General features: G+C 68.3%; 54 protein-coding genes and 1 pseudogene (2 of these 55 cut by a window edge). 32 read left to right on the forward strand and 23 right to left on the reverse strand.

What is annotated here, in order from left to right; translation table 11 throughout:
- The 6 genes from selB to fdnG all read right to left on the reverse strand — a co-directional run.
- A protein-coding gene (gene selB / locus A6745_RS03865; RefSeq protein ID WP_066123954.1) for a selenocysteine-specific translation elongation factor crosses the window boundary here: on the reverse strand, positions 1–264 show its 5' end (the start). It extends 1,674 nt beyond the left edge of the window; only the first 264 of its 1,938 coding nucleotides appear in the window; its start codon is at positions 262–264; its stop codon lies beyond the left edge, outside the window.
- A gap of 34 nt (positions 265–298) precedes the next feature.
- A complete protein-coding gene (gene selA / locus A6745_RS03870; protein WP_066123956.1) occupies positions 299–1,729 on the reverse strand; it encodes an L-seryl-tRNA(Sec) selenium transferase in 1,431 nt (476 codons plus the stop codon).
- A gap of 4 nt (positions 1,730–1,733) precedes the next feature.
- A complete protein-coding gene (gene fdhE, locus A6745_RS03875; RefSeq protein ID WP_066123958.1) occupies positions 1,734–2,693 on the reverse strand; it encodes a formate dehydrogenase accessory protein FdhE in 960 nt (319 codons plus the stop codon).
- A gap of 295 nt (positions 2,694–2,988) precedes the next feature.
- Positions 2,989–3,654 (reverse strand): formate dehydrogenase subunit gamma, encoded by a 666-nt coding sequence (locus A6745_RS03880; protein WP_066123960.1) that lies wholly within the window; start codon positions 3,652–3,654, stop codon positions 2,989–2,991.
- Positions 3,647–4,546 carry a formate dehydrogenase subunit beta gene (fdxH, locus tag A6745_RS03885; protein ID WP_066123965.1) on the reverse strand — a complete coding sequence of 300 codons (900 nt, stop codon included), beginning with the start codon at positions 4,544–4,546 and terminating at the stop codon, positions 3,647–3,649. Before fdxH ends, A6745_RS03880 begins: the two co-directional genes overlap by 8 nt.
- Before the next feature lie 88 nt (positions 4,547–4,634).
- Positions 4,635–7,703 carry a formate dehydrogenase-N subunit alpha gene (fdnG, locus tag A6745_RS03890; RefSeq protein ID WP_156513277.1) on the reverse strand — a complete coding sequence of 1,023 codons (3,069 nt, stop codon included), beginning with the start codon at positions 7,701–7,703 and terminating at the stop codon, positions 4,635–4,637.
- Positions 7,704–7,908: 205 nt separating this feature from the next.
- On the opposite strand from fdnG, the gene A6745_RS03900 reads away from it, so the two are divergent.
- The 5 genes from A6745_RS03900 (at position 7,909) to A6745_RS03920 (ending at position 12,230) form a co-directional block, all read left to right on the forward strand.
- On the forward strand, positions 7,909–8,415 hold the full coding sequence (locus A6745_RS03900; RefSeq protein ID WP_066123979.1) for an acyl-CoA thioesterase: 507 nt from the start codon (positions 7,909–7,911) through the stop codon (positions 8,413–8,415).
- A gap of 123 nt (positions 8,416–8,538) precedes the next feature.
- On the forward strand, positions 8,539–9,585 hold the full coding sequence (locus A6745_RS03905) for a hemin-degrading factor (RefSeq protein ID WP_066123980.1): 1,047 nt from the start codon (positions 8,539–8,541) through the stop codon (positions 9,583–9,585).
- A gap of 17 nt (positions 9,586–9,602) precedes the next feature.
- Positions 9,603–10,448, forward strand: coding sequence for a heme/hemin ABC transporter substrate-binding protein (locus tag A6745_RS03910; protein ID WP_066125723.1), 846 nt, complete (start codon positions 9,603–9,605; stop codon positions 10,446–10,448).
- A gap of 40 nt (positions 10,449–10,488) precedes the next feature.
- Positions 10,489–11,436, forward strand: a complete 948-nt coding sequence (locus A6745_RS03915; protein WP_066125725.1) for a FecCD family ABC transporter permease — start codon at positions 10,489–10,491, stop codon at positions 11,434–11,436.
- Positions 11,436–12,230 (forward strand): heme ABC transporter ATP-binding protein, encoded by a 795-nt coding sequence (locus tag A6745_RS03920; protein WP_066123983.1) that lies wholly within the window; start codon positions 11,436–11,438, stop codon positions 12,228–12,230. Before A6745_RS03915 ends, A6745_RS03920 begins: the two co-directional genes overlap by 1 nt.
- 10 nt (positions 12,231–12,240) lie before the next feature.
- Here the strand turns inward: A6745_RS03920 and vapC are convergent, their stop codons facing one another.
- Both vapC and vapB read right to left on the reverse strand, forming a co-directional pair.
- A complete protein-coding gene (gene vapC, locus A6745_RS03925; RefSeq protein ID WP_066123986.1) occupies positions 12,241–12,642 on the reverse strand; it encodes a type II toxin-antitoxin system tRNA(fMet)-specific endonuclease VapC in 402 nt (133 codons plus the stop codon).
- A 95-nt stretch (positions 12,643–12,737) separates the two neighbouring features.
- Positions 12,738–12,971: a type II toxin-antitoxin system VapB family antitoxin gene (vapB, locus tag A6745_RS03930; RefSeq protein ID WP_066123989.1), complete on the reverse strand. Its 234-nt coding sequence runs from the start codon at positions 12,969–12,971 to the stop codon at positions 12,738–12,740.
- Positions 12,972–13,086: 115 nt separating this feature from the next.
- Between vapB and A6745_RS03935 the strand changes: the two genes are divergently transcribed.
- The 5 genes from A6745_RS03935 (at position 13,087) to A6745_RS03955 (ending at position 16,764) form a co-directional block, all read left to right on the forward strand.
- On the forward strand, positions 13,087–13,779 hold the full coding sequence (locus A6745_RS03935) for a 2OG-Fe(II) oxygenase (RefSeq protein ID WP_066123992.1): 693 nt from the start codon (positions 13,087–13,089) through the stop codon (positions 13,777–13,779).
- Positions 13,780–13,781: 2 nt separating this feature from the next.
- Positions 13,782–14,432: a DNA oxidative demethylase AlkB gene (alkB, locus tag A6745_RS03940; protein WP_066123995.1), complete on the forward strand. Its 651-nt coding sequence runs from the start codon at positions 13,782–13,784 to the stop codon at positions 14,430–14,432.
- A 64-nt stretch (positions 14,433–14,496) separates the two neighbouring features.
- Entirely contained in the window at positions 14,497–15,570 is a 1,074-nt protein-coding gene (gene ada, locus A6745_RS03945) for a bifunctional DNA-binding transcriptional regulator/O6-methylguanine-DNA methyltransferase Ada (RefSeq protein ID WP_066123998.1), read from the forward strand.
- On the forward strand, positions 15,567–16,046 hold the full coding sequence (locus tag A6745_RS29660; protein WP_066124001.1) for a 2OG-Fe(II) oxygenase: 480 nt from the start codon (positions 15,567–15,569) through the stop codon (positions 16,044–16,046). The genes ada and A6745_RS29660 overlap by 4 nt, the downstream gene beginning before the upstream one ends.
- 301 nt (positions 16,047–16,347) lie before the next feature.
- Positions 16,348–16,764 carry a DUF4168 domain-containing protein gene (locus A6745_RS03955; protein WP_066124003.1) on the forward strand — a complete coding sequence of 139 codons (417 nt, stop codon included), beginning with the start codon at positions 16,348–16,350 and terminating at the stop codon, positions 16,762–16,764.
- 46 nt (positions 16,765–16,810) lie between these two features.
- On the opposite strand, the gene A6745_RS03960 is transcribed toward A6745_RS03955, so the two are convergent.
- The 3 genes from A6745_RS03960 to A6745_RS03970 all read right to left on the reverse strand — a co-directional run bounded on the left by A6745_RS03960 (position 16,811) and on the right by A6745_RS03970 (position 19,240).
- The gene (locus tag A6745_RS03960) at positions 16,811–17,287 is read right to left on the reverse strand and encodes a thioesterase family protein (RefSeq protein WP_066124006.1); all 477 of its coding nucleotides are present in this window, start codon (positions 17,285–17,287) and stop codon (positions 16,811–16,813) included.
- A gap of 69 nt (positions 17,288–17,356) precedes the next feature.
- Positions 17,357–18,196 carry a class II glutamine amidotransferase gene (locus tag A6745_RS03965; protein WP_066124008.1) on the reverse strand — a complete coding sequence of 280 codons (840 nt, stop codon included), beginning with the start codon at positions 18,194–18,196 and terminating at the stop codon, positions 17,357–17,359.
- A gap of 120 nt (positions 18,197–18,316) precedes the next feature.
- On the reverse strand, positions 18,317–19,240 hold the full coding sequence (locus A6745_RS03970) for a LysR family transcriptional regulator (protein WP_066124011.1): 924 nt from the start codon (positions 19,238–19,240) through the stop codon (positions 18,317–18,319).
- A gap of 108 nt (positions 19,241–19,348) precedes the next feature.
- Here A6745_RS03970 and A6745_RS03975 point away from each other — a divergent pair, with 108 nt between their 5' ends.
- Complete coding sequence (locus tag A6745_RS03975; RefSeq protein ID WP_066124014.1) at positions 19,349–20,356, forward strand: zinc-binding alcohol dehydrogenase family protein; 1,008 nt, start codon at positions 19,349–19,351, stop codon at positions 20,354–20,356.
- 4 nt (positions 20,357–20,360) lie between these two features.
- Here the strand turns inward: A6745_RS03975 and A6745_RS03980 are convergent, their stop codons facing one another.
- Positions 20,361–20,819 carry a carboxymuconolactone decarboxylase family protein gene (locus A6745_RS03980; protein ID WP_066124017.1) on the reverse strand — a complete coding sequence of 153 codons (459 nt, stop codon included), beginning with the start codon at positions 20,817–20,819 and terminating at the stop codon, positions 20,361–20,363.
- Positions 20,820–21,008: 189 nt separating this feature from the next.
- Positions 21,009–22,448: a MocR-like pyridoxine biosynthesis transcription factor PdxR gene (gene pdxR / locus A6745_RS03985; protein WP_066124021.1), complete on the reverse strand. Its 1,440-nt coding sequence runs from the start codon at positions 22,446–22,448 to the stop codon at positions 21,009–21,011.
- A gap of 120 nt (positions 22,449–22,568) precedes the next feature.
- Between pdxR and A6745_RS03990 the strand changes: the two genes are divergently transcribed.
- Together A6745_RS03990 and A6745_RS03995 are read left to right on the forward strand one after the other, a co-directional pair.
- Positions 22,569–23,015, forward strand: coding sequence for a GNAT family N-acetyltransferase (locus A6745_RS03990; protein WP_066124024.1), 447 nt, complete (start codon positions 22,569–22,571; stop codon positions 23,013–23,015).
- Positions 23,012–23,638, forward strand: a complete 627-nt coding sequence (locus A6745_RS03995) for an FMN-dependent NADH-azoreductase (protein WP_066124027.1) — start codon at positions 23,012–23,014, stop codon at positions 23,636–23,638. The genes A6745_RS03990 and A6745_RS03995 overlap by 4 nt, the downstream gene beginning before the upstream one ends.
- On the opposite strand, the gene A6745_RS04000 is transcribed toward A6745_RS03995, so the two are convergent.
- Positions 23,635–24,483: an IclR family transcriptional regulator gene (locus A6745_RS04000; protein WP_066124030.1), complete on the reverse strand. Its 849-nt coding sequence runs from the start codon at positions 24,481–24,483 to the stop codon at positions 23,635–23,637. The genes A6745_RS03995 and A6745_RS04000 overlap by 4 nt on opposite strands.
- Before the next feature lie 222 nt (positions 24,484–24,705).
- Here A6745_RS04000 and A6745_RS04005 point away from each other — a divergent pair, with 222 nt between their 5' ends.
- The 7 genes from A6745_RS04005 to A6745_RS04035 all read left to right on the forward strand — a co-directional run bounded on the left by A6745_RS04005 (position 24,706) and on the right by A6745_RS04035 (position 31,754).
- A complete protein-coding gene (locus A6745_RS04005; protein ID WP_066124033.1) occupies positions 24,706–25,761 on the forward strand; it encodes an ABC transporter ATP-binding protein in 1,056 nt (351 codons plus the stop codon).
- 4 nt (positions 25,762–25,765) lie between these two features.
- Positions 25,766–26,656, forward strand: a complete 891-nt coding sequence (locus A6745_RS04010; RefSeq protein ID WP_082852881.1) for an ABC transporter permease — start codon at positions 25,766–25,768, stop codon at positions 26,654–26,656.
- Between the two features lie 16 nt (positions 26,657–26,672).
- Positions 26,673–27,467 carry an ABC transporter permease gene (locus tag A6745_RS04015; RefSeq protein ID WP_066124039.1) on the forward strand — a complete coding sequence of 265 codons (795 nt, stop codon included), beginning with the start codon at positions 26,673–26,675 and terminating at the stop codon, positions 27,465–27,467.
- 104 nt (positions 27,468–27,571) lie between these two features.
- Positions 27,572–28,627 (forward strand): ABC transporter substrate-binding protein, encoded by a 1,056-nt coding sequence (locus tag A6745_RS04020; RefSeq protein ID WP_066124042.1) that lies wholly within the window; start codon positions 27,572–27,574, stop codon positions 28,625–28,627.
- Between the two features lie 64 nt (positions 28,628–28,691).
- Positions 28,692–29,465, forward strand: coding sequence for an SDR family NAD(P)-dependent oxidoreductase (locus A6745_RS04025; protein ID WP_066124045.1), 774 nt, complete (start codon positions 28,692–28,694; stop codon positions 29,463–29,465).
- 2 nt (positions 29,466–29,467) lie between these two features.
- A complete protein-coding gene (locus A6745_RS04030; protein WP_066124047.1) occupies positions 29,468–30,406 on the forward strand; it encodes a 2-hydroxyacid dehydrogenase in 939 nt (312 codons plus the stop codon).
- 49 nt (positions 30,407–30,455) lie between these two features.
- Complete coding sequence (locus A6745_RS04035) at positions 30,456–31,754, forward strand: NAD(P)/FAD-dependent oxidoreductase (protein ID WP_066124050.1); 1,299 nt, start codon at positions 30,456–30,458, stop codon at positions 31,752–31,754.
- A gap of 15 nt (positions 31,755–31,769) precedes the next feature.
- Here A6745_RS04035 and A6745_RS04040 read toward each other — a convergent pair whose 3' ends face one another.
- Positions 31,770–32,648, reverse strand: a complete 879-nt coding sequence (locus A6745_RS04040; RefSeq protein WP_066124054.1) for a MurR/RpiR family transcriptional regulator — start codon at positions 32,646–32,648, stop codon at positions 31,770–31,772.
- Between the two features lie 36 nt (positions 32,649–32,684).
- Positions 32,685–34,025: an aspartate aminotransferase family protein gene (locus A6745_RS04045; protein ID WP_066124057.1), complete on the reverse strand. Its 1,341-nt coding sequence runs from the start codon at positions 34,023–34,025 to the stop codon at positions 32,685–32,687.
- A 126-nt stretch (positions 34,026–34,151) separates the two neighbouring features.
- On the opposite strand from A6745_RS04045, the gene A6745_RS04050 reads away from it, so the two are divergent.
- Both A6745_RS04050 and A6745_RS27620 read left to right on the forward strand, forming a co-directional pair.
- Positions 34,152–34,508 (forward strand): tripartite tricarboxylate transporter substrate-binding protein, encoded by a 357-nt coding sequence (locus A6745_RS04050; protein WP_066124061.1) that lies wholly within the window; start codon positions 34,152–34,154, stop codon positions 34,506–34,508.
- Positions 34,478–34,840, forward strand: a complete 363-nt coding sequence (locus tag A6745_RS27620) for an MlrC C-terminal domain-containing protein (protein ID WP_231885901.1) — start codon at positions 34,478–34,480, stop codon at positions 34,838–34,840. The genes A6745_RS04050 and A6745_RS27620 overlap by 31 nt, the downstream gene beginning before the upstream one ends.
- A gap of 7 nt (positions 34,841–34,847) precedes the next feature.
- Here the strand turns inward: A6745_RS27620 and A6745_RS04060 are convergent, their stop codons facing one another.
- From A6745_RS04060 to A6745_RS04070, 3 genes are all read right to left on the reverse strand, one after another.
- Positions 34,848–36,257 carry a PepSY-associated TM helix domain-containing protein gene (locus A6745_RS04060; RefSeq protein WP_066124067.1) on the reverse strand — a complete coding sequence of 470 codons (1,410 nt, stop codon included), beginning with the start codon at positions 36,255–36,257 and terminating at the stop codon, positions 34,848–34,850.
- Positions 36,258–36,335: 78 nt separating this feature from the next.
- A complete protein-coding gene (locus A6745_RS29195; protein WP_231885902.1) occupies positions 36,336–36,869 on the reverse strand; it encodes a hypothetical protein in 534 nt (177 codons plus the stop codon).
- Positions 36,870–36,972: 103 nt separating this feature from the next.
- Complete coding sequence (locus tag A6745_RS04070) at positions 36,973–37,587, reverse strand: TetR/AcrR family transcriptional regulator (protein WP_066124072.1); 615 nt, start codon at positions 37,585–37,587, stop codon at positions 36,973–36,975.
- A 134-nt stretch (positions 37,588–37,721) separates the two neighbouring features.
- Here A6745_RS04070 and A6745_RS04075 point away from each other — a divergent pair, with 134 nt between their 5' ends.
- The 3 genes from A6745_RS04075 to A6745_RS04085 are packed head-to-tail and all read left to right on the forward strand — an operon-like array spanning position 37,722 to position 43,546.
- Positions 37,722–38,858: an efflux RND transporter periplasmic adaptor subunit gene (locus tag A6745_RS04075; protein ID WP_066124075.1), complete on the forward strand. Its 1,137-nt coding sequence runs from the start codon at positions 37,722–37,724 to the stop codon at positions 38,856–38,858.
- A 38-nt stretch (positions 38,859–38,896) separates the two neighbouring features.
- Complete coding sequence (locus A6745_RS04080; protein ID WP_066125727.1) at positions 38,897–42,070, forward strand: efflux RND transporter permease subunit; 3,174 nt, start codon at positions 38,897–38,899, stop codon at positions 42,068–42,070.
- A 3-nt stretch (positions 42,071–42,073) separates the two neighbouring features.
- On the forward strand, positions 42,074–43,546 hold the full coding sequence (locus A6745_RS04085; protein ID WP_066124079.1) for an efflux transporter outer membrane subunit: 1,473 nt from the start codon (positions 42,074–42,076) through the stop codon (positions 43,544–43,546).
- A gap of 58 nt (positions 43,547–43,604) precedes the next feature.
- On the opposite strand, the gene A6745_RS04090 is transcribed toward A6745_RS04085, so the two are convergent.
- Both A6745_RS04090 and A6745_RS04095 read right to left on the reverse strand, forming a co-directional pair.
- Positions 43,605–44,000, reverse strand: a complete 396-nt coding sequence (locus tag A6745_RS04090; RefSeq protein WP_066124083.1) for a DoxX family protein — start codon at positions 43,998–44,000, stop codon at positions 43,605–43,607.
- Between the two features lie 209 nt (positions 44,001–44,209).
- Positions 44,210–44,950, reverse strand: a complete 741-nt coding sequence (locus A6745_RS04095; RefSeq protein WP_082852883.1) for an NUDIX hydrolase — start codon at positions 44,948–44,950, stop codon at positions 44,210–44,212.
- A gap of 138 nt (positions 44,951–45,088) precedes the next feature.
- On the opposite strand from A6745_RS04095, the gene A6745_RS04100 reads away from it, so the two are divergent.
- The 4 genes from A6745_RS04100 to A6745_RS04115 are packed head-to-tail and all read left to right on the forward strand — an operon-like array spanning position 45,089 to position 49,965.
- Positions 45,089–45,952 (forward strand): cysteine hydrolase family protein, encoded by an 864-nt coding sequence (locus A6745_RS04100; RefSeq protein WP_066124085.1) that lies wholly within the window; start codon positions 45,089–45,091, stop codon positions 45,950–45,952.
- Between the two features lie 46 nt (positions 45,953–45,998).
- Positions 45,999–47,192 (forward strand): nicotinate phosphoribosyltransferase, encoded by a 1,194-nt coding sequence (pncB, locus tag A6745_RS04105; RefSeq protein WP_066124087.1) that lies wholly within the window; start codon positions 45,999–46,001, stop codon positions 47,190–47,192.
- A complete protein-coding gene (locus A6745_RS04110; RefSeq protein WP_066124089.1) occupies positions 47,189–48,889 on the forward strand; it encodes an NAD+ synthase in 1,701 nt (566 codons plus the stop codon). The genes pncB and A6745_RS04110 overlap by 4 nt, the downstream gene beginning before the upstream one ends.
- A 14-nt stretch (positions 48,890–48,903) precedes the next feature.
- On the forward strand, positions 48,904–49,965 hold the full coding sequence (locus tag A6745_RS04115; protein WP_066124092.1) for a bifunctional nicotinamide-nucleotide adenylyltransferase/Nudix hydroxylase: 1,062 nt from the start codon (positions 48,904–48,906) through the stop codon (positions 49,963–49,965).
- Positions 49,966–50,318: 353 nt separating this feature from the next.
- Here A6745_RS04115 and A6745_RS04120 read toward each other — a convergent pair whose 3' ends face one another.
- Together A6745_RS04120 and A6745_RS04125 are read right to left on the reverse strand one after the other, a co-directional pair.
- Positions 50,319–51,824, reverse strand: coding sequence for a tripartite tricarboxylate transporter permease (locus A6745_RS04120; protein WP_066124095.1), 1,506 nt, complete (start codon positions 51,822–51,824; stop codon positions 50,319–50,321).
- A gap of 10 nt (positions 51,825–51,834) precedes the next feature.
- On the reverse strand, positions 51,835–52,257 hold the full coding sequence (locus A6745_RS04125) for a tripartite tricarboxylate transporter TctB family protein (RefSeq protein ID WP_066124097.1): 423 nt from the start codon (positions 52,255–52,257) through the stop codon (positions 51,835–51,837).
- A gap of 399 nt (positions 52,258–52,656) precedes the next feature.
- Here A6745_RS04125 and A6745_RS04130 point away from each other — a divergent pair, with 399 nt between their 5' ends.
- The 3 genes and pseudogenes from A6745_RS04130 to A6745_RS04145 form a co-directional block, all read left to right on the forward strand.
- On the forward strand, positions 52,657–53,529 hold the full coding sequence (locus tag A6745_RS04130) for a glycosyltransferase family protein (protein ID WP_066124099.1): 873 nt from the start codon (positions 52,657–52,659) through the stop codon (positions 53,527–53,529).
- A gap of 25 nt (positions 53,530–53,554) precedes the next feature.
- A pseudogene (locus A6745_RS27625) lies at positions 53,555–54,018 on the forward strand (LysR family transcriptional regulator); the annotation flags it as partial.
- Positions 54,019–54,326: 308 nt separating this feature from the next.
- Positions 54,327–55,593, forward strand: partial view of a methyl-accepting chemotaxis protein gene (locus tag A6745_RS04145; protein WP_156513280.1) — the 5' portion only. It continues 380 nt past the right edge of the window; 1,267 of the gene's 1,647 nt are visible here — the first part of the coding sequence; its start codon is at positions 54,327–54,329; the stop codon falls past the right edge of the window.

The following is a 55,593-nucleotide window of genomic DNA, read 5'->3' on the forward strand; positions in this document are numbered from 1 at the left end:
CACGCCATCGTCGGCCGCCACGACCAACAGGCCGAAATCGATGCCCGTGGCGCCGGCCGCCATCGTGTGCACCAGTTTTTCATGGCCCGGCACGTCGATGAAGCCCAGCACGTCGCCATTGGGCAGGGGCGTGTAGGCGTAGCCCAGCTCGATGGAAATGCCGCGCGCCTTCTCCTCTTTCAGGCGGTCGGTATCCACACCCGTCAGGGCCCGCACCAGCGTGGTCTTGCCGTGGTCGATGTGACCGGCGGTGCCGACGATCATGCCGCAGTCTCTCTGGTCGAAACGAAAACCCGCATCATGCCAGCGGTTGCGCCAACTGCGCGATGAAACCGGGCTCGTCGCGCTCTTCCAGGCAGCGCAGGTCCAGCCACAGCGCGTCGTCGGCCAGGCGGCCGATGACGGGCCTGGGCAAGCCGCGCAGCAGGGTTTCCAGGCGCGCCAGGTGGCGCCCTGGCCGGCCGCTGCCCGCGTGGCGGATGGCCAGCGCGTGGCTGGGCAGATGATCGGCGGGCAACGCGCCGCTGCCGATCTGGCTGAACACCGGCGCCGCCTGCACGGCGTAACCCGCGCCCACGGCATGCTGCACGGTGTCGCGCAGGCGGTCGGCGGCGGCCTGGATCAGGCGCTGCGGCCGCGTCAGCAGGCGCAGCGTGGTCAGGCGTTCGGGCAGGAACTCGGGCGTGCGGTACAGGGCCAGCACCGGTTCGAGCGCGGCCAGCGTCAGCTTGCTGACGCGCAGCGCGCGCTTCAGCGGATTCTTCTTGATCTTGCGGATCAGGTCGGCGCGGCCCACCAGCAGGCCAGCCTGCGGGCCGCCCAGCAGCTTGTCGCCGCTGAAGGTGACCAGATCGGCGCCCGCCTGCACCGTGTCGCGCACGGTATCTTCGCGCGGCAGGCCCCATTGCGTCAGGTCAAGCAGCGTGCCGCTGCCCAGATCCACCGTCATCGGCACGCCCCTGGCATGCGCGATGCGCGCCACCTCGGCCACGTCCACGCTCTTGGTGAAACCGGTGATGGCGTAGTTGCTGCAGTGCACCTTCATCAGCATCGCGGTGCGCGGGCCGATGGCCTCCTCGTAATCCCTGGCGTGGGTACGGTTGGTGGTGCCTACCTCGACCAGCTTCGCGCCCGCGCGCTTCATGATGTCGGGAATGCGGAAGGCTCCGCCGATCTCGACCAGTTCGCCACGCGACACGACCACTTCGCGGCGGTCGGCCAGCGCGTTCAGCATCAGCAGCACCGCGGCGGCGTTGTTGTTGACCACCGTGGCGGCCTCGGCACCCGTCAGCTCGCACAACAGGTCTTCGATCAGGTCGTCGCGGTCGCCCCGGCCGCCGCTGTCCAGGTCGAATTCGAGGTTGGCGGGCGCGGTCAGGGCGCGCACCACCGAAGCCACCGCCTCGTCGGGCAGCAGGGCGCGTCCCAGGTTGGTGTGCAGCACCGTGCCCGTCAGGTTGTAGACGACGCGCAGGCGCGGCTCCGTGGCCTTTTTCAGCGCGGCGGCCAGCTCGTGAACGATTGCGCCGGTCTCGACGCGGCCGGACACCAGCCTGCCGGCCAGGGCATCGGCCCGCAGCGCGGCCAGATGATCGCGCAGGCCGGCCACCACCTGCGTGCGCCCATAGGCATCCAGCAGCGCCTGCATGGGCGCGGCGCCCAGCACTCGGTCCAATGACGGGATATCGGCCGGACCGGCCAGCGCCACTGGAGACGGGTTCTGCCGCATCGTGTCAGTCCTCCGAGCCGTCGGATTCGCCTGCGCCTTCCGAGCCGTGCCACAGCAGCGGATTGCCGCTGGCGCGCGAATAGCCGGCCTCGCCCATCAGGACGTCCAGCGCCAGGCTGGCCAGGTCGTCGGCCACGGGCTCGACGTACAGGTCTTTCTCTTGATAGAAGATCTTGCGATACGTGTGGCAGTGGTCGCAGGACTCGGCGCGGATCGCCTCCGAACGGCCCTCGATGGCGTGATAGGCCACCGTCTCGGTGTCCTGGCAATGGGTGCACGTCACACGCACCATGTGCCATTCGCTGGCGCACAGCGAACAGCACAGATAACGGTAGCCTTCGAGCTGGCCGCCCACGCGCACCACGCTGGCCACGGGCAGGCTGCCGCACACCGGGCACACGCCGAAGGGGCTGGCCACCGGCAACTGGCCAGGATCGAAACGGCTGGCCAGGTCCGTCCAGTACACCTGCAGGGCCGCCATCACGATGGGCGCGGCGGCGCTGTCGACGCCCTCTTCGCGTTCTTCGAGCAAGGCATCCGCCAGGGCTTCGATGGCTGCGGGCGCTTCTTCGAGCTTGCGGCGCAGGCTCCGGCAGACCTCGACGGCCTCGGTGGGCGCGTCCGGCAGCGCCTGCAGGCGTTGCGTCAGGCGGCGCAGCACGCCCGTCCATTGGGGATCGCGCCGCCAACCCACCGCCTGCAGGGGCGGCATGCCATGCGTCTGGGCCAGGTCGATGCGGGCCGCATCGGCGCCGGGAAAGCTGCTGTCGGCCAGCATGGCCTGCTGCGCCTCGACCAGATCCGCCATCAGGCTCAGGTAGTCGGCCACGGGATTGTCGGTGGCCAACTGGCGCAGGCGCGAGGCGCGGGCGGCGAACACGGTCGCGCGCTCGGGCAGGCGGACACGCACGATGGCATTGTGATCGAGTTCCTCGATCTCGCCACGGGGAAGAATACGCTGCACAACACTCTCCAGAACAGCCGCCGCGCCCGTACGCTCGCGTGGAGGACAGGGCTCGGCGGCAAAAATGTGGCCGATATCGAGCCTGGATGGACATCGACTGACGGCCCGCAAACGGAGGAAACGAAGCGTCGGTTCCCCTTGCGGGCGGAAGGCTGGCCCGCCTGCCCATCATAGCCCGGTGACTGCGGCCTTCGGTGGTTGGGAAGCACCGCACAAGAACAACGGCCGCCCCCGACAAGGGAAGCGGCCGCGTGCAGGGCGCAATGGCCCAGTTGTCCGCCTTAAGTTGTCCGCCTTACTTGGGCGGCGCCGTCGTGTCGCCGTAGCCCCGGATGTCCTTGCGCACTTCGCGGAACCACAGGCGATGGTGCTTCCACGCCCAGCCGGGCGTGACCGTGCCGCGCACCATCGCGCCGATCGAGCCCTTGACCCAGATGGCGGCATAGATGTGCACGATGATCGAGCAGATCATCACCAGGCCGCACACGGCGTGCAGCACCGAAGCCGCGCGGATCACCGGGATGGGGAAGTAGAACGAGAAGTACGCCCGCCACATCACGATGCCGCTCAGCAGCAACCCGACCATGCTGAGGATCAGCACGTAGAACAGCACCTTCTGTCCGGCGTTGTACTTGCCCACTTCGGGCAGCCGGTCTTCGCGGTTGTTCAGCACGTCGGGCATCTGCTTGAGCCATTGCACGTCGTGGCGCCGGATCGCGTTGGCGCGCCACAGCCGCATCGCGAACAGCATGAACGAGACGAACATCACCACGCCCACGAAGGGGTGCAGGATGCGCGTCCACGGACCGCCGCCGAACAGGTTGGTCAGCCAGAAGAACGCCGGATGGAACAGCGCCAGACCGGACAGCGCCAGCAACACGAAAGTGATGGCGGTGATCCAGTGGTTGGTCCGCTCGTTGGCGTTGTACCGCTGGATCAGCTTGCGATGATGGTCAGTCATGGCGCATCTCCTCTTCGGCCTTGCGCTCGTCTTCCTCTTCGGTCTCGTTCGGGCCCACGCGGATGTAGTGGAAGAACCCGGCCAGCGCCGTCAGGGCCATGGCGGCCACGCCCAGCGGCTTGGCGATGCCCTTCCACAGCGACACCATCGGGCTGATCTTCGGCTCGTCGGGCAAGCCGTGATACAGGCTGGGCTTGTCCGCGTGATGCAGCACATACATCACGTGGGTGCCGCCCACGCCCTTCGGGTCGTACAGTCCGGCATGCTCGAAGCCGCGCGACTTCAGGTCCTCGATGCGTTCCTCCGCATGGTGCTTCATGTCCTCCTTGGTGCCGAACACGATGGCGCCGGTGGGACAGGTCTTCACGCACGCGGGCTCCTGGCCCACGGCCACGCGGTCGGAACACAGGGTGCACTTGTACGCCTTGTGGTCTTTCTTGGAGATGCGCGGCACGTCGAACGGGCAGCCGGTAACGCAATAGCCGCACCCGATGCACTTCTCTTCGTGGAAATCCACGATGCCGTTGTTGTACTGCACGATGGCGCCCGGCGAGGGACAGGCCTTCAGGCAGCCCGGGTCCTCGCAGTGCATGCAGCCGTCCTTGCGGATCAGCCACTCCAGGTCACCCGCCGGGTTCTCGTATTCCGAGAACCGCATCACCGTCCACGAATGTTCGGTGAGGTCGGCGGGGTTGTCGTAGACGCCGACGTTGGTGCCGACTTCGTCGCGCAGGTCGTTCCACTCCATGCAGGCCGTCTGGCAGGCCTTGCAGCCGATGCACTTGGAGACGTCGATCAGCTTGGCGACGCCGCCGGTGGACGGCTCGCGTATGCCGGGCGGCGGCGTGGTGGTGGCGGAGACCCGCTTGATGTCCAGGGATTGCATTGACATGTCATGCCTCCTGCCGGGCCGCCCCAAGGGAGGCATCGCCCCCTTGGGGGGCAGCGAATGAAATGCGCGTGGGGGCCATATTCAGCTCCTATACCTTCTCGACCTTCACGAGGAAGGACTTGAACTCCGGCGTCTGGCTGTTGCCATCGCCCACGAACGGGGTGAGGGTGTTGGCCAGGAAGCCCGGCTTGGTCAGGCCCACGAAGCCCCAGTGGATGGGAATCCCCACGTGGTGCACGGGCTTGCCCTCGACCGTCAGCACCTTGATCCGCTTGGTGACCAGCGCCACCGCCTTGATGTAGCCGCGGTTGGACGAGACCTTCACCCATGCGCCGTTGGCGATGCCCAGTTCCTTGGCGAGCCCTTCGCCGATCTCGACGAACTGCTGCGGCTGCACGATGGCGTTGAGCAGCACGTTCTTGGTCCAGTAGTGGAAGTGCTCGGTCAGCCGGTACGTGGTGGCCACGTACGGGAACTGGTCCGCCTTGCCCATCTGTTCCAGATCGCCCTTGAACACGCGCGCCGCCGGATTGCTGGTGACGCCCTTGGCCTTCGGATGCAGCGGGTTGTAGCCCACCGGGGTCTCGAAGGGTTCGTAGTGCTCGGGGAACGGGCCTTCGTTCATGCCGGCGCGCGCGAAGAAGCGCGCCACCCCTTCGGGGTTCATGATGAAGGGGTTCATGCCGCCCGCCGGGTTCTCGTCCGCCTTGAAGTCGGGGACGTCGGCGCCGCCCCAGCTCTTGCCGTTCCAGGCCACCAGCTTGCGGCGCGGATCGAAGGGCTTGCCTTCGAGGTCGCAGGACGCGCGGTTGTACAGCACGCGCCGGTTGGCCGGCCATGCCCACGCCCAGTTCAGCGTCTGCCCGATGCCCGTGGGATCGGTATTGTCGCGGCGCGCCATCTGGTTGCCCGCCTGGGTCCACGCGCCGCAGAAGATCCAGCAGCCGCTGAGCGTGGAACCGTCGTCGCGCAGTTCCGCGAAGCCCGACAACTGCTCGCCCGCCTTGCGCGTGATCCTGGTCGGATCTTTCGGATCGACCAGGTCGGTCAACGCGCGGCCGCTGTACTCCATCGCCAGTTCCGTGGGGGTGGGGCTTTCGGGGTTGGCGTAGGGCCACGACAGATTCACGATGGGATCCGGGAACTTGCCGCCTTCCTTGCGGTACATCTCGCGCACGCGCGTAAAGAGATCGGACATGATCTCGATGTCGCTGCGGGCCTCCCCCGGAGGCTCGGCGCCCTTCCAGTGCCATTGCAGCCAACGGCCCGAGTTGACCAGCGCGCCCTCTTCCTCGGCGAAGCAGGTCGTGGGCAGGCGGAACACCTCGGTCTGGATCTTGGACGGATCCACGTCGTTGTGTTCGCCGGCGTTGCGCCAGAACTCGGCGGTCTCGGTGTTCAGCGGGTCCATGACGACCAGGAACTTCAGCGACGAGAAGCCCTTGAGCAGCTTGGCCTTGTTGGGCGCCGCCGCCAGAGGGTTGAAGCCCTGGCAGATGTAGCCCGTCATCTTCTGCTGGTGCATCAGCTCGTAGACCTGCAGCATGTCGTACGGCTTGTCCAGCTTGGGCAGGTAGTCGTAGGCCCAGTTGTTCTCGGCCGTGGCCGCGCCGCCCCACCAGGCCTTCATCAGGCTGACGAAGAACTTGTTGTAGTTCTGCCAGTAGCTCAACTGGTTGGGGCGCAGCGGCTTCAACGCGCGCGCGCCGATGTAGGTGCCGTACTCCTGCTCGGCCTCGCCGGGCAGCGTCATGTAGCCCGGCAACAGGTTCGACATCAGCCCCAGGTCGGTCAGGCCCTGGATGTTCGAGTGCCCGCGCAGCGCGTTCATGCCACCGCCGGCGATGCCGATGTTGCCCAGCAGCAGCTGGACCATGGCGCCGGTACGGATGATCTGCGAGCCGACCGAGTGCTGTGTCCAGCCCAGTGCGTACAGGACGGTGCCCGCGCGATCGGTGCCGGCCGTCGAGGCCAGCATTTCACAGACGTGCTGGAACTTGTCCCTGGGCGTGCCGCAGACGCGTTCGACCATCTCGGGCGTGTAGCGCGAGTAGTGCTGCTTCAGCAACTGGTACACGCAGCGCGGATGCTGCAGCGTGGGGTCGGTACGGACGAAGCCGTCCTCGCCCTTCTCGTAGTCCCAGGTGCTCTTGTCATAGACCCGGCGCTCGGGGTTGTAGCCCGAGTACAGGCCGTCCTGGAAGGTGAAGTCTTCGCGGACGATGAACGAGAAGTCCGTGTAGTTGCGGACGTACTCGTGCTGAACCTTGTCGTTTTCCAGCAGGTAGTGGATCACCCCGCCCAGGAAAATGATGTCGGTGCCGGTTCGGATGGGCGCGTAGTAGTCCGCCACGGATGCCGAGCGCGTAAAGCGCGGATCCACGACGATCAGCTTCGCCTTGTTGTGGGCCTTGGCCTCGGTCACCCACTTGAAACCGCAAGGGTGCGCCTCGGCGGCATTGCCGCCCATGATCAGGACTACGTCCGCGTTCTTGATGTCGACCCAATGGTTCGTCATCGCTCCACGGCCAAACGTCGGGGCAAGACCTGCCACCGTCGGGCCGTGTCAGACACGTGCCTGGTTGTCGAACGCGAGCATCCCGAAGCTGCGGGCAACCTTGTGCGTGACGTACGCGGTTTCGTTGCTGGCCGCCGAAGCCGCCAGCATGCCCGTGGTGATCCAGCGGTTGACCGTCATGCCTTCGGCGGTCTTTTCGACGAAGTTGGCGTCGCGGTCGTCCTTCATCAGCTTGGCGATGCGCGTCATCGCGTCATCCCAGGAGATGCGCTGCCACTTGTCGGAGCCGGGCGCCCGGTATTCGGGATACTTGAGCCGATTCGGACTGTGGATGAAGTCGATCAGCGCGGCGCCCTTGGGACAGAGGGTCCCACGGTTGACGGGATGGTCGGGGTCCCCTTCGATGTGGATGATGCTGGCTTCGGCGTTTTTCGCCTTGTCGCCCAGCCCATACATCAGGACCCCACAGGCTACCGAACAGTAAGGACAGGTATTGCGCGTCTCGGTCATGCGCGCCAGCTTGTACTGGCGGACTTCTGCCATGGCCGTGCCGGGGGCAACCCCCAGCAACGCCAGGCTGGATCCCGCCAGCGTCGCTCCTGTCACCTTGAAGAATTGCCGGCGATTCATGGCAGCCATGACGCACTCCCTTCAGGTGGTTGGACAGGACGGCCGCCACCCCCTGAGGCGTTGTGCGCCGCGAAAGACCTGACGGCAGTCCCGGTTATTCGGGGCAGTATAGGTCCGTCTCCGGACGCCCCGCAATCCGAGCCATGCTGCAGTGCATCGACGGCGGACACACGGTGCGCTTACATTACGGTTTTCAACGCCCCTACGCCCCGCCATGGACGACGCATTCAGCCACCAATTGTCGATGACCATCCTGATGACGCCTGACATGGCGAACTTTTCGGGCAATGTGCACGGCGGCACCATTCTCAAGTATCTGGACCAGGTGGCCTACGCCTGCGCCAGCCGGTACGCCGGCCACTACGTCGTCACCCTGTCGGTCGACCAGGTGGTGTTCCGCCAGCCGATCCACGTCGGCGAGCTGGTCACCTTCCTGGCCTCGGTCAACTACACCGGCCGCACCTCGATGGAAATCGGCATCAAGGTGGTCACCGAAGACATCCGCAAGAAGCTGGTGCGCCACACCAACAGCTGTTATTTCACGATGGTGGCCGTGGACGACAAGGGCCAGCCCATCGAAGTGCCGCCATTGCAGCTGCGCACGCTGGAAGAACGCCAGCGCTTCGAGGGGGCCAAGCAGCGCCGCGCCCTGCGCCAGGAAATGGAAAAGCGCCACGAAGAGATCAAGCAGGAAGTGCAGGACACGACGCCGCTGCATTAATCAATCTTAATAATGGGGACGGCACTGCGCATTGAGAACTGATATCGTTCCGATTGTGCCGGCCGGCCTTCCCTGCCTCCGGCTCGACCCCATCAAGCGCCCCCGCCTCCAGGAGTCCACGCCATGACCGACCCGACCTACGCCACGCGCGCCGCGGAATTGCGCACCCGACACGAGGCGCTGGCCGCCACCGGGCCGGTCGCGCGGGCGCGCAACCTGGCCCTCGCGCTGGGCGTGTCCGAGGCCGAATGGGTCGCGGCCCAATGCGGCGGCCTGCGCGCCGTGCCGCTGGCCGGCACGCCGCAAGCCATTTTCAAGGAACTGGGCTCGCTGGGCGAGGTGATGGCCCTGACGCGCAACGACTGGTGCGTGCACGAACGCCACGGCTGCTACGAAGACATCCAGGCCGAAGGCGCGGTCGGCCTGGTGCTGGGACCCGACATCGACCTGCGCGTGTTCTTCGGCCAATGGCGCCATGCCTGGGCGGTGGAGCAGGACGGCCGCCACAGCCTGCAATTCTTCGACATGGCCGGCCAGGCCGTGCACAAGGTCTATCGCACCGAGGGCACCGAGGCCGCCGCCTACGACGCGCTGGTGGCCAAGCGGGCTGGCGAGCCCTATTGGCCCGAGCCCGAAGCCTATCCCGCCGCCGAGGCCCCCGCCCCCATCGCCGACGCCGCGGCCTTCCGCCAAGCCTGGCTGGCCATGGAAGACACCCACGAATTCTTCCCCCTGCTGCGCAGGTTCAAGGCCGCCCGGCTGGACGCGCTGCGCGTGGCCGGCACGGACCTGGCCCAACCGGTGGACGCCGATGCCGTCGAGCGCATGCTGCAGGGCGCTGCCGCATCCGGACTGCCCATCATGTGCTTCGTGGGCAACCGCGGCATGATCCAGATCCATTCCGGCCCGGTGGCCAACCTGCGCCGCACCGGTCCGTGGTTCAACGTGCTGGATCCGCGCTTCAACCTGCACCTGGACACCACCGCGATCGACAGCGCCTGGGTCGTGGCCAAGCCCACCCGCGACGGCTGGGTCACTTCGCTGGAACTGTACGCGGCCAACGGCGACCTGATCGTGCAGTTCTTCGGCGCGCGCAAACCCGGCCAGCCCGAACTGGGCGGCTGGCGCGACCTGCTGAAAGGCCTGTGCAGCCAGCCGCTGGCCGCCTGAACGAGGACGACATCATGATGTACAAAGCGACGACCCTGCTGCTGGGGGCCTGCCTGGCATGGTCCGCGCAGGCTCATGCGCAAGAGCGCGTGGTCTCCCTGGGCGGCAGCGTGACCGAGATCGTCTACGCGCTGGGCCAGGGCAAGCGGGTGGTGGGCGACGACCTGTCCAGCCTGTATCCCGAGGCCGCCACCAAGGTGCCGCGCGTGGGCTATTACCGCGCCGTGCCGGTCGAGGGCGTGCTGGCCCTGAAGCCCGACCTGATCCTGGCCTCGGAGCAGGCCGGTCCGCCCGATGCCATCGAGCGCCTGTCCCGCGTGGGCGTGCCCGTCGAAGTGGTCTCCGACAAGCCCTCGGTGCAGTCGCTGCACACCCGCATCGAGCAGATCGCCAGGCTGCTGGGCGCCGAGGCGGCCGGCAGGCAGTTGGCCGCCTCCGTCGACCGGGACCTGAAGGCCGCGCAGGCGCTGCCCGGCCCGGATGCCCGCGCCCTGCTCATCATGAACCGCACCGGCACGCCGCAAGGCGCGGGGGACGGCACCGCCGCCGGCCTGCTGCTGGAACTGGCCGGCCTGCGCAACGTGCTGCACGGCCAGCAGGGCTACAAGCCCCTGTCGGCCGAGGCCTTCAGCGCGCTGGCGCCGCAGGTGCTGGTGGTGACCAGCGCCTCGGTGGCGGCCTCCGGCGGCCTGGAGAAGCTGCGCGCCCTGCCCGGCCTGGCCGGTACGCCGGCCGCCTCGTGCATCGTGGTCATGGACGACCTGCTGGCGCTGGGCACCGGCCCGCGCCTGCCCGAAGCCGTCCGCCAACTGAAAGAGACCGATTGTGTCGCAGGCCAAGACGCACGCCGCAAGCCCGCGTAGCGGGCGAGCCGACGCGGCCCTGCTGGGACTGGCCGCCGCGCTGCTCGGCGCAGCCCTGCTGGCCGCGGCCAGCGGCGCGGTGCGCATCCCGCCCGCCGATGCCTTGCGGCTGCTGTGGTCGGGCGCCTCGCAGCCCGACGACGCCTTGTGGCGCAACGTCCTGATCGACATCCGCCTGCCTCGCGTGCTGTTCGCCATGGTGGCCGGCGCCGGCCTGGCCCTGTGCGGCGCCGCCCTGCAGGCCCTGTTCCGCAACCCCCTGGCCGAGCCGGGCCTGGTCGGCATCTCGGCCGGCGGCGCCCTGGGCGCGGTGGCCGCCATCGTGCTGACCCGGGGCGGCTACGCCATCATCGCGCCCGCCGCCTTCGCGGGCAGCCTCATCGCCACGGCCTGCGCCTATCTGGTGGGACGGCGCGCGCCCGGCGTGGCCGGCCTGCTGCTGGCGGGCGTGGCCATCAACACCGTGGCCGGCAGCCTGATCGGGCTACTGACCTACCTGGCCTCGGACAGCCAGCTGCGCGACCTGACCTTCTGGAGCATGGGCAGCCTGGCGGGCGCCAACTGGCGGCTGCTGGCCTTCCTGGGCCCGTGGACGCTGCTGTGCTCGCTGTGGCTGCTGACGCAATGGCGCGTGATGAACGCGCTGCTGCTGGGCGAACGCGAGGCGGGCCACCTGGGCTACGCGCTGACCGCCGTGCGCCGCAGGCTGATCGTGGCGACGGCCCTGATCGTCGGCCCGCTGGTGGCCGCCACCGGCGGCATCGGTTTCGTGGGCCTGGTCGTGCCGCATCTGGTGCGCATGACGCTGGGGGCCGACCATCGCCGCCTGCTGCCGGCGTCGCTGCTGGCCGGCGCGCTGTCGCTGGTGCTGGCGGATTGGCTGGCGCGCGTGGCGGTCATTCCCGCCGAGCTGCCCATCGGCCTGGTCACCAGCCTGGTGGGCGGGCCGTTCTTCCTGTGGCTGCTGGCGCGAGGACGCAGATTCTGATGACGCTGCAAGCCGACAACGTCGCCGTGGCACGCGGCGGCGCCAATGTGCTGACAGGCGTGTCATTGAGCATCCGGCCGGGCTGCGTGCTGGGCCTGCTGGGCGCCAACGGCGCGGGCAAGTCCACGCTGCTGGCCACGCTGGCCGGCGAGCTGCGGCCAACCGGCGGCCGCGTGCTGCTGGACGGCGCCGACGTGCTGGCCGTGCCCGCGCGCAAGCAGGCGCGCCGCCGCGCGGTGCTGCCGCAGAAGCCTTCGCTGGCCTTCGACCTGGGCGTGCGCGACGTGGTGTCCATGGGCGCCTATCCGTTTCCCGAACTGTCGCCGGACGTCGTTGACGACCTGATCGGCGCGGCGCTGGCGCAGGCCGGCGTGGCGCACCTGGCCACGCGGCGCTATCCCGAGCTGTCGGGCGGCGAACAGCAGCGCGTGCAGTTCGCGCGGGTGCTGGCGCAATGCCGCGCCGCCGCGCTGGAGGGCGTGCCGCCCTATCTGCTGCTGGACGAGCCGATCTCCAGCCTGGATCCCAAGCACCAGATCGAGCTGCTGCGCACCGCCTGGCGGCTGGCGCACGAGGACGGCCTGGGTGTGCTGGTGATCGTGCACGACATCAACCTGGCGGCACGCTGGTGCGACCGCCTGGTGATGCTGGCCGATGGCAAGGCGGCTGCGGCAGGCGAACCCGCCGAAGTGCTAACGCCCGAACTGCTGCGCCGGGTGTACGACATCGATGCGGATGTGTTGCCGCATCCGACGCTGGCGGGGAAGTTGCTGGTGTTGCCGCGGGACGATTGAGCCGCAGCGTTCAGAACGCCCAGTTTTCCACCAGCAGGCCCGGCACGCGTTGGAACTCGCGCTCGTTGTTCGTCACCAGCGCCAGGCCCGCGCTGCGGGCGTGGCCGGCGATATGCATGTCGTTGACGCCGATAGGCTGGCCCGCGCACTCCAGCGCGGCGCGGATGCTTCCATAGTGCGCCGCCGCGCGGCCGTCGTAAGGCAGCACCGCGAGCCGGCTGCAGAAGTCTTCGACGCTTTGCAGATTGCGTGCCGGCGCAGCGCTCTTTTCCGCGCCATGCATCAGTTCGGCCAGCGTGACCGTGGAGATAGCCATCCGACCGTGGTGCTGGTTGAACGCTGCCAGCGCGGCCGCCGGACGCCGTTTGATCACGTAGATCACGATATTGGTATCGAGCAGGTACTTCAACATCGGATAGTCCCCAGGGACCACCGGGCCGCCCTGGATCTCCGTGGCATCCGCTGGCAAGCCGACCCCGCGTGGTCCGGCACCCGGGACCTTCAGATTTAAAAAGGCTCGCGAGCGGGCTGCTCCTGAGACGCCCGCGTCTGCATGAAGTCGTCGGTCACGCTGGCGCCACCGAGGAAGAAGCTGTCCCAGGCCGAGTCGAGCGGCGTCAATACGCGCTCGTGGCCGACGACACGCACCTCTACGCGCTTCACATGATCTGGAAACCGGGTCTCGGCCGGCAGGCGAACCGCCTGGGTGCGATTGTTGGTGAAGATGGAACCCGTATTCATACGCACCTCCGCAGTTGCTATATACATTCATCATATACCTCTTTGAACCAAGGGTGAAGACTTCGACCGCAAGTCCCGGAGTGTGCCTTTCTTGCCTGGCGCTAGACTGGTCCGCATGGACATTTCCGCCATCCCCGCCAATCTGCCCGACACGCTGGACCGGCACGGCCACGCGCTGATTCCGGGCCTGCTCGATGCCGCCACCTGCCAGGTCCTGGCCGCGCGCTACGACGAAGACGCCCTATACCGCTCGCGCATAGTGATGAAGCGCCACGGCTTCGGCAGCGGCGAATACCGCTATTACGCCTACCCGCTGCCCGAGCCGGTGGCGGCATTGCGCCGGGCCCTGTATCCGCTGCTGGCGCCCATCGCCAACCGGTGGAACGCGCAGCTTCGGCTGGACACCCGCTACCCCGACACCCACGCCGAGTACCTGCGGGGTTGCCACGACGCGGGCCAGCAAAGCCCCACCCCGCTGATCCTGCGTTACGGACCCGGCGACTACAATTGCCTGCATCAGGATCTGTATGGCGACTGGGTGTTTCCACTGCAGGTCGCCATCCTGCTGTCCCAGCCTGGCCGAGACTTCGACGGCGGCGAATTCATGTTGACCGAGCAGATTGCCGGCCAACCTGCCCGCGCCGAGGTCGTGCCGCTGAACCAGGGCGACGGCGTGGCGTTCGCCGTGCGTCACCGCCCCGTGCCGGGCGCGCGCGGCAGCCGCCGCGCCCTGATGCGCCATGGCGTCAGCCGGCTGCATTCGGGCAACCGCCATACGCTGGGCATCATCTTTCACGACGCGCGCTGACCATGCTGTTCGACGACTTGTTCGACTCTCCGCAACCCGGCCATCGCGAGGCCCTGGGCCCGCAGGCCTGCGTGCTGCGCGGCCATGCGCTGGACGACGTGCCGCGCCTGCTGCCCGCCTTGCAGGACATCCAGCGGGCGGCTCCGGCAAAGCAGCTGGTCACCCCCGGCGGACGCACCATGTCGATCGCGATGAGCAATTGCGGCACGCTGGGCTGGACCTCCAGCCGCGACGGCTACCGCTACACCGCGCGCGATCCGGCCACCGGCCAGCCCTGGCCGCCCATGCCGGCCGTCTTCCTGGAACTGGCGCGATCCGCCGCGGCCGAGGCCGGCCATCCGGACTTCACGCCCGACGCCTGCCTGGTCAACCGCTATGAACCCGGCACGCGGCTGTCGCTGCACCAGGATCGTGACGAACACGACCTTGGGCATCCCATCGTGTCGGTCTCGCTGGGCATTCCGGCCGTGTTCCTGTTCGGCGGGTTCCAGCGCGAAGACGCCACGCAGAAGGTGCCGCTGTTCCACGGCGACGTGGTGGTATGGGGCGGCGTGGATCGCCTGCGCTTTCACGGCGTGCAGCCGGTGAAGGAAGCGGAGCATCCCGTCTTGGGCCGGCTGCGCATCAACCTGACGTTTCGCCGCGCCGGCTGACGGCGCCGAATTCAACCGCAAGCTTCGGAGCGCCACGGCCTGTCCGCCGGACTACAGTATTTCCATGCCACACCGCCCTGACGCCGCCCAGATTGTCGAACGCGACCCGCGCTGGGCCGCGGTGCGCGCACGGGACCCGGCGGCGGATCCCTGTTTCGTCTATGCCGTGAAGACCACCGGCGTCTACGCCCGGCCCAGCAGCGCGGCGCGCCTGCCCCGGCCGGAAAACGTGGTGTTCTTCGATTCGGCCGAAGCCGCCGAAGCCGCGGGCTATCGCCCCAGCCGCCGGGCGGCGCCGGACCGCACCGAGGCCGCCGCCCGGCACGCCTCGCTGGTGGCTGGCAGTTGCCGTTACATCGAACAGGCCGAGCGCACGCCCACGCTGCGGGAGCTGGCCGCGCGCGCGGGCATGAGCCCCTATCACTTCCACCGCGTGTTCAAGGCCGAGACGGGACTGACGCCGAAGGCCTACGCCGCCGCGCACGTCGGGCGGAAATTGCGCCAGCAACTGGGCTCGCCCGAGACCCGCATCACCGACGCCATCTACGAGGCCGGCTTCAACTCGAACAGCCGCTTCTACGAACGCGCCGACCGCCTGCTGGGCATGAGGCCCAGCGATTACCGGGACGGCGGCAACAACAGCGAGATCCGCTTCGCCGTGGCGCAGTCCAGCCTGGGCGCGATCGTCGTGGCGCAGAGCGCGCGCGGCGTCTGCGCGATCCTGCTGGGCGATGACCCCGATGCGCTGGTCCGCGAACTGCAGGACCAATTTCCCAAGGCCAGCCTGATCGGCGGCGATGCGGATTTCGAACAGGTGGTGGCGCAGGTCGTCGGCCTGGTCGAAGCCCCGGCACTGGGCTTGAACCTGCCGCTGGACGTGCGCGGCACGGCCTTCCAGGAACGCGTGTGGCAGGCACTGCGCGAGATCCCGCCGGGCCGCACGGCCACCTATGCAGAGATCGCCCAACGCATCGGCCAGCCCACGGCGGTGCGCGCCGTGGCGCGGGCCTGCGCGGGCAACCGCATCGCCGTGGCGATTCCCTGCCACCGCGTGGTGCGCAGCGATGGCGGCCTGTCCGGCTATCGCTGGGGCGTGGAGCGCAAGCGCGAACTGCTGGAACGCGAGGAATCGGCATGACGCTGGCCGAACTGCTGCGCGGGCGGGACCTGGCCATGCTGCGCGCCAGGCTGGATGCGGATGGCCATGCCGTGCTGCCGCGCCTGTTCGATGCCTCGCAGTGCGACCGCTTGCGCAATGGCGCGGACGCGCGCTACCGCATCACCTGCCTCGAAGCGGAGCAGTTCGAACCGCTGGCCTGCGAAGAAGCGCCGGATGACGGCGACGCGCTGGTGCTGACCGTGCTGCTGTCGGAAGCGCGGTCATTGCGCGGCGGTGAATGCGTGATGACCGAACAACGCCCGCGGCTGCAATCCCGCCCGATGGCGCATGCCCTGCAGCAGGGAGATGCGGTGCTGATGCGGGTAGGCGCACGTGCCGTGCAGGGTGCGCATGGTCCCTATCGCGCCACGCTGAGGCATGGCGTGGCGCGCGTGCGCAGCGGCACGCGGTGGGCCGCGCAACGGATCTTCGCATCGAACACGCCGCTCGCGTAGCCCCGGCCACGCGGGTCCCCCTCGGTGCGCCCTCGAGGCGGGCGCCATCGCCCCGGGGATTGACCGCTCGCGGCATGCTTGCGCGCATGACGAACGAAACGATCCTTCGAGGCGGCACGCTCCGCGCGGTAATGTTCCGAAATGCAAGTACGGCCATGCCGCGCCGGGGCCCCGCGCAGGTGAGCGAGGCCGCGCTCGCCGCAAGGGCCGTGCCGACACATGCGCAAACATCGGGAAACTTGAACCCGGCCGTCTCGCTTGCGACCATGGACGTTCGAGCAACGCAACGAAAGGAGCTCTCATGCAACGAACCACGCAAGCACTCCTGTCGGCAGCCATCCTGGCCGCTGGCCTGACTGTCGCCCCCGCGATGGCGCAAAGCAGCGCGGCGCCCAGCCAGCAACCGCAGCAACCCGCAGCGGTTCAACCCTCGGAGGCGCAGTTGCAGAAGTTCGCCAGCGCCTCCCAGAAAGTGGCCATGGTGGCCGACGAATACCGCCCAAAGGTCCAGGCGGCCACGGATGATGGTTCCCGCCAGCAGTTGCTGAAGGAAGCGGACCAGAAGATGGTGCGCACCGTGAACGCGGACGGCATGACGGTGGACGAATTCAACGGCATCAGCCAGGCGATCCAGCAGGATCCCGACCTGCAGCGGAAGGTGATGGGGATGGTGCAGCAACAGCAGCGCGGCGCGCCGGCGGGCGGCGGCATGCGCTGACGCCTCGCCCACCGTGATTCCTTGCCCAGCGCCCGCGCAGGCCCTCCTACGCGGGCCGTTTCAGCGGCAGGATGCGGCGGTATCCGGGCGGCAGGGGATGGGCGGCGTGATCGGCGGCAATTCGCGCCAGCCGCGCCGCCAGTTCCGGCGCGAAGGGCAGCGCCCGCCGGGTCTCCAGGCTGACATGCAGCGACAATTGCTCCATGGTGGCGGCGAGATGGTTTTCACGCGTCTGCCACAGCTCCATCAGCGTCAGCAGCCGCTTGTCGTCCGACTCCAGTATCCGCACGCGCAACATCAGCGGATCGCCCTCGAGCACCTCGCGCAGGTAGGCCACCTGGAGGTTCATCGTGTAGACGCCGCACCGCGTGGCCTGGGTGTAATCCGAGCCGACGCCGAACTGCTGCATCAGCTCGTAGCCGACCCGGTCGAAAACACCGACGTATTGCGCGGAATTCATGTGGCCATAGGAATCGATCCAGGCGGGATCGACGCTCAGTGTCGCGGAAGGCAGATTCGTCATGACGGCTCGATAGAGGATGGGACAACGTCCACGGGGCGGGACAAGGAGGGATCACCGTTGAAAAGCCGATCAGCCCTGCGGCAAGGCCGGCACGAACGGCACCGTGCGCAGGTCGCCGTCCGACACGACGACGGCCGTGGACTCGGGCACTTCCTGCCATGCATCCACCCGGTCGCTCAGCGGCTCGGACAGCAGCAGATAGGCGCTGTCGTCCAGGCCCGCGATACGCGGATCGTCCGGGTACATTTCGCGCAGATGGCGCACCGAGGCATTATGGAACAGCGTGCGGGAATCGCGCTCGCTGGAGTAGCGCACGGCGGTCAGGGCCTGGCCGTCCGTCACGCACACCGTCATCGTCAGCGGATGCTCCACGCCCTGGCTGCCGCCGGCCTGTTCCACCACGGCGGCCATGCGCTCGAGCGCGCCCAGCGGGTCCGTTTCCAGGCCGTAGGTCAGCGCCAGCAGGAACATCACCTCCGAATCGGTCGAGCCTTCCATCGACCCGAAGTACTGCGGCGCGATCTTCAGGATCAGCTCGCGCCGCAGCCGCGCGAAATCGCGGATGACGCCGTTGTGCACGAACAGCCACTTACCGAAGCGGAAGGGATGGCAGTTGGTCTCCTGCACGGGCGTGCCGGTGGCGGCCCGCACGTGCGCCACGAACATCGGCGCCCAGATGGCGCGCGCCGCCTCGTGCAGGTTGCGGTCGTTCCAGGCGGGATGGACGCTGCGGTAGCGGAACGGCACCGGGTCGCGCGAGCCGTACCACCCCAGCCCGAAACCGTCGCCGTTGGTGGTCGTGGCGGCCATGCGCGCGTGCAGGCTCTGTTCGATCAGCGAATGCTGGGCCTTGAAGATGACGCTTTCCAGTTGCAAGGGACTTCCGGTGTAAGCCAGCCAACGGCACATGATCGGGGTTCTCCTGGGCGGCGCGCGGCCGCGGTTCGTGCTGTCCAACGATACGACGCCAGGGCGACGGATGCCTGACGGATCGGCGCATCCGCCGCGCCGCCCGGTGAGCCCCCGCCATCAGGCCGCGGGTTCCGGCAATTGCGCGGTCAACGCCGAACAGCGCGCATGCAGCAGGCGCTGCAACTGCTGCACCGCCGGCGAGTACTGCTTGCGGTGGGGGCATACGAGCACCAGCGGCGTGGCCTCGCCGCGCACGTGCGGCAGCAAGACCTCCAGACGTCCCGCGCGCACGTCGCCGCCCACGTCCAGCCAGGATTTATAAGCGATGCCTTCGCCCGCCAGCGCCCAGCGCCGCACCACCTCGCCATCGTCCGCATACAGATGCCCACCCACCGCCACCAGCCGGTGCGGGCCGGCAGGCTGTGGAAAAACCCATTTGTCGTAGACCCGCCCGCCGATCTGGAACGGCAGGCAGTCATGGCCGGCCAGGTCGTCCAGCGTCCGGGGGCGTCCATGCCGCTGCAAATAGGCCGGCGAAGCCACCAGCACTCGCCGGTTGTCCGGCGCCAGGGGCAGCGCGATGTAGCTGGCATCTTCCATGCGTCCGTAACGGATGGCCACGTCGACGGGATCCCGGAACACGTCGGCGATCGAATCGGACACGTGCAGGCGCAAGGTCAGCGCGGGATGCGTCTGGCGGAACGTCGTCAGCCACGGCAGCAGCACGTTGCGGCCCAGGTCGGAGGGCGCGGCCACCTGCAGCACGCCGCCCAGCCGGGCGCCGTCGCCATGCAGCCGGTCGCGGCCCTCCTCCAGCGTGGCCAGGGTTTCCTGGGCATAGGGCAGATAACGTTCCCCCTCGGCGGTCAGCCGCAGGCTGCGGGTGGATCGGGCGAACAGGCGGACGTCCAGCTCGCGCTCCAACCGCTTGACGGCGGCGCTGACCTGCCCGGGCAGCAGATCCGCCTCGCGCGCGGCATGGGAAAAACTGCCCAGCGCCGCCGAGCGCAGGAACAGCGCTAGGTCATCCAGGCGGATCATTTTCACTCCTGCAGTGAAAGTCTTGGCCGATCTTACCGCTTTCCGGATAGCTGACAGCGGCGCAAGATGGCGCCCATGCTCACCGCACAACCTCACAGGACACCCGCCATGAAAGCCATCGCCTACACCCAGCACGGCCTGACCCTCGAAGACCCCCGTTCGCTGGACCTGGTCGACCTGCCCAAGCCCACCCCCGGCCCGCGCGACCTGCTGGTCGCCGTGCGCGCCGTGGCCGTCAATCCGGTCGACACCAAGGTCCGCGCTTTCTTCGCCACCGACGGCGCCCGGGTGCTGGGCTGGGATGCCGTCGGCACGGTCGAGCAGGTGGGCAGCGACGTCACGCTGTTCAAGAAAGGCGATACGGTCTACTACGCCGGCTCGCTGCTGCGTCCGGGCAACCACGCCGAATACAGCCTGGTGGACGAGCGCATCGCCGGCCACAAGCCGGCCAGCCTGTCCGACGCGCAGGCCGCCGCGTTGCCGCTGACCTCCCTGACTGCCTGGGAACTGCTGTTCGACCGCCTGGGCCTGACCGAGGACGGCGGCGCGGGCAAGAACCTGCTGATCGTCGGCGCGGCAGGCGGCGTGGGCTCGATCCTGGTGCAACTGGCCCGCCAGCTGACCAAGCTGACGGTGATCGGCACCGCCTCGCGCGCCGAAACGCGCCAGTGGGTGCGGGAACTGGGCGCGCACCACGTGATCGACCACGCCAAGCCCGTGGCCGGACAGCTGCAGCAACTCGGCGTGGGTCCGGCCCACTACATCGCCAGCCTGACCCACACCGATGCGCATTATCTGCAACTGGTCGAGGCGCTGGCGCCGCAGGGCCACTTCGCGCTGATCGACGACCCGGCCACGCTGGACGCCCTGCCGCTCAAGCGCAAGTCGGCCTCGCTGCACTGGGAACTGATGTTCACGCGCTCGATCTTCGAGACCGAGGACATGCAGCGCCAGCACGACATCCTGGAACGCGTGGCCGCGCTGGTCGACAGCAGCGTGGTCAAGACCACGATGGGCGAGCACTACGGCACGATCAACGCCGAGAACGTGCGCCGCGCGCATGCCATGCTGGAAAGCGGCAAGGCGCGCGGCAAGATCGTGCTGGAAGGCTTCTGAAACCTCAAGCCGCCTGCTTGACGGCGGCCGGCGTCATGCGAAAGCCCACGCCGATGCGGTTCATCGCATTCATCAGCGCGATGGCGTATGACAGGTCGGCCAGCTCGCGTTCGTTGAACGCGGCGGCGGCCTGCTCGTAGGCCTCGTCGGGCGCGCCGGTCTGCTCCAGGCGCGTCAGCGATTCGGACCAGGCCAGCGCGGCGCGCTCCTGCTCGCTGAACAGCGCCTGGGCCTCGTGCCACACGGGCACCAGCAGCAGCTTGGACACCGGCATGCCGCGCTTCATCAGGTCGGCCGAGTGCTTGTCGATGCAGTAGGCGCAGCCGTTGATCTGCGACACGCGCAAGTAGGCCAGGTCGATCAGCTCGATGGGCAGGCTGCAGTCCTGGAAGTAGGTAAGCGCCGGAAGAAAGGATTGGTAGCCCTTGGGGGCAGCCTTGGCGGCATCGATACGTTGGGTCATGGCGGGGCTCCTGTGCGGGGATGGATGCATAAGCGACAGGACGCATGGTGCGCCACGACATGCCAAGCGGCCAGAGCCAAGAAATGACTTGATGACTGGGCCATGACGCCACCCTGTGGACGCTCCCGTCAGCAGCCAAGGCGCATCCTCCGGATGCGAGCAGACCCACCCTGCCTTCTCACCGGGGCGCTACATCAGCGCCGCGATCCGCCGCCCCAGCCGCTGTGCCTCCTCCCGCGTGGCGATGTTGGTGAAGCCCAGCAGCAGGCCGGGTTCGACCGGCGACTCGATGGCCCAATCCGACAGTGCATTCGCATACATTCCCTGTTCCCGCAGGCGCACGGCCAGTTCGCGGTCTGCGATGCCCTTGCCCAGGCGCAGGATCAGATGCATGCCGCCGGGCTGGGACTCGATGCGCGCCCGGGGCTGCAACACCTGCTCGAGCGCTTGCGCCGCGATCTGGCGGCGCTCGCCGTACAGCTTGCGCATGCGCTGGATGTGGCGCGCGAAATGCCCTTGCTCGATGAAGGCGGCCACGGTTTCCTGGGTCAATGCGGGACTGCCGCCCGTGACCGCGCGGCTGACCTGCTCGAAGCGCGCCGCCTCGGCCTGCGGCACCACCAGGTACGCCAGCCGCAGCGCGGGAAACAGCACCTTGCTGAAGGTGCCGGCATACAGCACGCGGCCATCGCGATCCAGGCTTTTCAGCGCGGGCAGAGGCCGGCTGACGTAGCGGTATTCGCCGTCGTAGTCGTCCTCGACGACCCAGGCGGATTCGCGCGCCGCCCAATCCAGCAGCGCCTGCCGGCGCGGCAACGACAAGGAGACGGACAGGGGACTCTGATGCGCCGGTGTCACCACCACGCCGCGCGCCCGCGGGGCAGTCTCGATGCCGCGCGCCACATTCATGCCGTCGGCATCCACGGGCACGGCATGCGCCCGCAACCCGCCCTGCCGCAGCACGTCGAGCGTCGGCGGAAAGCAGGGGTCTTCGACCCAGACGCGGTCGCCTGCCTGGAACAGCGTGCGCGCGATCAGGTCCAGCGTGTGGCGATAGCCGCCGGTGACGAACACCTGATGCGGCGCGCAGGCAATGCCGCGCGCGACTTGAAGATAGGCTGCGATGGCCGTGCGCAGCGCCGGCAGGCCGGCCAGGGGCGGATAGACCATGTCGCCCGCCTGCATGGCGCGCACGGCGCGCGCGCCCAGCCGCGCCCATATCTTGCGCGGAAAGGCGTCCAGGGCCGGCACGCCCATCTGAAACGGCGGGATGACGCCGGGCGCCGACTCCAGCGCCAAGGGCAAGCCCTGTGCCGCTGGCACGGGTGCCGAGGCGGACGGCTCGGCCGCCACCGGCGCCCGCGCCCTCAAGTCGGGCGCCACCACCGTGCCCGCCTGCCCGCGCGCCAGGATGTAGCCCTCGGCGGACAACAGGCCATACGCCGTTTCGATCGTGCCCCGTGCCAACCCCAGCTCGGCCGCCAGGGCGCGGGCCGAGGGCAGGCGTTGCCCGGACTCCAGCAGGCCCGAAGCGATCGCGTGGCGGAACCGCGCATAGATCTGCCGGTACAGGGGCTCGGCGCCGCCGGGGTCCAGCGGCGGCAATCCGCCAAAAGGCAGCGAAATCATGGCCTAGTCATCCAATCAATTCTTGGCTCTTATTATTATGGCATCCCGCGCTTAGCATGACGTCCATCACAGCCGGCGCCGACGCCGATGCCGGCTTCCCTCCACCCCCTGAGCATCGACATGGACTCTACCGTACTGCGTCATGCAGACACGCCCGACGAACTGCGGGCCTGCTTTCCCGTCATGCAGGAACTGCGGCCCCATCTGCGCGACGAAGCCGACTTCCTGGCCCGCATCGAGCGCCAGCGCGCCGAGGGCTATCGCCTGATGGCCGCCTGGCACGGCGGCCGCCCCGTGGCCCTGTCAGGCTATCGCGTGCAGGAAAACCTGATCTACGGACGCTTCCTGTACGTGGACGACCTGATCGCCGCCGCACACAGCCGCGGCCACCGCTGGGGCGCCCGCCTGCTGGACGAGATGGAGGTCATCGCGCGTGCCCATGGCTGCGTACGGCTGGTGCTGGACACCGCCCTGTCCAACGCGCTGGCCCAGCGCTTTTACTTCCGCCAGGGCATGCTGACCGGCGCCATGCGCTTTGCCAAACCCCTTGAGGAACCCACCGCGTGAACATCCTGCACATGACCTTCAGCCCGCGCGGCGCGGACTCCGAAAGCACGCGCCTGTCGCGCATCGTGCTCGACGCGCTGCTGGACCGGCATCCCGCCGCCGCCGTGCAAAGCCACGACCATGCCGCGCTGGCCCACGTGGATGCCGTGTATGCGGTGGAACTGGGCACGCCCCAGCCGCCCGCAGACGCCATCCAGCCCGGCACATTGCGCACCTCGGATGCGCTGATCCGCGACCTGGAAGCCGCCGACTGCGTGGTCATCGGCACGCCCATGCACAACTACACGGTGCCCTCGGCACTGAAGGCGTGGATCGATCACGTGGTGCGCGTGCGCCGCACCTTCCAGCCCACGCCGCAAGGCAAGGTCGGCACGCTGCACGACCGGCCGATCTACGTGGCGACCTCGTCCGGGGGCCTGTATTCGGGCGAGAACGCGCGCCAGCCGGACTTCCTGACGCCGTACCTGAAGGTCGCGCTGCGCACCATCGGCCTGACGGACATGACGTTCTTCTCGGTGGAAGGGACGGCGTATGGCGAACCGGCCGTCATGCAGGCACGCGCCAGCGCCCAGGCCGCGATCGCGGCACATTTCGCCACGCCCGACGCGGCGGCCGCCGCCTAGGTTTCCACCCGCCCGCCCTGCCCGAGAAAGTGATTCGGCCGGCGCAACGCCGGATCGAAGGGGTTGATGCGTGCGCCGATCTGCCGCGCCTCCTTGCGCAGCATCTCGATGATCATCGGCAGCCGTTCGGGCGTCATGCGCTCGGACGGCGCGGCGATGCTCAGCGCCGCCACCACCACGCCGTTGCCGTCCAGGATCGGCACGGCCAGGCCCATCGTGCCGGGATACAGCGACTGCCCGCTGGACAAGGCGTAATCGTTCTCCAGGCACTCCTTCAACAGCACCCGCATCGAGATCTCGTCCATGAAGCCCAGGTGGCGCAGGCGCGGGATGTTGAAGCGGATGATCTCTTCGCGCTCGGCCTCGGGCAGGCGCGCCAGCAGGATCAGGCCCGCCTGCCCCAGCCCCAGCGGCGCCTTGCCGCCGATGTCCCCCGTGTGCGAGCGCACCGGGAACGGCCCGTCGATGCGATCCAGGCACACGGCATCGAAGCCGTGCCGCACCAGCAGGAACACCGTGTCGTTCAACATGCCCGACAGGCGCAGCAGCGCGGGCCGGCACAGGTCGCGCAGCGTGGAATGGCGGTTGCCCGCGCTGGCGGCCATGGTGAAGAAGGCCACGCTCAGTTGATACGCCTTGCCTTGCGCGGGCTGTTCGACCATGCCCTCCTGCACCAGCCCCTGCAGCACGCGATGGGTGGTGGCCGAGGCCAGGCCGGCGCGGGCGGCGATGTCGGTCATCCGCAGTTTCTCGCCCTGGGCCTCGGCCAGCACCCGCAACACGGCGAAGGCCCGCTGCAGCACCCCCTGGCCACCGGCGTCGGCGTCGTCCTTTTGCTTGCTCATGATCTTCGTCTCGCTATAAACGGAATATTTCTTACTTAACTAAAACAATAATTCCAATAATCGGAATTTTCTTCAGAAATTTTCCTTTCTACGGAAAAACACCAATGACGGCCATTTAAACACCTTCCTACACTGGCCTCGTTCCAACCGGGCGCCGACCGCCGCAGACGCGGGTACGAGCGCCTTTGCAATCGCCGCGAGCACGCGGCCACGAGGCACGACATGGCATTCCTGCAGCTCGAGCACGTCTCCAAGACCTACGGCGATCTTCGTGTCGTCACCGACATGAACCTGGCGGTGGAACAGGGCGAGTTCGTGTCGCTGCTGGGTCCGTCCGGCTGCGGCAAGACGACCACGCTGCAGATGATCGCGGGCTTCGCCGACGTGACACAGGGCCGCATCACGCTGGACGGCCGCGACATCACCCATGCCAAGCCCAACACGCGCGGGCTGGGCATCGTGTTCCAGAGCTATGCGCTGTTTCCGCACATGACGGTCAGCGCCAATGTGGCCTTCGGCCTGGCCATGCGCAAAATCGAACGCGGCGAACGCGAGCGCCGCACGCGCGAAGCGCTGGCGCTGGTGAAGCTGGACAAGTACGCCGACCGCTACCCGCGCGAACTGTCGGGCGGCCAGCGGCAGCGCGTGGCCCTGGCGCGCGCGCTGGTCATCCGTCCGCCGGTGCTGCTGCTGGACGAGCCGCTGTCCAACCTCGACGCGCAGTTGCGCGAAGAGATGCAATTCGAGCTGCGCGGCATCCAGCGCCAGATCGGCACCACCACCATCATGGTCACGCACGACCAGGCCGAGGCGCTGTCGATCAGCGATCGCGTGGTGGTGATGCAGGAGGGCCGCGCCACGCAGGTCGACGCGCCCTACCGCATGTATGAACATCCCACCTCGCACTTCATCTCGCGTTTCGTCGGCAAGACCAACATGCTGCCGGGCACCGTCACGAAGGCCGGCCCGCAGGCGCAAGTGCAAAGCGGGCCGCTGCTCCTGTCGATCGAGGCCGGCGGCCTGAGCGCCGGCGACAGCATCAGCCTGTCGCTGCGTCCCGAGAAGCTGGTGCCCGTGGCGCAAGGGCAGGGCAAGCTGGACGGCCGCGTGGCCACCCGTTATTTCCTGGGCAGCCAGTGGCAGTACGACCTGGACACGCCGCTGGGCACGCTGACCATGCTGACGCCCAACGATGGCCGCGCGCCGCACGCCGACGGCGAGGTGGTCGGCCTGGACTGGGCGGCGGGCACGCTGCGCGTGCTGCAGGCCGAGGGCTGAGGCCATGAGCGCGACATCGCAAGCCATGCAGGCCCCGCCGCCGCCCAAGCCCCGCATCGACGGCCTGCCCGCCATCCTGGGCTCGCTGCCGCTGACCCTGCTGTTCCTGACGCTGGTGCTGACGCCGCTGGCGCTGACCTTCCTGCTGTCGTTCGCGCAGTTCGACTACAACACCGGCATCCAGCCCGGCCGCACGCTGGAGCAGTACAGGCAGGTGCTGACGGACTCCTATTTCCTGGAGATTTTCTGGCGCACGTTCTGGATCGCCGGACTGACCACGCTGATCTGCGCGCTGATCGGCGCGCCCGAGGCGTATGTGCTGTCGCGCATGCGCAAACCCTGGCGTTCGATCTTCCTGCTGGCGGTGCTGTCGCCGTTGCTGATCTCGCTGGTGGTGCGGGCCTTCGGCTGGAGCCTGCTGCTGGGCCCGAATGGTCCGCTCGGTTCGGCCGCCCAGGCGCTGGGCCTGGGTTCGCTGCTGTACACCCCCACCGCCATCATCATCGGCCTGGTGCACGTGATGCTGCCGTTCATGGTGATTCCGGTCTGGACCTCGCTGCAGAAGCTGGATCCGACCGTGGAACAGGCGGCCTATTCCCTGAATGCCTCGCGCGCGCAGACCCTGTGGCGCGTGGTGCTGCCGCAGGCCATGCCCGGCGTGCTGTCGGGCAGCCTGATCGTGTTCGGCCTGTCCGCCAGCTCGTTCGCCATTCCCGCGCTGCTGGGCGGACGCCGCCTGAAAATGGCCGCCACCATCGTCTACGACGAATTCCTGACCGAACTGAACTGGCCGCTGGGCGCCGCCATCGCGGTGCTGCTGCTGGTGGCCAACATCATCATCATGATGAGCTACAACCGCATGGTTGAACGCTCCTACCGCCGCAGCCTGGGCTGAACGGAGACCTCGGATCATGCAGAAAAACGGTCCTTTCGCGCTGGCGTTCAACCTGCTGGTGGTGGCCTTCGTGCTGGCGCCGCTGGTGATCGTGTGCCTGACCGCGTTCACGCCCGGCTCGACGCTCACCCTGCCCACCACCGACTGGTCGCTGCGCTGGTTCAAGGCGGTGTTCGCGCACGCCGACTTCATGCAGGCCTTCCGCAACAGCCTGTGGCTGGCATTCTGCTCGGCCAGCATCGCCTCGGTGCTGGCGGTGCCCGCGGCCATCGCCATCACCCGCTACCGCTTTCCCGGCCGCGATGCGCTGAACGGCCTGTTCCTGTCGCCGCTGATGATCCCGCACCTGGTGCTGGGCGTGGCGCTGCTGCGCTTCTTCGCCATGATGGGCCTGACCGGCAGCTTCGGCTGGCTGATGCTGGCGCACGTCATCGTCATCACGCCCTATGTGATGCGCCTGGTCATCGGCGCGCTGGTGGGATTCGACCTGTCGGTGGAACACGCCGCGCAGTCGCTGGGCGCCAGCCGGGCCTCGGTCTTCATGAAGATCACGCTGCCGATGATCCTGCCCGGCGTGTCGGGCGGCTGGCTGCTGGCCTTCATCAACAGCTTCGACGAGCTGACCATGTCGGTCTTCATCACCGCGCCCAGCACGGTGACGCTGCCCGTGCGCATGTACATGTACGCCACCGAATCCATCGACCCGATGATGGCGGCCGTCTCGGCCCTGGTCATCGCGCTGACGGCCGTCACCATGTTCGTGCTCGACCGGGTCTACGGCCTGGACCGCGTGCTGATCGGCCAGAAGTAGCCGTGCGGAACACCATCGATGCATCCCGCATCGAGCGACAGGCGGCGCCGCTCACGGCGTTGCGTGCCGAGCCTGAGTTACTCGTGAGCAACGCTGGAGTGAACATGACGAATCAGAAAAAGTCGTTGGGGAAATGGATTGCCGGCGCGCTGATGCTCGCAGGCGCGGTGGCCGGTGCGCAGGCGCAGCAGAAGACGCTGTACGTGGGCATGAACGGCGGCGACATGGAGCGCGCGTTCACGCAGCACGTGTTCCCGGCGTTCGAAAAGGCCAACAACGTGAAGATCGTGGTGGTGCCCGGCACCTCCACCGACGTCCTGGCCAAGGCGCAAGCCTACAAGGACAACCCGCAGATGCACCTGATGTTCCTGGACGACGGCGTGATGGCTCGCGCCATCTCGATGGGCCTGTGCCAGCAGATGACGGACGACCCGGTGTTCAAGGAGCTGTACCCCAGCGCCGTCATGAAGGACCGCATGGCCGCCGGCATCGACGTGGGAATGACGGGCCTGGGCTACAACACGAAGATCTTCAAGGACAAGGGCTGGGCGCCGCCCACCTCGTGGATGGACCTGGCCGACCCGAAGTACAAGGGCAAGGTGGTGTTCCAGTCGGCCTCGGGCAGCACGTTCGGCCTGCACGCCTTCCTGATGTACAACCGCATCGAAGGCGGCGACGACAAGAATACCGAGCCCGGCTTCAAGAAATGGTCCAGCACCATCGGCCCCAACGTGCTGGAGTACATCCCCAACTCGGCCAAGCTGGCCGAGATGATCCAGGGTGGCGAGGCCGCCATCTTCCCGCTCACCCCCACCGCCATCGCGCGCCTGAAGAAGCGCGACATCCCCGTGGAGTATGCGCAACCCAAGGAGGGATCGGTGATCCTGATGGTGGGCGAATGCGTGATCGCCAGGAACACGGAACCCGAACTGTCGCAGAAGCTGGCGCACTACCTGCTGTCGGCCGAGGCGCAATCGGCCGCGCTGGAGAAGGGCGGCCACTTCCCGTCCAACCGCACGGTGCGGGCCAGCGAGCAGAACGCGGCGCTGCTCAAGCAGGTGCAGGGCTACATGCAGACCGCCAAGATCCTGGACTGGGACGAGATCAACGCCACGCGGCCGGCCTTCAACGCGCGCTGGAACCGCACGGTGGAACGTTGATCCGGCGGATGTGCCGGCCCCGCCGGGCCGCGCGCCCGGCTTCTTTACCCACGAGGAATGCAGCATGAGCAGCACGACGCGCTTCGACTTCAACGGCAAGACCGCCATCGTCACCGGTGGCGCGCAAGGCATCGGCGCGGCCTGCGCGCGCCGCCTGGCGGACGCGGGCGCCTCGGTCGCCCTCTGGGACGTGGACCGGAAGAACGGCCAGGCGCTGGCCGAGGAACTGGGCGGGCAGGCCCTGTTCGTGCCGTGCGACGTCAGCAGGAAGGTCGACGTGGATGCCGCGCTGGCCGCCACGCTGGCGCGCTTCGGCCATGTGGATCAGTTGGTGAACAACGCCGGCATCGTGCGGCCCGCGCCGTTCCTCGACGTCACCGAAGCCGATTGGGATCTGGTCATCGGCGTCAACCTGAAGGGCGCGTTCCTGGTCGGCCAGGCCGTCGCCCGCGCCATGGCGGCGCAAGGCGGCGGCGCCATCGTGCACATGAGTTCGGTCAACGCCGTCACCGCGATCCCGGGCATTGCGTCGTACAACGCCAGCAAGGGCGGCATCGCCCAGCTCACGCGCGCGATGTCGCTGGCGCTGATCGACCAGGGCATCCGCGTCAACGCGGTGGGGCCGGGCACCATCGCCACCGAGCTGGCCAGAAACGCGGTGATGGCCGACGAAGCCAGCCGCAACCGCATCATGAGCCGCACGCCCATGCGCCGGCTGGGCGAGCCGGAAGAAGTCGCCGATGCCGTCGCCTACCTGCTGAGCGACGCGTCCAGCTACATCACCGGCCAGACGCTGTACGTCGACGGCGGCCGGCTGGCGCTGAACTACACCGTCTGACCATGCGCATCACGGTCAACTCGGGCGGCCCGCAGGCGCTGGAAGAATGGCGCGGACATTTCCGCGCCTGCGATCCGGCCATCGAGGTCGTCGGCTGGGATGAAGCCCGGAGCGACCCCGCCGGCATCGCCTACGCGCTGGTCTGGGCGCCCGAAGCCGGGCGCCTGGCCGCGCTGCCCGACCTCAGGCTGGTCATCAGCGCGGGCGCCGGCGTGGACAACATCCTGGCCGATCCGCTGCTGCCGCCCGGCCTGCCCATCGCCCGCATGATCACCGACAGCACCGCGGGCGTGATGAGCGAATACGTGCTGACCGCCACGCTGATGCTGATCCGCCAGGCGCGGCGCATGGCGCTGAACCAGGCCGACCGGCGCTGGCAGACGCTGGACGCGCCGCCACGCATCGAACAGGTGCGCGTCGGCGTGATGGGCCTGGGCCAACTGGGCGCGCCGACCGTTCAACGGCTGGCCGGGATCGGCTTCCAGGTGGCGGGCTGGTCGCGCGGACGCGCCTCGCTGCCCGGCGTCCAGGCGTATGCCGGCCCGGACGAACTGGCCGCCTTCCTGGCGCGCACCGACGTGCTGGTCTGCCTGCTGCCCTCCACCGATGCCACGCGCGGCATCCTGAATGCCGCCACGTTCGCCGGCCTGCCGCGCGGCGCCTGTGTGATCAACGCGGGCCGCGGCGATCACCTGCTCGTGCCGGACCTGCTGGCCGCGCTGGACAGCGGCCAGTTGAGCGGCGCGGTGCTGGACGTCTTCGACGTCGAACCGCTGCCCGCCGAATCCCCCCTGTGGCAACACCCTGGCGTCACCGTCACGCCGCACTATGGCTCGACGCCCGACCGGCGCGAGCGCGCGCGCAAGGCCGCCGACATGATGCAACGCTGGGAACGCGGCCTGCCGCTGCCGCAGCTGTACGACCGGCAGCGCGGCTACTGAATCCTTCCACCGTCCTCCCTGAACACATCCTTGCCCCCCTAGGATCGATATGAGCCGCATCATTCCTGACCCCATCTCGCTGCAGGCGGACACGCTTCCGCCGCAGACGGACGTCGTCGTCATCGGCGGCGGCATCGTGGGGATCTGCACGGCGCTGTACCTGAGCCGGAAGAACGTTCGTGTCGTGGTGTGCGAGAAAGGCCTGATCGGCGCGGAGCAATCCTCGCGCAACTGGGGATGGGTGCGCCAGATGGGCCGCGACGCCGCCGAGATTCCCCTGAGCATCGCCAGCCAGCAGCTGTGGCGCGACTTCCAGGCGCAGGGCATCGAAACCGGCTTTCGCCAGACCGGCATCGCCTATGTGTACCGCTCGGCGCGGGAAGAAGCGCTGTACCAGGCCGCGCACGCCGAAGCCAACCAGTTCGGCGTGGACACCCGGCTGCTGGACAAGAGCGAGCTCGCGCGCCAGGTGCCGGGCGCATCCGCCGAATTCATGGGCGGCATGTATACGGCCAGCGATGGCCGCGCCGAGCCCTCGCTGGCCACGTCCGCCATCGCCCGCGCCGCGCAGGCCGCCGGCGCGCGCATCCTGGCGGGCTGCGCGGTGCGCGGACTGATCCAGGAAGGCGGCCGCGCCACGGGCGTGGTGACCGAGCGCGGCGAGATCCGCTGCACGGCGGTCGTGCTGGCCGGCGGCGCCTGGTCGCGCCTGTTCGCGCGCACGCTGGGCATCTCGCTGCCGCAACTGAAGGTGCTGGGCAGCGTGGGCCGCGTATCGGCCGTCGACGGCCCCACCGGCATGCCGATCGGCGGCGACAACTTCTCGTACCGCCGCCGGCTGGACGGCACCTATACGATCTCGCTGCGCAACCGCACGATGGTGCCGCTGGCGCCCGACAACTTCCGGCTGTTCCGCGAATACTGGTCGAGCTTCGCGCGCAACCGCAAGGAACTGCGCCTGAACGTGGGCAACCATTTCATCAAGGAATGGCAGACGCCCAAGACCTGGCAACTGGACGAGATCTCGCCGTTCGAGCGCGAACGCATCCTGGACCCCAAGCCGTCGGAAGCCACCGTGCGAGAAGGGCTGGCGAACCTGGTTCAGGCCTTTCCGGTGTTCAGGAATGCCAAGCTGATCCAGACCTGGGGCGGCATGATCGACGTGACGCCCGATGCCGTGCCCATCATCGGACCGGCGGCGAAAATACCCGGCCTGTTCATCTCGACCGGCTTTTCCGGTCACGGATTTGGATTGGGGCCGGGCGCGGGATTGCTGACGGCGCAGATGGTGATGAACGACGCGCCGGTGGTGGATCCGAGGCCGTTCAGGCTGGAGCGGTTTGGCTGAACGGCTCGGCCGCGCTCATCCCTGGCGGCCGTCCTGGTACACCGAGAATTGCCGCAGCTGCGCCTCGCTGCGCGCCACCTCGCGCAGGCCGGCCTCGCCCGCGCCGGCCAGCAGCAGGGCGGCCAGCGCCTGCGCCACGGCAAGAGCCGGCACGACCGACGGGAACAGCGACGGCGTGGCATTGGGCACCACGACCAGCGCGCGGGCCTGGGCGGCGATGGGCGATACCGTGCTGTCGGTCACGCTGACGATGCGCACCCCCAGTTCGCGCGCATACGCCACGGCCGAGACGGTGTCGCGCGCATAGGGCTCGTAGCTGAACACCACCATGGCGTCCTGGGGGCCGGCGCCGCGCAGCTCGTCCGCGAAGATGCCGCCCATGCCGGTCAGCAGCGTCGTGTTCTGCTGGAACATGCCGCACGCGTAGTTGAAATAGAAGGCGGCCGGGAACAGGCTGCGCAAGCCGACCACGTAGATGCGGCGCGCATCGGCCAGCACGTCGCGCGCGGCTTCGAGCCCGTGCAGCACGACGGGCTCCCGCATCTGCGCCAGGTTGCGGCCGTCGGCCTCCAGCAGGTCGCGCAGCAGCGGCTCCGCCTGCCGGCCGGCGCCGCGGCGTTGCAGATCCGTGGCCCGGTCGGAAAAAGAGCCGGCGCCCTGCGCCAGCCACTCCCGGTAGACCGCCCGCATCGCCTCGTAGCCCTCGAAGCCCAACTGCCGCGCCAGGCGATGCATGGCGCTGGCCTGCAACCCCGCGTTGGCCGCCACGGTGCGCATGGAATGCAGCGCGAGGTCTTTCGGATGGTCGACCGCATGGCGCGCGGCGCGTTGCAGCGTGGCGGGCAGGCTGGCATACCGGGCTTCGATCAGTTTGTCGAGGCTGCGCTTGTCCATCGGACTTCCTGGAGGCGGGGGGACGTGGAAAAGCGCCTATTCTAAGGCGCGTGCCTGGCCGATCGCGGCATCCACCGCCTGCGCCAGGCACTCGATCGCCGCGTCCAGTTCCGCCTCGCTGGTCACGTACGGAGGCGCCAGCAGGACGTGATCGCCGCGCTCGCCGTCGATGGTGCCCCCGCCCGAGTAGCACAGCAGGCCGCGCGCCAGCGCCGCGTCCTTGATGCGCGCGTGCAGTTGCACACGCGGCGCGAAGGCCGTGCCGTCCTGGCGGTCCGCCACGAACTCCACCGCCTGGAACAGCCCGCGGCCGCGCACGTCGCCCACCTGCGGGTGATCGCCGAAACGCGCGCGCAATTGCTGTTGCAGATAAGCGCCCAGCGCGGCGGAACGCTGCACCAGCCCGTCGCGCTCGACCACCGTCTGCACCGCCAGCGCCGCCGCGCAGGCCACCGGATGGCCCACGTACGTATGCCCGTGCTGGAATGCCCCGGACCCCGCCGCGTAGGCCTGCACGATCCCGTCGTGCGCGATCACCGCCGCGATCGGCTGGTAACCGCCGCCCAACCCCTTGGCCAGGCACAGCAGGTCCGGTACGACCTGCTCGGCCTCGAACGCGTGGTAATGGCCCGTGCGCCCCAGCCCGCTCATCACCTCGTCCAGGATCAGCAGCACGCCGTGGCGGTCGCACACCTCGCGGATCTTGCGGAAATAGCCCGGCACCGCGCACACGGCGCCCGCCGTGGCGCCGCCCACCGTCTCGGCGATGAAGGCGGATACCGAGTCCGCGCCCAATTCCAGGATGGTGTCCTCGAGTTCGCGCGCCAGGCGCGTGCCGTAATCGTCGTCGGACTCGCCCGCCTGCTTGTAGTGATGCGCGAAGCACGGCGACACATGCCGCGTGGGCACCAGCAGCGGCTGGAACAGGGCGCGCCGGCCGCGATGCCCGCCGATGCCCAGGGCGCCCAGCGTATTGCCGTGATAGCTCTGCATCCGCGCGATGGTGTGGCGGCGCTGCGGCTGGCCGCGCTCGACGTGATACTGCCGCGCCATCTTCAGCGCCGTCTCGACCGCCTCGGAGCCGCCCGACAGGAAATAAACGTTCGACAATCCGGGCGGAGAACGGCGCGCCAGGAAATCGGCCAGCCGTTCGGCCGGTTCGTTGGTGAAGAAGCTGGTGTGCGCGTACTCCAGCTTGCGCACCTGCGCCACCACGGCCTCGACCACCTCGGGATGGCCGTGGCCCAGGCACGACACCGCCGCGCCGCCGGAGCCGTCGTAATACCGTTTGCCGTCCTGGTCGACCAGGAAGCTGCCTTCTCCGCCCACGGCGGTGGCCAGCGTTTTGCGGGGATTGCGGTGAATGATGTGCGTCATGGCGATTCCAGGAAAAAACCTCAGGAGCTTGACCGGCCGAAGAGTCGGAACATATGATCTATTTTACTTGAACATAGATCATATGTTCTTTACCTCAGAAAAGTCATTCCTCAAGGCGGAAAAAACATGGCACGGCACGGCGAACACTCCACGCGGCGGATGCGCCGCAACCTCCTGGCGGGCGCGGGGCTGGCGGCACTGCTGGCCGCCGCCAGCCCCGCCGCCTCGGCCGATGACTGGCCGACGCGTCCCATCACGCTGATCGTGCCGTTCGGCGCGGGCGGCACGACCGACCTGCTGGCCCGTCTGGTGGCCGAAGGCCTGTCCAAGGGTTTGAAGCAGACGGTGGTGGTGGAGAACAAGCCCGGCGCCGGCGCCAACATCGGGGCGGGCCTCGTGGCGCGCTGGACGTGGTGCTGGGCGGACGCCATGGCCCGCACTTCGGTCCGGGCGTGGCCGCACGCGTCCGAGTCGACCGGCTGACCGACGGCGTCTTCCGCAACACCGGGCCGATGCAGACCGGCGTCGAACGGCAGTGCGGGCGCAGCGCGGTGCTGACGCTGCAGGACCCACCCTCGGTACGCGTCATCGTCACCGAGAGAGTCGTGGCGCTGGACGATCCCGCCCTCTATGCCCTGCACGGCATCGACCTGGATGCGCTGCGGCTGTTGTGCGTGAAGGCGAAGAACCATTTCCGCGCGGCGTTCGCCGACCGTTGCGCGGAAATCATCGATTGCGATGCGCCAGGCCCAGCCTGCCAGGACCTGTCGCAATTGCCGTTCCGCAACCCGCACGTCGCGGCGGGATATCCGTAGCGCGGGCTCAGGCGGGGCGCGCCTGCACGCGGGCGCCTCGCCACAGGCTGCGCGCCACGTCCACCGCCAGGAACGCAATCAGGCTCACGCCCATCACCGGCAGGCACCAGCCCAGCGCCACCGCCACGATCACGGCCAGCACGCGCCATCCTCGGGACAGGTCCAGCCACGCCTGCGTCAGGGTCAGCGCCCCCACGCCCGCGGCCGGCCGCCGCAGCCACCACATGCGATAGCCCAGCACCACCATCACCGACAAGGCCGCGCCGATGGCCGCCATCAGCAACTGGTTGGGCCAGCCGAACAGGATGCCCATGTGCATGTCCACGCCCCAGCGGATCAGCTTGGCGATCAGCGGAAAGGTGTCGAAATCGGCCCGGCTGGTGATGGCGTGGCTGTCGGGATCGATCACCACGGTGTCGACCTGCGTGGGCCAGGAGCGGTCCACCTCACGCACCATCCAACCCTGGCCGGCCGCGCGCGGCGGGCGGATCTCCAGTTTGTTCGAGTCGATGCCGCCAGCACGTGCCGACGCCAGCACGGCGTCGAAGCCCTGGGCCGCCGGCGCGGGCATCGCGCCCTGGCCGAGCCTGCCGTGATGATGCGCATGCTCGCCCGCCATCGGCATGGCGGCGGCCGCCGTGCCCGGCAGCGCCAGCGACACCGACGGGGTGACCCAGCCCAACTGCGCGCGCAGCAGATCCACCCGGCCGCCCGCCCAGTTCGACCAGGTCAGTCCGGTGGCCGACAGGAACAGCAGTCCGGCCGCCAGCCACAGGCCCAGCAGGCTGTGCCAGCGGCGCGTGCGCAGGCGCGGGCTGCGCGAGGCCATGGCCGCGCTGTTGCGCCGGCGCGAAACGAACCACAGCACCAGCCCGCCCAGCGACGCGATCCACATCCAGGACGCGGCCAGCTCGCTGTAGTTGCGGCCCAGTTCGCCCAGCATCAGGTTGCGGTGCAGATAATCCAGCGTGGTGCGAAACGGCAGCGAGCCGCTGGTGCCGTAGACGATCATGTCGCCCTTGACGGCCAGCGTGACCGGATCGACGAACAGCGCGCGGCTCTCGGAATCGCCCAGGCCGGGCTGCGAGAACATCACGCGGGTCGTCGTGCCGGGCTGGGGAGCGGGACGCACCGCGAACAGCCTCGGCCCCGCGCCGATGCGGGCCTGCGCGGCCTCGACCTGCCGGGCCAGCGGCTGCGCAGGCCCGGTGCTGGCCGTGCGCAGTTGATCGGCATACAGCCAGGACTCGATCTGGGGCGTCAGGACGAACAGCGTGCCGGTGACCGCGGCCACCAGGATGAACGGGCCGACGAACAGCCCGATGTAGAAATGCAGACGGGTGAGCAGCGCCAGCAAGCGGCTGCCCGCCGTGGTCCGCGCGCGCGAGGACGCGGATTCCAGGGTTTGCGTGGACATGGATATCTCGGAGAACGACAGGCGTCGCCGGCATGGGGCGACCTTCGTGCGCGCGGCGGCGCGCACCCGGTTACGGTGTCATGCGGACAGGACAGGGGGCGCGCGCTGCCCCAGTGGCGGACCGACCGCGGGCATGGGCGGGGCCGGACGGTCGGCGGGCGAGGGCAGGTCGGCGCGGCCGAAGGCCCGCATCGGCGCCACCCCCAGCGCCACCGGCGTATCCAGCGCCTGATGGGCGATCAGGCCGAACGGACATTCCTGGCCCGCCGCGCCGGAGTGATCGGAGCCGTGATCGTGCGATCCGTGGCCCGACGCCGGGCTGCCCCGCGCCATGTGCATGCCGGGCATCTCCATGCCGGGCATCTGCACGCGGACCCTGTCCGCGTGATCCATGCCGTGGTGCATGTCCGGCGCCGGCCATGGCACGCGCGGCGCCCTCGGCAAGCCGCCCGCCGCCGCGCAGAACTCGAGCGCCAGGCGTCCTTCGCGCAGGGCCCGCACGTCGGGCATATAACCCGCCGGCACCAGCGCGCGCAGCGTCAGCGCAAACAGCAGCAGGCCGAACAGCACAAGGCTCGGCGGGCGTGCAAGGGCAGGGGCGCGGCGGGACATGCGAAGAATTCTACGCGGCGGCGCCACGCGCCTTGCGGCCCTGATTCCGCATCAGTCAATCCGCCAGGCGGCCCGTGCGCGGCCCATGCACCGAAGGCGCAGCCTAGGTCCGCCCGAACACCACGCGCCGGAAGAACCCGCCCAGCACCGCCTCGGTCAGCTCGCCGGTGACTTCCTGGGGATCGAAGGTATGGCTGAACATGACACCCTCGCACAAGGCGACCAGCCCCAGGGCCAGTTCATCGGGGGTCATGCCCAGCGGGGCACCGGTACGCTGCATGAATTGCCGCGCGTACTCGGCCACGCCCGCGCGCTTCTCGCGCGTGAAGGCCAGGAAGGGTTCACGGAACTGGGGGTCGCGCGCCGCCAGCAGCTTGGCCTCGACCCACAACAGAAAACAGTCGTCTTCCCGGTACAGCTGGCTGTAGAAGGCCACGATGCGCGACTCCAGGTCTTCACGCGTGGCCTCGCCGTCGAAGATGGCCTGCATCTCGCTCGTATGGGCCTCGTGGTCGCGGCGCAACAGCTCCATCAGCATCTGGTACTTGTCGCCGAAATTCGAGTAGAACGCGCCGCGCGTGTAGCCGGCCTCCTCCGCGATGTCCTCGACGCTGCTGGCGGTGTAGCCCTTGGCGACGAACAGGCGCTGCCCCGCGTCCAACAAGCGCTGGCGCGTCTGGTGGCGGCTCTGTTCGCGCGTCAGTCGGACTTTTTCCATCGCGGCAGTGTAGCACTTCAGGCGATTTCGGATTCATTATTGTATTTGAATACAGTATTGAATTAGAATTCCGCCCATCGCACTCCGCCGCGGCGCCGTAGTCCGGCGCCGCTCCCACCCGCGTCGAGGTTTTCATGCCCGCTCCTGGTCCGCGCCCTACCGCGCGCTCGCCGATCTTCGTTCCGCGCGCCGCCGCGCTGCTTCTGTGCCTGGCGGCACTGGGCGGCTGCGGCAAGAGCGAGGCCCCGCCGCCCGCGCCCCGCCCGGTGGTCGCCATGCCGGCCCAGCCCGATGCCCAGGCGCCGCGCGTCACGCTGCCCGGCCAGATCGAGGCGCGCTACAGCACGCAGCTGTCGTTCCGCGTCGGCGGCAAGATCATCGAACGCAAGGTGCGGCTGGGCGACGCCGTGAAGGCAGGCCAGGCCGTGGCCCGCCTGGATCCCGCCGACGCCGCCAAGAACGCCGCCGCCGCCCAGGCGCAAGCGTCCGCGGCGCGGCACCAGTTGGAGTTCGCGCGCCAGCAACTGAACCGCGACCGTGCCCAGGCCCGCGAACAACTGATTGCCGCCAGCCAGCTGGAGCAGACGCAGAACGCCTATGCATCGGCCCTGGCCCAGCGCGACAGCGCCGCCCAGCAGGCCGCGCTGGCAAAGGACCAGCTCGGCTACACCACCCTGGTCGCCGACCACGCGGGCGTCATCACCGCCGAACGCGCCGACACCGGCCAGAACGTGGCGGCGGGCGATCCCGTCTACAGCCTGGCCTGGGCCGGCGACGTCGACGTCACCGCCGACGTGCCCGAGAACATCCTGGCCGGCCTGCGCATCGGACAGCGCGCCACCGTCACGCTGCCCGCCGCGCCGGGCCGCACGTTGCAAGCCACGCTGCGCGAGCTGTCTCCGGCGGCCGACGCGCGCACCCGCACCTTCCGCGCCCGCTTCACCCTGCACGACGCCGGCGCCGAGGCCCGCCTAGGCATGACGGCCAACATCGCGCTGGATCAGGCCCGGGACGGCACGGCCACCTACACGCTGCCCTCCACCGCCCTGTTCCACGACGGTCCCGAACCCGCGGTCTGGGTCGTGAAGGCGGGCGAAGACGTACTGGAATTGCGCCGCGTCACTGTACAGCGCTTCAACGAGCGCACCGTCACGATCTCCGCGGGCATCGACAAGGACGAACGCATCGTGTGGCAAGGCGTGCATACGGTGTCGGCGGGCGAAAAGGTCCGCCCCGTGCCGCCGCTGCACCCCGAGGACTTCGCATCATGAGCACGCAGGATCGCGAAAACGGCGCCGGGGAGGATCGCATGACCGCCCAGCAGGCGCGCGCGGCCGCCGTGGCCCATGGCCATGCCGGGGAAGGCCGCTTCAATCTCTCCGCGTGGGCGCTGCGGCACCAGTCGCTGGTGGTCTTCCTGATCGCGCTGGCCACGCTGTTCGGCGTCATGTCGTACTCGCGCCTGGCGCAGTCCGAAGACCCGCCCTTCACCTTCCGCGTGATGGTGATCCGCACCTTCTGGCCCGGCGCCACCGCGCAGCAGGTGCAGTTGCAGGTCACCGACCGCATCGCCCGCAAGCTGCAGGAAACGCCCAACACGGATTTCATGCGCAGCTATTCGCGGCCGGGCGAATCGCTCGTGTTCTACACGATGAAGGACTCCGCGCCGGCCGCCGAAGTGGCCGAGCAGTGGTATCAGATCCGCAAGAAGGTGGGCGACATCCAGGGCATGCTGCCGCGCGGCGTGCAGGGGCCGTTCTTCAATGACGAGTTCGGCGATGTCTACACCAACATCTACACGCTGGAAGGCGACGGTTTCTCGCCCGCCCAACTGCGCGACTATGCCGATTCGCTGCGCACCGTGCTGCTGCGCGTGCCCGGCGTGGCCAAGGTGGATTATTTCGGCGAGCAGCAGGAACGCATCTACATCGAGATCCCCAACGCGCAGTTGGCGCGGCTGGGGGTATCGCCAGAAGTGATCGGCCGTGCCATCGACGCGCAGAACGGCGTGGCCTCGGGCGGCGTCATGACCACCGCCAACGACCGCATCTTCGTGCGGCCCAGCGGCCAGCTGGGCAATGCGCAGGCGCTGGCGGAAACGCTGATTCCCATCAACGGCCGCGCGGTGCGGCTGGGCGACATCGCCACCATCAAGCGCGGCTATCTCGATCCGCAGGAATCCGAGATGCGCGCCGGGGGCAAGCCGGTGCTGGGCATCGGCATCACCATGCAGCCGGGCCAGGACGTGGTCAAGCTGGGCCGCGCGCTGGACACCACCTCGGCGGAATTGCGCGGCCACCTGCCCGCGGGCCTGACGCTCACGCAGGTGTCGAACATGCCGCAGGCGGTGTCGCATTCCGTCGACGAGTTCCTGCGGTCGGTGGCCGAGGCCGTCGGCATCGTGCTGCTGGTCAGCCTGGTGTCTCTGGGCGTTCGCACCGGCATCGTGGTGGTCATCTCCATTCCCATCGTGCTGGCGGTCACGGCGCTGTTCATGTCGGTGTTCGACATCGGCCTGCACAAGGTCTCGCTGGGCACGCTGGTGCTAGCGCTGGGGCTGCTGGTGGATGATGCCATCATCGCGGTCGAGATGATGGCGGTGAAACTGGAGCAAGGCTGGAGCCGCGCGCGCGCCGCCGCCTTTGCCTACACCAGCACGGCCTTTCCCATGCTGACGGGCACGCTGGTCACCGTGGCGGGCTTCCTGCCCATCGCGCTGGCCAAGTCGGGCACGGGCGAGTACACGCGCTCGATCTTCCAGGTCTCGGCCATCGCGCTGATCGCCTCGTGGTTCGCGGCGGTGGTGCTGATTCCGCTGCTGGGCTATCGCCTGCTGCCCGAACGCAAGCGCGAGGCGCACCAGCCCGACGACCACGAACACGACATCTACGACACGCGCTTCTACCGCCGCCTGCGCACCTGGGTCGCGGCCTGCGTGCGGCGCCGCTATTGGGTGCTGGGCTTCACCGTCCTGCTGTTCGTGGGCGCCATGGCGGCGTTCAGCCGCGTGCCGCAGCAGTTTTTCCCCAACTCCGACCGGCCCGAACTGCTGGTGGACCTGAGCCTGCAGGACGGCGCCTCCATCACGGCCACCAAGCAGCAGGTCGAGCGCCTGGAAAAGGCCCTGCACGACAGGCCCGAGATCGACCACATGGTCAGCTTCGTGGGCACGGGCGCGCCGCGCTTCTACCTGCCGCTGGACCAGAAGCTGCCGCAGGCCAACTTCGCGCAGTTCATCCTCACGGCCAAGTCGGTGGAAGAGCGCGACAAACTGGCCCGATGGCTGGGCCCGGTGCTGCGCGAGCAGTTCCCGGCCGTGCGCACCCGCATGTCGCGCCTGGAGAACGGCCCGCCCGTGGGCTTCCCGGTGCAGTTCCGCGTCAGCGGCGACAGCATCGGCACGGTGCGCGGCATCGCCGAGAAGCTGGCCAGCCAGATCCGCGCCGATGGCCGCACCACCAACGTGCAGTTCGACTGGGATGAACCCTCGGCGCGCTCGGTGCGCTTCGAGGTCGACCAGAACAAGGCGCGCGCGGTGGGCATCACCTCCACCGACGTGTCCGACTTCCTGGCCATGACGCTGTCGGGCACCACCGTCACGCAATACCGCGAGCGCGACCAGTTGATCAGCGTCGACCTGCGGGCGGCCAGGGAAGACCGCGTCGATCCCGCGCGCCTGGCCTCGCTGTCCGTTCCCACGCCCAACGGCCCCGTGCCGCTGGGCAGCCTGGGCACCGTGCGCAACGAACTGGAATACGCCGTGGTCTGGGAACGCGACCGCCAGCCCACCATCACGGTGCAGGCCGACGTGACGGGCAATGCGCAGGGCATCGACGTCACCCATGCCATCGACGCCAAGCTCGGCGAGCTGCGCGCCGAACTGCCGGTGGGCTACCGCATCCAGATCGGCGGCTCGGTCGAGGAAAGCCAGAAGGGCCAATCGTCCATCAACGACCAGATGCCGCTGATGGCCATCGTGGTGCTGACGCTGCTGATGATCCAGCTGCAAAGCTTCTCGCGGGTGATGATGGTGGTGCTGACCGCGCCGCTGGGCCTGATCGGCGTGGTGGTGGCGCTGCTGCTGTTCGACAAGCCGTTCGGCTTCGTCGCCATGCTGGGCGTCATCGCGATGTTCGGCATCATCATGCGCAACTCGGTGATTCTCGTGGACCAGATCGAGCAGGACATCGCGGGCGGCGCGCCGCGCGTGGACGCCATCGTGGGCGCCACCGCGCGGCGCTTCCGGCCCATCACCCTGACCGCCGCCGCCGCCGTGCTGGCGCTGATCCCCCTGCTGCGCAGCAACTTCTTCGGCCCCATGGCCACGGCGCTGATGGGCGGCATCACCAGCGCCACCGTCCTGACCCTGTTCTTCCTGCCGGCGCTGTATGCCGCCTGGTTCCGCGTGCGCAACGACGAACGCAACGAACCGCCCGGCGTGCCGCCTGGCGCGGATGCCGGCCACCTGCGGGAAGGAGCCTGAGCCATGCACAGACTGAATCGCCTGTCGCGCGCCTGCATATCCGCCTTGCTGGCGCTGGCCCTGGGCGCCTGCGCGCTGGGTCCGGACGGTACGCCGCCGCAAACGCCCCGACCCACGCAATACGGCGTGGCGGCCACGCCCGCTCAGACCGCCGCCGCGCAAGGCGTGGCGCAACGGTTCGAGGCCGGCGCCATGCCGGTCGCCGACTGGTGGACGCGCTACCGCTCGCCACCGCTCGACGCGCTGGTGGCCGAGGGCCTGGCCAACAGCCCCGACCTGGCCGCCGCCGACAAGCGCCTGGCCGCCGCGCGCGAGCAGTTGCGCGCGCAGGTCGGCGAATCGCTGTTCCCCACGCTGGACGCCGGCGCGCAGACCGACCGGCAGCGCGCGCTGACCATGCCCGGCATCCAGCCGCCCACCGCGCTGTACAACACCTTCGTCGGGCAACTGCGCGCGCAGTACACCTTCGACCTGTTCGGCGCGGCGCGCTACGCCAACGCTTCGCTGGCCGAACGTGTGAACCAGCAGGCCTACGAACTGGAAGCGGCGCGGCGCGCGCTGGCCTCGAACATCGTCACCGGCGCCATCAACGCCGCGGCGCTGCGCGTACAGGTCGAACTGACGCAGCGGCAGGCCGTGCTGGCCCGCGACGTGGCGCGCGACGCGCAGCGCCGCTTCGAGCTGGGCTCGGCCTCGCAGCAGGAAGCGCTGGACGCCGACCAGAACGCGGCCGACGTAGAGGCCAGCCTGCCCGGCCTGCGCAGCCAGTGGCAGGCCATGCGGCACGCGCTGGCCGTGCTGCTGGGCCGCACGCCCGACCAGGCCCCGCCGGACCTGGACTTCGACAGCCTGAGCGTGCCGGACCACGTGCCCGTCAGCGTGCCCTCCACGCTGCTGGCCCACCGGCCCGACATCCGCGCCGCCGACGCGACCTTGCGCGCGGCGGCCGCCGACATCGGCGCGGCCACCGCGCAATTGCTGCCCAGCCTGTCGATCTCGGCTTCGCTGGGACGCGGGGGCTTCAATTGGTCGGACGCACTGGCGGCGGGCACGGGTTCGATCTGGAGCCTGGGCGCCTCGCTCACGCAGCCGATCTTCCACGGCGGCGCCCTGATGGCGCAGCGCCGTGCCGCGCAGCGTTCCTACGAAGCGGCGGGCGAGCAGTACAAACAGACCGTGCTGACCGCGTTCCGCAACGTGGCCGACACGCTGGCCGCCCTGGAAGCCGACAACGAGGCGCTGGCCGCCGCCGAACGCGCGCGCCAGGCCGCCGAAGCGTCGTATGGCAATACGTCCAGGCGCGTCTCGCTGGGCGCGCTGCCCGGCTACCAGGGCCGCGCCGCCGAGCAGCATTTCCTGCAAGCACGCCTGCGCGAGGTGCGCTATGCCACCGACCGCATGAACGACACGGCCGCGCTGTTCCACGCCATGGGCGGCGGTCCGGCGGCCAGCGAGCCTGTGGATAGCGGCAAGTAGCAAAGAGGGCGGCGCCCCTTGCAGGCGCCGCCCTCGAACGGCATCGGAAAAGCAGGCGTCAGGCGCGGCCGCCGCGCCCATCCAGGCTCAGCGCGCCACCGCCGAAGGCGACGATCTGCAGCAGGCCCCCCGTGATCATCAGGTTCTTGATGAAGTTGATGAACTGGCCCTGGTTGCCCAGGTCGTTGTGGAAGAACACGGCCGTGGCCAGCGTGAACAGCGCCATCACCAGCGCCACCGGACGCACGCGCCAGCCCAGGATCAGCAGGGCGGCGAACACGACTTCGATCAACACGGCCACGGCCCAACCCACCGCGGGCAGGGGCAAGCCGGCCGACGCGATGTAGCCCACCGTGCCGGAATAATTGCCCAGCTTCGAGAAGCCGGTGATCAGGAACGGCACGCCGATCAGCAGGCGGCCGGCGAGCGGAAGAAAACGTTGGGAGGCAGACATGGCGAATCCTTGCTTGAAAAGTAGTGGGCGGGTCTGGCGCGGGGCAGCCGCCGGATCGGCCTGGCCGTTGTTCCACGAATGCGACATTCCCGCACCGAAACCCATGTAAATGGAACAGGGCCACAGAATACGAGCGCGTCCCGCCCTGGATAAGCGGTATCCCGTTGAACGCATCATTGTCGAAAACAGGACAATCGCCCCGAAACTTCTCAGGCGTTCAGGCCTCGCTGCACCGTCGAGAGCTCGCGCCTGAAAGCCGGCCGCAGCCGGTAGACCTGGGCCGGCCGGTGCGCGGCGCCGGTCACCAGTTCGCCTTCCACGGGTTCCAGCATGCCCAGCTCTTCGACCTTGCGGCGGAAGCTGACCTTGTTGATGGGCTCGCCCAATACCGCCTCGTACACGGCCTGCAACTGCGGCAGCGTGATGCGCTCGCCGCACAGGTACACGGGCAGAGAGGAATACTGGCTCTTGGCGCGCACCCGCGATACGGCCAGTTGCACGATCTCGGCATGATCGAACGGCAGTTCCGGCAACTCGGCCACCGGCACGACCGACAGGCCATCGCCGTCGTGCGGCAGCAGCTCATCGGGTACCAGTGCGTAATAGACCACCGACATCGACCAGCCGCGCGGATCGCGCTGTCTGCCCGAGTAGGTGGCCAACTGTTCCAGGTACGGACTGACGATGCCCGTCTTCTCGCGCAGCATGCGCGCCGCCGCGTCCCAGGCCGTGGCGTCTTCCTCGGGATGGATATAGCCGCCCGGCAGCGCCAGCGCCCCCGCATACGGCTCGCCGCGGCGCTTGAGCAGCACCACGTGCAAGGCGCGGTCCCGCAGCGTCAGCAACACCACGTCCACCGTACAGATGATGCCGGGCGCAGCAGCGTGCGCAGCAGCGGGCGCAGCGGCGGACGTGGCGGAAGACTCGGCGGGCGGGAGGGCTTTGGTCATGGCGCAACAGTTTGTACAAGCGAGCAACGAAGAAGGGTATCAACGCGGGCAGGTGGTGTCACGGCATCACCCACTTAGTTGCACAATTAATCTAAGCCAGGTACAGTGAATCCCATATCGACGCAGACGGAGAACGACGTGCCCGCATCCATCCAGCTTCTGATCATCGACCCGCAGAACGATTTCTGCGATTTGCCCGCCGCCTGGCAGCCCGCCGATCCCATCGGCGGCGCCCTGCTGGCGCCCAGCCTGCCCGTCCAGGGCGCGCACGCCGACATGCTGCGCGTGGCCGACATCGTGCGGGCAGGACGGGACGCCCTGTCGGCCATCACCGTCACGCTCGACACCCACCACCGCGTCGACATCGCGCACCCTGCCTTCTGGCGGCGCCAGGACGGCCAGCCGGTCACGCCGTTCACGGCCATCACCGCGGCCGACCTGCGCGCGGGACGCTACCAGCCCCGCGACCCCGCCGCGCTGCCACGCGCCCAGGCCTATGTGGGCGCCCTGGAGGCGCGCGGCCGCTACACGCTGATGGTGTGGCCGGTGCACTGCCAGGTCGGCAGTTGGGGGCACAACGTGCATGCCGCCGTGCAGGCCGCCTGCTCGGCCTGGGAAGAAGCCCGGCTGCAACCTGTCGAGTACGTGAACAAGGGCATCAACCCGTGGACCGAACACTACAGCGCCCTGCAAGCCGAGGTGCCCGACGAGGCAGACGCCGGCACGCAACTGAACCGCGCCCTGCTGGCCCGCCTGGACGGCGCCGGCACGCTGCTGGTGGCCGGCGAGGCCAGCAGCCACTGCGTGCGGGCCACCGTGGAGGACCTGATCGGGAACCTGCCGGGCGGCCACCCGGAACGCGTCGTGCTGTTGTCCGACTGCATGAGCCCCGTGGGCGGCTTCGAGGACCAGGCCAGGGCGTTCCTGGCCGACATGCAATCCCTAGGCGTGAAGCTGGCCAGCAGCGCCGACGTCCTGGCGCAGCTGCGCGGAGCCGCCTGAACGGGACAACGGGAAAGGCCCGGCGGCAAGACAAGGAGTACCAGCCATGCAACCCGTCATACAAAGCTTGCTCGACACCGACCTCTACAAGTTCACCATGTGGCAGGCCATGCTGCACAGGCACCCGGCCACGCAGGCCGAGTACACCTTCGTGTGCCGCAACCGGCCGGCCTATCCCCTCGCAGAACTGGCGCGGGACGTGCGGCGCGAACTCGAACACCTGTGCAGCCTGTCCTTCCAGCCCGACGAACTGGCCTACCTGAGCGGACTGCGCTACATCAAGTCGGACTTCATCGACTTCCTGCGCATCTTCCGCTTCCAGCGCTCCTTCATCGACGTGCGCGCCGACGGCGATGACCTGCGCATCGTGGCGCGCGGCCCGCAGGTGCACATCATGGGATTCGAGATCCCGGTGCTGGCCATCGTCAACGAGCTGTACTTCCGCCGCTTCGACCCGGCGCGGGCGCTTGCCGAAGGCACGCGGCGCCTGGACGCCAAGATCGCACAGTTCCAGGCCTTCGCCGGCGAAGCGCCGCGCGCGCACCCCTTCGAGTTCTTCGACTTCGGCCTGCGCCGCCGCTACAGCGGCGCATGGCAGCGCCAGGTGGTGGCGCGCCTGCAGGCCGAGCTGCCGCGCTATTTCAAGGGCACGTCGAACGTGCTGCTGGCCAAGGACCTGGGGCTGGTGCCCATCGGCACCATGGCGCACGAGTACCTCCAGACGTTCCAGGCGCTGGGCGTGCGGCTGCGCGACTTCCAGAAGACCGCGCTGGAGGAATGGGTGCAGGAATACCGCGGCGACCTGGGCATCGCGCTGACCGACGTGGTGGGCATGAATGCCTTCCTGGCCGACTTCGACCTGTACTTCGCCAAGCTGTTCGATGGCCTGCGGCACGACTCCGGCGACCCCGCCGAATGGGGCGAGAAGGCCCTGGCGCACTACGCCAGGCTGCGCATCAATGCGCACGCCAAGCGGCTGGTATTCTCGGACGGCCTGGACGTGTCGCGCGCCCTGGCGCTGTACCGGCAGTTCGGCGACCGCACGCAGTTGGGCTTCGGCATCGGCACGCATCTGAGCAACGACGTGGGCCTGACCCCGTTGAACATCGTGATGAAGCTCACCTCGGCCAACGGGCAATCGGTGGCCAAACTGTCGGACACGCCGGGCAAGACCCTGTGCAACGATGAAACTTTCCTGGCCTACCTGCGCCAGGTCTTCCAGGTCGGGAGCCCCGCATGATCACGCTGACGCTGGCGCAACTGAACTACACGGTCGGCGACGTCGCCGGCAACGTCGAGCGCATGGCCGCCGCCGCGCGCCGCGCGGCGCGGGATGGCTCGCAGATGGTGGTGTTCTCCGAACTGTCGCTCACCGGCTATTACCCCGGCGACATGCTGGACGAAACGCCTTTCAAGGCCAAGGTCGAGGCGGGCGTGCAGGCGCTGCTCGCGGCCTCGCGCGAGTGTCCCGGCCTGGCCTGGGTCGTGGGAGCGCCCCTTGCCCGTAACGGCCCCGGCAAGGCATGGCACAACGGCCTGCTGATCGTGCGCGACGGCGAAGTGCTGCTGCGCTACGCCAAGCAGCTTCTGCCCACCTACAACATCTTCGATGAGCGCCGCCACTTCGAGCCCGGCCCCGACATCGCGCCCGTGCTGCAGATCGGCGACGCACGCGTCGGCTTCATGATCTGCGAGGATGGCTGGAACGACCACGGCGCCGACTACGAAGTGAACCCGTTCCGGCGCCTGCAGGATGCCTCGCCCGACTTCGTGGTGTCCATCAACGCCAGTCCTTCGGAGATCGGCAAGCGTGAGCTGCGCCACAAGGTGTTCGCGGACGCCAGCGCGCAGCACCGCCTGCCGCTGCTGTACGTGAACCAGATCGGCGGCCAGGACCAGATCGTCTTCGACGGCGCCTCGTTCGCGGTGCAACCGGCGCAAGGCGTGGTCTTCGAGACACACCGCTTCGAGGAAGACGTGGCCACGCTGCGCTTCGATGGCGGCCGCTTTCTTACCGCGCGGGGCGGCACGCCGCCCCGCGTCAATCCGCAGGGCCTGCCCACCATGGCCTTCTATCGCGCGCAGATCGTGCTGGGCCTGCGCGACTACGCGCGGCGCTGCGGCTTTCGCCAGGTGCTGGTGGGGTCGTCGGGCGGCATCGACAGCGCACTGACGCTGGCGCTGGCCGCCGAGGCCCTGGGCGCCGAGAACGTGGCCGCCGTCACCATGCCGTCCAGATACTCCTCGCCGGGATCGGTGGACGACTCGGTGGCGCTTTGCCGCAACCTCGGCGTCACGCTGTACACCCATCCCATCGCCGAGGCCGTTGACGTGTATGCGCGGCAGTTCGAGGCCAGCTTCGCGCATCCCTTGCAGGGCCTGCCGCTGGAGAACCTGCAGGCGCGCATCCGCGGCACCGTCCTGATGGAATACTCGAACACCTTCGGCCATCTGCTGCTGACCACCGGCAACAAGTCGGAGCTGTCGGTGGGCTATTGCACGCTGTATGGCGACACCAACGGCGGCCTCGGCCTGCTGGGCGATCTGTACAAGACCGAGGTGTTCGCGCTGTCGCGCCACCTGAACGAGGCCGCCGGCCGCGAGCGGATTCCCGTGGCGATCATCGACAAGCCGCCCTCGGCCGAGCTGGCGCCCGGCCAGAAGGACACCGACAGCCTGCCGCCCTACGAGGTGCTCGACGAGATCCTGCGCTTCGTGATCGAGGCGGAACGGCTGGCGCCCGACGAATACCGCCAGGCGCGCGACTTCGTCGAGCACCTGCGCGGCACACCCGATGGCAGGACGCTGATCGACCGCGTGCGCCGCATGGTGGCGCGCAACGAGTACAAGCGCCGCCAGGCCCCGCCCATGATCCGCGTACGCGCCAAGGCTTTCGGCGCGGGCCGCCAGATGCCCATCGCCGCCCAATACGACTGACGAGGTCCGACGCCATGACCGACACCACCCGACCCGACATCGCCGTCTACATCGGCCGTTTCCAGCCTTTTCACAACGGCCACCTGGCCCTGCTCCGGCAAGCCCTGGAGCTTGCCGGCGAGGTCATCGTGGTCATCGGCTCTGCACACCAGGCCCGCACGCCCAGGAATCCCTTCACCTGGCAGGAACGCGCGGACATCATCCGCCTGGCGCTGCCCGAAGCGGATCGTGCACGCGTGCATTTCCTGCCGACGCGAGACTATTACGACGAGGCGCGGTGGGTGGAAGCCGTGCGGGCGGGCGTGGCCGGCCTGGGCAGCCGGCTGGGCCTGCCGGCCAAGCCCACCGTGACGCTGATCGGCCATTTCAAGGATGCCACCAGCGGCTATCTCGGCCGTTTTCCCGGCTGGACGCTGCACGCCGTGGAACGCACCGACCCGGTCGACGCGGTGCATATCCGCGACGCGCTTTTCGGGGCCTCGGGCCATGGGCTGGAAGCCGCCCTGGCCGCGTTGCAACCGGTCGCGCCCGCCACCACGCTGGACTTCCTGCGCGCGTGGGCCGCGCTGCCTTTCCATCCCGCGCTGGCGCGTGAATGGCAGATGCTGCGCAAGTACAAGCAGGACTGGGCCGCGGCGCCGTACCCGCCGGTCTTCGTCACGGTGGACAGCATCGTGCGCTGCGGCGACCGCGTGCTGTTGATCCAGCGCGGCCAGCCCCCCGGCGTGGGCCTGTATGCCGTGCCGGGAGGATTCATCGAGCAGCGCGAGACGGCGTATCAATCCGCGCTGCGCGAGCTGCGGGAAGAGACCTCGCTGGGGCTGCTGGAACCCAGCATGCAGGCCGCGCTGAAAGACCGGGCCGTGTTCGACCACCCCGACCGCAGCCAGCGCGGACGCGTGATTTCACACGCCTTCTACTTCGACCTGGGCGACCGCGCCTTGCCGGACGTGCAGGCCGCTGACGATGCACAGTTGGCGCAATGGGTGCCGATCACGGATCTGGCCGGGATGGAAGACCGGTTCCACGACGATCACTTCCACATGCTGGATCACTTCCTGGGCATCACGGATTAAGGCCCCCACGCCGCGCCTTCGGCTTGCTGCCCCCCGAGGGGGCTTTTTTTGCCTTGGGGCGGCCCGGCAGCAAAAAAGGCCCCCACGCCGCGCCTTCGGCTTGCTGCCCCCCGAGGGGGCTTTTTTGCCTTGGGGCGGCCCGGCAGCAAAAAAGGCCCCCACGCCGCGCCTTCGGCTTGCTGCCCCCCGAGGGGGCTTTTTTGCCTTGGGGCGGCCCGGCAGCAAAAAGGCCCCCACGCCGCGCCTTCGGCATCTCCCGGCAAAAAAATGGCCCGGGGCGTGCATGCGACACGCACCCGAGCCAGGAGCCAACTGCAAAACTGCTTGTTTCTTCTATGCCTTCGCGGGGCGGGTCAATCTGCGTCGACGAATGCCTGATCACGCTTCTTGCGCAGGGCCGGCAGCGCCACCAGCACCAGCAGCACGGCGGCCGCGCCCAGCAGCGAGGCCGACAGGGGACGTGTGACGAAGCTGGTGAAATCCCCGCGCGACAGCAGCAGCGCGCGGCGGAAGTTCTCTTCCATCATCGGTCCCAGCACCAGGCCCAGCAGCAGCGGCGCGCCTTCGCAGCCCAGCTTGCTCCACAGGTAGCCCACGATGCCGAAGGCGGCGAACATGAAGATGTCGAAAGTGTTGTAGTTCAGCGAATACACGCCGATCGTGCAGAACACCAGGATGGCCGGGAACAGCATGCGGTAGGGCACTTTCAGCAGCTTCACCCAGATGCCCACCAACGGCAGGTTCAACACCACCAGCATCAGGTTGCCGATCCACATCGAGGCGATCAGGCCCCAGAACAGCTCGGGATGGCTGCTCATGACCTGCGGACCCGGCTGGATGTTGTGGATGGTCATCGCGCCCACCATCAGCGCCATCACCGCGTTGCCCGGGATGCCCAGCGTCAGCAACGGGATGAACGACGTCTGCGCGCCCGCGTTGTTGGCGGATTCCGGACCCGCCAGCCCGGCCGGATGCCCCTTGCCGAAGCGCTCGGGGTTCTTGGAGATCTTCTTCTCCAGCGTGTACGACGCGAACGCCGACAACACCGAACCGCCGCCCGGCAGGATGCCCAGGGCCGACCCCAGCGCCGTGCCGCGCAGGATGGCGGGCGCGGCTTCGCGGATTTCCTGCCTGCTGGGATACAGCGACCCCATCTTGTCCGAGATCTCGACCCGCTGCTCTTTCAGTTCCAGGTTGGCCATGATCTCGGCCAGGCCGAACACGCCCATGGCCACCACGGCGAAGTCGATGCCGTCCTGCAGTTCGGGAATGCCGAAGTCATAGCGCGCCACGCCCGAGTTCACGTCGGTGCCCACCATGCCCAGCAACAGGCCCAGCAGGATCATGCAGATCGCCTTGGGCAGCGAACCCGAGGCCAGCACCACCGCGCCGATCAGGCCCAGCACCATCAACGAGAAGTACTCGGCGGGACCGAACGCGAACGCCACTTCCGCCAAGGGCGGCGCGAAAGCCGCCAGCAGCAGCGTCGCCACGCTGCCCGCGAAAAACGACCCGACCGCCGCCAGCGACAGCGCCGCGCCGGCGCGGCCATTGCGCGCCATCTGGTGGCCGTCCAGCACGGTCACCACCGCGGAGGTCTCGCCGGGCAGGTTGACGAGGATGGCCGTGGTGGACCCCCCGTACTGCGTGCCGTAGTAGATGCCGGCCAGCATGATGAGGCCAGCCACGGGCGGCAGCACATAGGTGATCGGCAACAGCATCGCGATCGTCGGCACGGGCCCCAGGCCCGGCAGCACGCCCACCAGCGTGCCCAGCAGGCAGCCCAGGAAGGCATAGAGCAGGTTCTCGGGCGTGACCGCCACGGAGAACCCCAGCATCAGGTGATCCAGCAATTCCATGTCTCGCTCCTCAGTTGCTCAGCACGCTCGGCCAGAGCGGAAAGATCAGGCCCAGCCCGCGGATGAACGCGACGTACGAGAACAGGACCAGGAAGAGGCCATTGGCCACGGCGACCTTCCAGTTGAATTCGTGGCTGGCATAGCTGCTGACCACCACGAGCAGGAACACGGACAGGTACAGGCCGAGAGGCTGCAGCACCACGCCGTACAGGATGACGGAGCCGACCACCAGGGCCAGGATGCGGAAGTCGAAGCGGGAGACGGCGGTTTCCGTCGCCTTCTTCGCCAGCGCACCCACCGCGACGACGGCGCCCATGAGCGCCAGCACGATACCCAGCCAGAAAGGGAAATAGCCCGGGCCCATGCGCGCCGCCGTGCCCATGCTGTATTGGGTGGCCTGCAGCGAGAACCCACAGCCCAGGCCGATGAACATCACGCCCGACCAAAAGTCTTGTCTGTTTCTTATCAAACCGCTGTCTCCATGGATGGGGCGCTCCGGACACACCGCCGGGCGGACCAAGCCGGAACGCGCACTACGCCGTATCGCTCAAGCTTTCAGTGACCTTAACACTATGAAAGCAATAAGAAAGCCGGGATGGTACGTGACGCGGTTTGGCATGAGAACCCGCAAACCCATGATTTCGAGGCGGATCTGAAGCAGCCAGGATTCCAAATTGGAATAAGGTCCTAGGGGAAAATACGGTTGTGCGGTATTTGGATAAAGGCAACACCCGCTCTGGCGTGTCGGAATCGACCCTTGCCGCAGGCCTGGAATCGTGGCGCAATACCTTATTGCGAGCCCGGCGACAATACACGGCATGTGGAGGAAAAAATGAGCGGCACCATCAGGATTTTTGTGGGTTGCGACCCCAATGACTGCGATCTCGAGCAGATGATGGTGCTCGACTACAGCGCGCGCAAACACAGTTCGCGCCCTGTCGAAATCACCTGGATGCGCCTGTCGCACGACCCTGCCAGCCCCTGGTACAGCGATCCGCAGAACAAGGCGGGCTGGCGCACCGATACCTGGGCGACTCCGTTTTCCGCCTTCCGCTGGGCCGTGCCCGCCGCGTGCGGGTATCAGGGCCGGGCGCTGTACATGGACGCCGACATGCTGGTGCGCTGCGACCTGGCCGAGCTCTGGGACATGCCCATGGCCGACGGCGCCATCATCGCGGGCCGCCGGCGCGGCGAAGGCTGGCTGTTCTGCGTATCGCTGTGGGACTGCGCACAGGCGGGCAGGCACCTGCCCACGCTGGATGCCCTGCGCACCGATCGCCATGCGCACCGCAAGATGAAGCGCCTGCTGGCCGACCATCCCGAACTTGTCCAGCCCCTGGATGCCCGCTACAACTGCATCGATGGCGAGGGCCTGCCGCTGCAGGACATCCGCATCCTGCACTACTCGGACATGGGCACGCAGTTCTCGCACCGGTACGCGCTGCCGCGCCTGCAGGCGGCGGGCCGCCGCCACTGGTTCGACGGCAAGATCGTGCCGCACGCGCGGCAAGACCTGGCCGAGCTGTTCGAGCAGTATTACCAAGAGGCTTTGGATGCCGGATTCTGCCTGGACGACTACCGCGCCAGCGAAATGTTCGGTCCGTTCTCGAAAGCCACCCAGAAGCATTACACGGGCGGCCGGCAGCAGAAACCGCGCGGCTGGCTGCGCAAACTGACCGCGCGCGTTGCCCGCCTGACGGCCTAGAGGGTCTGTCAACGCCAGAAGGGGCCTCGCCGTGCGGCTGTTCGACCGCCATCCGCACGGCGTCACCCTGACGCCCGAAGGCCACCCCTTCCACCAGCGCGTACGCGAAGTGCTGGACACGCTGGACGACGCGCTGCGCGAGCCCGGCTTCCAGCGTTATGCCTTGCGGGGATCGGTGCGCATCGCGGCGTCGTACACCGTGCTGGGCTATTTCCTGCCCGACCTGCTGGCGCGCTTCCGGCGCCGCTATCGATGGAAGCCCTGCGCGGCCTGGTCGCCCACGGCTTCGGCGTGACCGTGCTGTCGGACATGGTCTACCGGCCCTGGTCGCTGGAAGGCAAGAAGATCGAAGCGACGCCGCTGGCCGATGCCGTGCCCCCGATGGAGGCGGGCATGATCTGGCATCCCCGGGCAACGCTGGCCAAGCCGGCCAATGCGTTCCGGCAGTTCATGATCCACGCGTGCGGGGATGAGACACCCGCAGGCTGAGCCAGCTCGCCCCCCTTCCGCGCCGATCCGAAGGCGAGGATAATACCGCTAAAGTGTGTAGGCGCTCACTTTTTCACGTATGAATTCCGCAAAATCGCGCAAAAAACATCAAAAAATATGAACTCCAATGATCTGTGACAATTTAGGCCCCAAAACGCTAGGGCTTGTCTGAAGTTACACATAGAATTCAAGCGATCTCTTAACGCAATTCTCTTGCCTGGGCTACCTAGCACTTCCAAGAACGGCGACAAGATCTTCCGCTCTTCCACGCGCGCCGCCCGGCCGCGATCTACCCAGGTACCTCCTCCATGAAAGTCCAGATACGCACTGTACGCAGCAAATTGCTGGCGGCCTTCGGCCTCATCTTCGTCCTGATGCTGGCGGTTTCCACGCTGTCCATCACGGCCCTGCAGCACGTGAACGACGGCTTCGCCGGCTACCTGGCCGGTATCGATGCACGCGCCAAGCTCGCGCAGCAGGTTCGCGCCAGCGTGGACGCGCGCGCCATCGCCGCGCGCAACCTCGCACTGGCGACGCAACCGGCCGATCGTACCGGGGAAAAGCGCGCGGTCGACGAGGCCCACGCAGACGTGCGGAAGTACCTGTCCCAGTTGACGTCGCTGGCCGAGACGGCGTCGGACAGCAACACCATGACGCGCGACCTGATCGCCGCCATCGCCCAGGTCGAAAGCCAGTACGGTCCGGTGGCCCTGCGGATCGCCGACGCGGCGATGGCCGGCCGCCGAAGCGAAGCCATCACGATGATCAACGATGAATGCCGCCCCCTGCTGGCCCGCCTGGTCACCGCCACTGACGCCTACGCCGACTACACCGCGCAGCGCGCGCAAGCGCTGACCAACGCCCGGCACGACCAATACGTCTCGGACCGCAATTGGGTGATCGCCATCTGCCTGGCCACGCTGGCCGTGGCCGTCGGCCTGGCCATCGGCATCACGCGCAACATCACCCGCGCGCTGGGCGCGGAGCCGGCCGACCTGGTCGGCATCACGCACCGCATGTCGCAGGGCGACCTGTCCGCCATTCGTGGCGCGGACACCGCGCCGGACGGCAGCGTCCTGGCTTCGATGGGCATCATGCAGCTTGGCCTGGTGACGCAATTGCGCTCGATTTCGCTGGCCGCCCAGGGCGTGGCAGCGGGGTCCTCCCACATTGCCGAAAGCAATCTGGACCTGTCGTCGCGAACGGAAGAGCAAGCCAGTTCGCTGGAAGAAACCGCATCCGCCATGGAAGAACTGGCCTCCTCGGTCCGCCAGACCGCGCAGAATTCGGTCGAGGCCAGCCGCCTGGTTTCCCAAGGCAACGACATTGCCCAGCAGAATGGCCAGATGATGGAAGCCATGCGCAATCAGATGCGCCGCATCAGCGACTCGTCCGGCAAGATGGGCGAGATCATCACCACGATCGAATCCATCGCCTTCCAGACCAATATCCTGGCCCTCAACGCTGCCGTCGAGGCCGCACGGGCAGGCGAACAGGGCAAGGGTTTCGCGGTCGTGGCGGCGGAAGTTCGCACGCTGGCGCACCGCAGCGCCACGGCGGCCAAGGAAATCAAGG

This window comes from Bordetella ansorpii, from assembly GCF_900078705.1.
In the GTDB taxonomy this organism is placed as follows: domain Bacteria; phylum Pseudomonadota; class Gammaproteobacteria; order Burkholderiales; family Burkholderiaceae_B; genus Bordetella; species Bordetella ansorpii_A.

What these genes read in the sequence shown, in the direction of transcription:
- A6745_RS03900 (WP_066123979.1), top strand. Translation starts at nt 7,909, where the DNA reads ATGGACGACGCATTCAGCCACCAATTGTCGATGACCATCCTGATGACG.
- A6745_RS04045 (WP_066124057.1), bottom strand. Translation starts at nt 34,025, where the DNA reads ATGACGCACATCATTCACCGCAATCCCCGCAAAACGCTGGCCACCGCC.
- A6745_RS03975 (WP_066124014.1), top strand. Translation starts at nt 19,349, where the DNA reads ATGAAAGCCATCGCCTACACCCAGCACGGCCTGACCCTCGAAGACCCC.
- A6745_RS04110 (WP_066124089.1), top strand. Translation starts at nt 47,189, where the DNA reads ATGATCACGCTGACGCTGGCGCAACTGAACTACACGGTCGGCGACGTC.
- alkB (WP_066123995.1), top strand. Translation starts at nt 13,782, where the DNA reads ATGCTGTTCGACGACTTGTTCGACTCTCCGCAACCCGGCCATCGCGAG.
- selA (WP_066123956.1), bottom strand. Translation starts at nt 1,729, where the DNA reads ATGCGGCAGAACCCGTCTCCAGTGGCGCTGGCCGGTCCGGCCGATATC.
- A6745_RS03935 (WP_066123992.1), top strand. Translation starts at nt 13,087, where the DNA reads ATGGACATTTCCGCCATCCCCGCCAATCTGCCCGACACGCTGGACCGG.
- A6745_RS04050 (WP_066124061.1), top strand. Translation starts at nt 34,152, where the DNA reads ATGGCACGGCACGGCGAACACTCCACGCGGCGGATGCGCCGCAACCTC.
- A6745_RS03980 (WP_066124017.1), bottom strand. Translation starts at nt 20,819, where the DNA reads ATGACCCAACGTATCGATGCCGCCAAGGCTGCCCCCAAGGGCTACCAA.
- fdxH (WP_066123965.1), bottom strand. Translation starts at nt 4,546, where the DNA reads ATGTCAATGCAATCCCTGGACATCAAGCGGGTCTCCGCCACCACCACG.
- A6745_RS03920 (WP_066123983.1), top strand. Translation starts at nt 11,436, where the DNA reads ATGACGCTGCAAGCCGACAACGTCGCCGTGGCACGCGGCGGCGCCAAT.
- A6745_RS29660 (WP_066124001.1), top strand. Translation starts at nt 15,567, where the DNA reads ATGACGCTGGCCGAACTGCTGCGCGGGCGGGACCTGGCCATGCTGCGC.
- A6745_RS04095 (WP_082852883.1), bottom strand. Translation starts at nt 44,950, where the DNA reads ATGACCAAAGCCCTCCCGCCCGCCGAGTCTTCCGCCACGTCCGCCGCT.
- A6745_RS04020 (WP_066124042.1), top strand. Translation starts at nt 27,572, where the DNA reads ATGACGAATCAGAAAAAGTCGTTGGGGAAATGGATTGCCGGCGCGCTG.
- A6745_RS03960 (WP_066124006.1), bottom strand. Translation starts at nt 17,287, where the DNA reads ATGACGAATCTGCCTTCCGCGACACTGAGCGTCGATCCCGCCTGGATC.
- A6745_RS03955 (WP_066124003.1), top strand. Translation starts at nt 16,348, where the DNA reads ATGCAACGAACCACGCAAGCACTCCTGTCGGCAGCCATCCTGGCCGCT.
- A6745_RS03990 (WP_066124024.1), top strand. Translation starts at nt 22,569, where the DNA reads ATGGACTCTACCGTACTGCGTCATGCAGACACGCCCGACGAACTGCGG.
- ada (WP_066123998.1), top strand. Translation starts at nt 14,497, where the DNA reads ATGCCACACCGCCCTGACGCCGCCCAGATTGTCGAACGCGACCCGCGC.
- A6745_RS04085 (WP_066124079.1), top strand. Translation starts at nt 42,074, where the DNA reads ATGCACAGACTGAATCGCCTGTCGCGCGCCTGCATATCCGCCTTGCTG.
- A6745_RS04130 (WP_066124099.1), top strand. Translation starts at nt 52,657, where the DNA reads ATGAGCGGCACCATCAGGATTTTTGTGGGTTGCGACCCCAATGACTGC.
- A6745_RS04040 (WP_066124054.1), bottom strand. Translation starts at nt 32,648, where the DNA reads ATGGACAAGCGCAGCCTCGACAAACTGATCGAAGCCCGGTATGCCAGC.
- A6745_RS04075 (WP_066124075.1), top strand. Translation starts at nt 37,722, where the DNA reads ATGCCCGCTCCTGGTCCGCGCCCTACCGCGCGCTCGCCGATCTTCGTT.
- A6745_RS03880 (WP_066123960.1), bottom strand. Translation starts at nt 3,654, where the DNA reads ATGACTGACCATCATCGCAAGCTGATCCAGCGGTACAACGCCAACGAG.
- A6745_RS03965 (WP_066124008.1), bottom strand. Translation starts at nt 18,196, where the DNA reads ATGTGCCGTTGGCTGGCTTACACCGGAAGTCCCTTGCAACTGGAAAGC.
- A6745_RS04070 (WP_066124072.1), bottom strand. Translation starts at nt 37,587, where the DNA reads ATGGAAAAAGTCCGACTGACGCGCGAACAGAGCCGCCACCAGACGCGC.
- A6745_RS04010 (WP_082852881.1), top strand. Translation starts at nt 25,766, where the DNA reads ATGAGCGCGACATCGCAAGCCATGCAGGCCCCGCCGCCGCCCAAGCCC.
- A6745_RS04015 (WP_066124039.1), top strand. Translation starts at nt 26,673, where the DNA reads ATGCAGAAAAACGGTCCTTTCGCGCTGGCGTTCAACCTGCTGGTGGTG.
- A6745_RS04060 (WP_066124067.1), bottom strand. Translation starts at nt 36,257, where the DNA reads ATGTCCACGCAAACCCTGGAATCCGCGTCCTCGCGCGCGCGGACCACG.
- A6745_RS04090 (WP_066124083.1), bottom strand. Translation starts at nt 44,000, where the DNA reads ATGTCTGCCTCCCAACGTTTTCTTCCGCTCGCCGGCCGCCTGCTGATC.
- A6745_RS04080 (WP_066125727.1), top strand. Translation starts at nt 38,897, where the DNA reads ATGACCGCCCAGCAGGCGCGCGCGGCCGCCGTGGCCCATGGCCATGCC.
- A6745_RS04030 (WP_066124047.1), top strand. Translation starts at nt 29,468, where the DNA reads ATGCGCATCACGGTCAACTCGGGCGGCCCGCAGGCGCTGGAAGAATGG.
- A6745_RS04120 (WP_066124095.1), bottom strand. Translation starts at nt 51,824, where the DNA reads ATGGAATTGCTGGATCACCTGATGCTGGGGTTCTCCGTGGCGGTCACG.
- A6745_RS04025 (WP_066124045.1), top strand. Translation starts at nt 28,692, where the DNA reads ATGAGCAGCACGACGCGCTTCGACTTCAACGGCAAGACCGCCATCGTC.
- A6745_RS29195 (WP_231885902.1), bottom strand. Translation starts at nt 36,869, where the DNA reads ATGTCCCGCCGCGCCCCTGCCCTTGCACGCCCGCCGAGCCTTGTGCTG.
- A6745_RS04000 (WP_066124030.1), bottom strand. Translation starts at nt 24,483, where the DNA reads ATGAGCAAGCAAAAGGACGACGCCGACGCCGGTGGCCAGGGGGTGCTG.
- vapC (WP_066123986.1), bottom strand. Translation starts at nt 12,642, where the DNA reads ATGTTGAAGTACCTGCTCGATACCAATATCGTGATCTACGTGATCAAA.
- A6745_RS04115 (WP_066124092.1), top strand. Translation starts at nt 48,904, where the DNA reads ATGACCGACACCACCCGACCCGACATCGCCGTCTACATCGGCCGTTTC.
- pncB (WP_066124087.1), top strand. Translation starts at nt 45,999, where the DNA reads ATGCAACCCGTCATACAAAGCTTGCTCGACACCGACCTCTACAAGTTC.
- A6745_RS03910 (WP_066125723.1), top strand. Translation starts at nt 9,603, where the DNA reads ATGTACAAAGCGACGACCCTGCTGCTGGGGGCCTGCCTGGCATGGTCC.
- vapB (WP_066123989.1), bottom strand. Translation starts at nt 12,971, where the DNA reads ATGAATACGGGTTCCATCTTCACCAACAATCGCACCCAGGCGGTTCGC.
- A6745_RS04005 (WP_066124033.1), top strand. Translation starts at nt 24,706, where the DNA reads ATGGCATTCCTGCAGCTCGAGCACGTCTCCAAGACCTACGGCGATCTT.
- A6745_RS03970 (WP_066124011.1), bottom strand. Translation starts at nt 19,240, where the DNA reads ATGATCCGCCTGGATGACCTAGCGCTGTTCCTGCGCTCGGCGGCGCTG.
- A6745_RS04035 (WP_066124050.1), top strand. Translation starts at nt 30,456, where the DNA reads ATGAGCCGCATCATTCCTGACCCCATCTCGCTGCAGGCGGACACGCTT.
- A6745_RS04125 (WP_066124097.1), bottom strand. Translation starts at nt 52,257, where the DNA reads ATGTTCATCGGCCTGGGCTGTGGGTTCTCGCTGCAGGCCACCCAATAC.
- A6745_RS03905 (WP_066123980.1), top strand. Translation starts at nt 8,539, where the DNA reads ATGACCGACCCGACCTACGCCACGCGCGCCGCGGAATTGCGCACCCGA.
- pdxR (WP_066124021.1), bottom strand. Translation starts at nt 22,448, where the DNA reads ATGATTTCGCTGCCTTTTGGCGGATTGCCGCCGCTGGACCCCGGCGGC.